The 56,805-nt window shown below is 72.4% G+C and carries 52 protein-coding genes, 1 tRNA gene and 1 pseudogene (2 of these 54 running past the window's edge); 26 read left to right on the plus strand and 28 right to left on the minus strand.

All coding sequences use genetic code 11. From position 1 onward, the window contains the following. The 3 genes from QOZ89_RS17045 to mca all read right to left on the minus strand — a co-directional run. Positions 1 to 2,125: the 5' portion of a leucine--tRNA ligase gene (locus QOZ89_RS17045; protein ID WP_312624189.1), read on the minus strand. 869 nt of this gene lie to the left of the window's left edge; 2,125 of the gene's 2,994 nt are visible here — the first part of the coding sequence; the start codon lies at positions 2,123 to 2,125; its stop codon lies off the left edge, out of view. A 157-nt stretch (positions 2,126 to 2,282) separates the two neighbouring features. Then, positions 2,283 to 2,564: a hypothetical protein gene (locus QOZ89_RS17050; RefSeq protein WP_071051453.1), complete on the minus strand. Its 282-nt coding sequence runs from the start codon at positions 2,562 to 2,564 to the stop codon at positions 2,283 to 2,285. Between the two features lie 69 nt (positions 2,565 to 2,633). Next, positions 2,634 to 3,494, minus strand: coding sequence for a mycothiol conjugate amidase Mca (mca, locus tag QOZ89_RS17055; protein ID WP_071051470.1), 861 nt, complete (start codon positions 3,492 to 3,494; stop codon positions 2,634 to 2,636). A 632-nt stretch (positions 3,495 to 4,126) separates the two neighbouring features. On the opposite strand from mca, the gene greA reads away from it, so the two are divergent. The 3 genes from greA to QOZ89_RS17070 all read left to right on the plus strand — a co-directional run bounded on the left by greA (position 4,127) and on the right by QOZ89_RS17070 (position 8,560). Beyond that, complete coding sequence (gene greA / locus QOZ89_RS17060) at positions 4,127 to 4,612, plus strand: transcription elongation factor GreA (protein ID WP_071051454.1); 486 nt, start codon at positions 4,127 to 4,129, stop codon at positions 4,610 to 4,612. A 408-nt stretch (positions 4,613 to 5,020) separates the two neighbouring features. Beyond that, entirely contained in the window at positions 5,021 to 6,409 is a 1,389-nt protein-coding gene (locus QOZ89_RS17065; RefSeq protein ID WP_083419332.1) for a magnesium chelatase ATPase subunit I, read from the plus strand. A 159-nt stretch (positions 6,410 to 6,568) separates the two neighbouring features. Beyond that, on the plus strand, positions 6,569 to 8,560 hold the full coding sequence (locus tag QOZ89_RS17070) for a vWA domain-containing protein (RefSeq protein ID WP_071051456.1): 1,992 nt from the start codon (positions 6,569 to 6,571) through the stop codon (positions 8,558 to 8,560). An 83-nt stretch (positions 8,561 to 8,643) separates the two neighbouring features. On the opposite strand, the gene QOZ89_RS17075 is transcribed toward QOZ89_RS17070, so the two are convergent. Further along, positions 8,644 to 9,246: a PadR family transcriptional regulator gene (locus QOZ89_RS17075; protein WP_312624190.1), complete on the minus strand. Its 603-nt coding sequence runs from the start codon at positions 9,244 to 9,246 to the stop codon at positions 8,644 to 8,646. 128 nt (positions 9,247 to 9,374) lie between these two features. Here QOZ89_RS17075 and QOZ89_RS17080 point away from each other — a divergent pair, with 128 nt between their 5' ends. The 4 genes from QOZ89_RS17080 to QOZ89_RS17095 all read left to right on the plus strand — a co-directional run bounded on the left by QOZ89_RS17080 (position 9,375) and on the right by QOZ89_RS17095 (position 13,800). After that, entirely contained in the window at positions 9,375 to 9,848 is a 474-nt protein-coding gene (locus QOZ89_RS17080) for an antibiotic biosynthesis monooxygenase (RefSeq protein ID WP_312624191.1), read from the plus strand. Positions 9,849 to 10,040: 192 nt separating this feature from the next. Next, positions 10,041 to 11,393, plus strand: coding sequence for a trypsin-like serine peptidase (locus QOZ89_RS17085; protein ID WP_312624192.1), 1,353 nt, complete (start codon positions 10,041 to 10,043; stop codon positions 11,391 to 11,393). Positions 11,394 to 11,475: 82 nt separating this feature from the next. Continuing rightward, positions 11,476 to 11,940 (plus strand): hypothetical protein, encoded by a 465-nt coding sequence (locus QOZ89_RS17090; protein WP_071051458.1) that lies wholly within the window; start codon positions 11,476 to 11,478, stop codon positions 11,938 to 11,940. Positions 11,941 to 12,090: 150 nt separating this feature from the next. Next, positions 12,091 to 13,800 (plus strand): MBOAT family O-acyltransferase, encoded by a 1,710-nt coding sequence (locus QOZ89_RS17095; RefSeq protein ID WP_071051459.1) that lies wholly within the window; start codon positions 12,091 to 12,093, stop codon positions 13,798 to 13,800. 66 nt (positions 13,801 to 13,866) lie between these two features. On the opposite strand, the gene QOZ89_RS17100 is transcribed toward QOZ89_RS17095, so the two are convergent. Continuing rightward, a complete protein-coding gene (locus QOZ89_RS17100; protein WP_312624193.1) occupies positions 13,867 to 15,066 on the minus strand; it encodes a site-specific integrase in 1,200 nt (399 codons plus the stop codon). Further along, positions 15,063 to 15,785: a helix-turn-helix domain-containing protein gene (locus QOZ89_RS17105; protein ID WP_312624194.1), complete on the minus strand. Its 723-nt coding sequence runs from the start codon at positions 15,783 to 15,785 to the stop codon at positions 15,063 to 15,065. Before QOZ89_RS17105 ends, QOZ89_RS17100 begins: the two co-directional genes overlap by 4 nt. Positions 15,786 to 15,907: 122 nt before the next feature. On the opposite strand from QOZ89_RS17105, the gene QOZ89_RS17110 reads away from it, so the two are divergent. The 8 genes from QOZ89_RS17110 to QOZ89_RS17145 are packed head-to-tail and all read left to right on the plus strand — an operon-like array spanning position 15,908 to position 21,937. Beyond that, positions 15,908 to 16,147: a DNA-binding protein gene (locus tag QOZ89_RS17110; protein WP_312624195.1), complete on the plus strand. Its 240-nt coding sequence runs from the start codon at positions 15,908 to 15,910 to the stop codon at positions 16,145 to 16,147. Then, the gene (locus QOZ89_RS17115) at positions 16,144 to 16,374 is read left to right on the plus strand and encodes a hypothetical protein (protein ID WP_312624196.1); all 231 of its coding nucleotides are present in this window, start codon (positions 16,144 to 16,146) and stop codon (positions 16,372 to 16,374) included. The genes QOZ89_RS17110 and QOZ89_RS17115 overlap by 4 nt, the downstream gene beginning before the upstream one ends. After that, positions 16,371 to 18,383, plus strand: a complete 2,013-nt coding sequence (locus QOZ89_RS17120; protein WP_312624197.1) for a DUF3987 domain-containing protein — start codon at positions 16,371 to 16,373, stop codon at positions 18,381 to 18,383. Before QOZ89_RS17115 ends, QOZ89_RS17120 begins: the two co-directional genes overlap by 4 nt. After that, complete coding sequence (locus tag QOZ89_RS17125) at positions 18,380 to 18,598, plus strand: hypothetical protein (RefSeq protein ID WP_312624198.1); 219 nt, start codon at positions 18,380 to 18,382, stop codon at positions 18,596 to 18,598. The genes QOZ89_RS17120 and QOZ89_RS17125 overlap by 4 nt, the downstream gene beginning before the upstream one ends. Beyond that, positions 18,595 to 18,792 carry a hypothetical protein gene (locus QOZ89_RS17130; protein ID WP_312624199.1) on the plus strand — a complete coding sequence of 66 codons (198 nt, stop codon included), beginning with the start codon at positions 18,595 to 18,597 and terminating at the stop codon, positions 18,790 to 18,792. The genes QOZ89_RS17125 and QOZ89_RS17130 overlap by 4 nt, the downstream gene beginning before the upstream one ends. Before the next feature lie 49 nt (positions 18,793 to 18,841). Then, on the plus strand, positions 18,842 to 21,130 hold the full coding sequence (locus tag QOZ89_RS17135; protein ID WP_312624200.1) for a phage major capsid protein: 2,289 nt from the start codon (positions 18,842 to 18,844) through the stop codon (positions 21,128 to 21,130). An 11-nt stretch (positions 21,131 to 21,141) separates the two neighbouring features. Then, positions 21,142 to 21,546 carry a hypothetical protein gene (locus QOZ89_RS17140; RefSeq protein ID WP_312624201.1) on the plus strand — a complete coding sequence of 135 codons (405 nt, stop codon included), beginning with the start codon at positions 21,142 to 21,144 and terminating at the stop codon, positions 21,544 to 21,546. 1 nt (position 21,547) lies between these two features. Continuing rightward, positions 21,548 to 21,937 carry a hypothetical protein gene (locus tag QOZ89_RS17145; protein WP_312624202.1) on the plus strand — a complete coding sequence of 130 codons (390 nt, stop codon included), beginning with the start codon at positions 21,548 to 21,550 and terminating at the stop codon, positions 21,935 to 21,937. Between the two features lie 489 nt (positions 21,938 to 22,426). Here QOZ89_RS17145 and QOZ89_RS17150 read toward each other — a convergent pair whose 3' ends face one another. Next, positions 22,427 to 22,633, minus strand: a complete 207-nt coding sequence (locus QOZ89_RS17150) for a hypothetical protein (RefSeq protein ID WP_312624203.1) — start codon at positions 22,631 to 22,633, stop codon at positions 22,427 to 22,429. Continuing rightward, positions 22,630 to 22,824: a hypothetical protein gene (locus QOZ89_RS17155; protein ID WP_312624204.1), complete on the minus strand. Its 195-nt coding sequence runs from the start codon at positions 22,822 to 22,824 to the stop codon at positions 22,630 to 22,632. The genes QOZ89_RS17150 and QOZ89_RS17155 overlap by 4 nt, the downstream gene beginning before the upstream one ends. Before the next feature lie 161 nt (positions 22,825 to 22,985). Here QOZ89_RS17155 and QOZ89_RS17160 point away from each other — a divergent pair, with 161 nt between their 5' ends. Then, positions 22,986 to 23,222, plus strand: coding sequence for a hypothetical protein (locus tag QOZ89_RS17160; RefSeq protein WP_312624205.1), 237 nt, complete (start codon positions 22,986 to 22,988; stop codon positions 23,220 to 23,222). Positions 23,223 to 23,743: 521 nt separating this feature from the next. On the opposite strand, the gene QOZ89_RS17165 is transcribed toward QOZ89_RS17160, so the two are convergent. The 3 genes from QOZ89_RS17165 to QOZ89_RS17175 are packed head-to-tail and all read right to left on the minus strand — an operon-like array spanning position 23,744 to position 24,788. Then, positions 23,744 to 24,100, minus strand: a complete 357-nt coding sequence (locus tag QOZ89_RS17165; protein WP_312624206.1) for a hypothetical protein — start codon at positions 24,098 to 24,100, stop codon at positions 23,744 to 23,746. After that, positions 24,097 to 24,549 (minus strand): hypothetical protein, encoded by a 453-nt coding sequence (locus QOZ89_RS17170; protein ID WP_312624207.1) that lies wholly within the window; start codon positions 24,547 to 24,549, stop codon positions 24,097 to 24,099. The genes QOZ89_RS17165 and QOZ89_RS17170 overlap by 4 nt, the downstream gene beginning before the upstream one ends. After that, positions 24,546 to 24,788 carry a hypothetical protein gene (locus QOZ89_RS17175; RefSeq protein WP_312624208.1) on the minus strand — a complete coding sequence of 81 codons (243 nt, stop codon included), beginning with the start codon at positions 24,786 to 24,788 and terminating at the stop codon, positions 24,546 to 24,548. The genes QOZ89_RS17170 and QOZ89_RS17175 overlap by 4 nt, the downstream gene beginning before the upstream one ends. A 147-nt stretch (positions 24,789 to 24,935) precedes the next feature. Between QOZ89_RS17175 and QOZ89_RS17180 the strand changes: the two genes are divergently transcribed. Next, positions 24,936 to 25,130, plus strand: coding sequence for a helix-turn-helix transcriptional regulator (locus tag QOZ89_RS17180; protein ID WP_312624209.1), 195 nt, complete (start codon positions 24,936 to 24,938; stop codon positions 25,128 to 25,130). A gap of 235 nt (positions 25,131 to 25,365) precedes the next feature. Beyond that, positions 25,366 to 26,580 (plus strand): SGNH/GDSL hydrolase family protein, encoded by a 1,215-nt coding sequence (locus QOZ89_RS17185; protein WP_397428793.1) that lies wholly within the window; start codon positions 25,366 to 25,368, stop codon positions 26,578 to 26,580. Positions 26,581 to 26,592: 12 nt separating this feature from the next. Here the strand turns inward: QOZ89_RS17185 and QOZ89_RS17190 are convergent, their stop codons facing one another. Then, complete coding sequence (locus QOZ89_RS17190; RefSeq protein ID WP_312624210.1) at positions 26,593 to 26,994, minus strand: hypothetical protein; 402 nt, start codon at positions 26,992 to 26,994, stop codon at positions 26,593 to 26,595. Between the two features lie 108 nt (positions 26,995 to 27,102). Between QOZ89_RS17190 and QOZ89_RS17195 the strand changes: the two are divergent. Then, a pseudogene (locus QOZ89_RS17195) lies at positions 27,103 to 27,336 on the plus strand (DUF4287 domain-containing protein); the annotation flags it as partial. Positions 27,337 to 27,755: 419 nt separating this feature from the next. Here the strand turns inward: QOZ89_RS17195 and QOZ89_RS17200 are convergent. From QOZ89_RS17200 to mfd, 12 genes are all read right to left on the minus strand, one after another. After that, on the minus strand, positions 27,756 to 28,562 hold the full coding sequence (locus tag QOZ89_RS17200) for a Bax inhibitor-1/YccA family protein (protein WP_071051462.1): 807 nt from the start codon (positions 28,560 to 28,562) through the stop codon (positions 27,756 to 27,758). Between the two features lie 480 nt (positions 28,563 to 29,042). Beyond that, a tRNA-Leu gene (locus tag QOZ89_RS17205) sits at positions 29,043 to 29,117 on the minus strand. 278 nt (positions 29,118 to 29,395) lie between these two features. Further along, positions 29,396 to 30,784, minus strand: a complete 1,389-nt coding sequence (locus QOZ89_RS17210; RefSeq protein WP_083419331.1) for an NAD(P)/FAD-dependent oxidoreductase — start codon at positions 30,782 to 30,784, stop codon at positions 29,396 to 29,398. 271 nt (positions 30,785 to 31,055) lie between these two features. Then, entirely contained in the window at positions 31,056 to 31,892 is an 837-nt protein-coding gene (locus QOZ89_RS17215; protein WP_071051463.1) for a uracil-DNA glycosylase, read from the minus strand. 32 nt (positions 31,893 to 31,924) lie between these two features. Then, on the minus strand, positions 31,925 to 32,875 hold the full coding sequence (locus QOZ89_RS17220) for a Ppx/GppA phosphatase family protein (RefSeq protein ID WP_071051464.1): 951 nt from the start codon (positions 32,873 to 32,875) through the stop codon (positions 31,925 to 31,927). Continuing rightward, on the minus strand, positions 32,872 to 33,423 hold the full coding sequence (locus QOZ89_RS17225; protein WP_071051465.1) for a DUF501 domain-containing protein: 552 nt from the start codon (positions 33,421 to 33,423) through the stop codon (positions 32,872 to 32,874). Before QOZ89_RS17225 ends, QOZ89_RS17220 begins: the two co-directional genes overlap by 4 nt. 247 nt (positions 33,424 to 33,670) lie before the next feature. Further along, positions 33,671 to 34,051 carry an FtsB family cell division protein gene (locus tag QOZ89_RS17230; RefSeq protein WP_071051466.1) on the minus strand — a complete coding sequence of 127 codons (381 nt, stop codon included), beginning with the start codon at positions 34,049 to 34,051 and terminating at the stop codon, positions 33,671 to 33,673. Positions 34,052 to 34,077: 26 nt separating this feature from the next. Next, the gene (eno, locus tag QOZ89_RS17235) at positions 34,078 to 35,364 is read right to left on the minus strand and encodes a phosphopyruvate hydratase (protein WP_071051467.1); all 1,287 of its coding nucleotides are present in this window, start codon (positions 35,362 to 35,364) and stop codon (positions 34,078 to 34,080) included. Positions 35,365 to 35,523: 159 nt separating this feature from the next. Then, positions 35,524 to 38,133 carry a signal peptide peptidase SppA gene (gene sppA / locus QOZ89_RS17240; protein WP_312624211.1) on the minus strand — a complete coding sequence of 870 codons (2,610 nt, stop codon included), beginning with the start codon at positions 38,131 to 38,133 and terminating at the stop codon, positions 35,524 to 35,526. Between the two features lie 70 nt (positions 38,134 to 38,203). Continuing rightward, a complete protein-coding gene (locus QOZ89_RS17245; RefSeq protein ID WP_312624212.1) occupies positions 38,204 to 39,460 on the minus strand; it encodes a nucleoside triphosphate pyrophosphohydrolase in 1,257 nt (418 codons plus the stop codon). Beyond that, entirely contained in the window at positions 39,457 to 40,302 is an 846-nt protein-coding gene (locus QOZ89_RS17250) for a hypothetical protein (RefSeq protein WP_312624213.1), read from the minus strand. Before QOZ89_RS17250 ends, QOZ89_RS17245 begins: the two co-directional genes overlap by 4 nt. 330 nt (positions 40,303 to 40,632) lie before the next feature. Next, positions 40,633 to 44,301, minus strand: coding sequence for a transcription-repair coupling factor (gene mfd, locus QOZ89_RS17255; RefSeq protein ID WP_312624214.1), 3,669 nt, complete (start codon positions 44,299 to 44,301; stop codon positions 40,633 to 40,635). A 602-nt stretch (positions 44,302 to 44,903) separates the two neighbouring features. Between mfd and QOZ89_RS17260 the strand changes: the two genes are divergently transcribed. Then, complete coding sequence (locus QOZ89_RS17260; RefSeq protein WP_071051478.1) at positions 44,904 to 45,344, plus strand: MerR family transcriptional regulator; 441 nt, start codon at positions 44,904 to 44,906, stop codon at positions 45,342 to 45,344. 71 nt (positions 45,345 to 45,415) lie between these two features. Here the strand turns inward: QOZ89_RS17260 and QOZ89_RS17265 are convergent, their stop codons facing one another. Beyond that, entirely contained in the window at positions 45,416 to 46,702 is a 1,287-nt protein-coding gene (locus tag QOZ89_RS17265) for a glycoside hydrolase family 26 protein (protein WP_312624215.1), read from the minus strand. A gap of 936 nt (positions 46,703 to 47,638) precedes the next feature. Between QOZ89_RS17265 and QOZ89_RS17270 the strand changes: the two genes are divergently transcribed. The 6 genes from QOZ89_RS17270 (at position 47,639) to QOZ89_RS17295 (ending at position 53,939) form a co-directional block, all read left to right on the plus strand. Next, complete coding sequence (locus QOZ89_RS17270; protein ID WP_071051479.1) at positions 47,639 to 48,478, plus strand: glucose-1-phosphate cytidylyltransferase; 840 nt, start codon at positions 47,639 to 47,641, stop codon at positions 48,476 to 48,478. 14 nt (positions 48,479 to 48,492) lie between these two features. After that, positions 48,493 to 49,854: a DUF4910 domain-containing protein gene (locus QOZ89_RS17275; protein WP_312624216.1), complete on the plus strand. Its 1,362-nt coding sequence runs from the start codon at positions 48,493 to 48,495 to the stop codon at positions 49,852 to 49,854. Positions 49,855 to 50,000: 146 nt separating this feature from the next. Further along, positions 50,001 to 50,780: a 2-C-methyl-D-erythritol 4-phosphate cytidylyltransferase gene (locus tag QOZ89_RS17280; RefSeq protein WP_083419336.1), complete on the plus strand. Its 780-nt coding sequence runs from the start codon at positions 50,001 to 50,003 to the stop codon at positions 50,778 to 50,780. Between the two features lie 10 nt (positions 50,781 to 50,790). After that, positions 50,791 to 51,711 (plus strand): phytanoyl-CoA dioxygenase family protein, encoded by a 921-nt coding sequence (locus tag QOZ89_RS17285; RefSeq protein ID WP_071051480.1) that lies wholly within the window; start codon positions 50,791 to 50,793, stop codon positions 51,709 to 51,711. Continuing rightward, a complete protein-coding gene (locus tag QOZ89_RS17290; RefSeq protein ID WP_071051481.1) occupies positions 51,708 to 52,487 on the plus strand; it encodes an SDR family oxidoreductase in 780 nt (259 codons plus the stop codon). Before QOZ89_RS17285 ends, QOZ89_RS17290 begins: the two co-directional genes overlap by 4 nt. Positions 52,488 to 52,670: 183 nt before the next feature. After that, the gene (locus QOZ89_RS17295; RefSeq protein WP_397428794.1) at positions 52,671 to 53,939 is read left to right on the plus strand and encodes a glycosyltransferase family 4 protein; all 1,269 of its coding nucleotides are present in this window, start codon (positions 52,671 to 52,673) and stop codon (positions 53,937 to 53,939) included. Positions 53,940 to 54,063: 124 nt separating this feature from the next. Here the strand turns inward: QOZ89_RS17295 and QOZ89_RS17300 are convergent, their stop codons facing one another. The 3 genes from QOZ89_RS17300 to QOZ89_RS17310 all read right to left on the minus strand — a co-directional run. Next, a complete protein-coding gene (locus QOZ89_RS17300) occupies positions 54,064 to 54,930 on the minus strand; it encodes a PIG-L deacetylase family protein (RefSeq protein ID WP_071051482.1) in 867 nt (288 codons plus the stop codon). Between the two features lie 252 nt (positions 54,931 to 55,182). Next, positions 55,183 to 55,938 carry an FkbM family methyltransferase gene (locus QOZ89_RS17305; RefSeq protein ID WP_071051483.1) on the minus strand — a complete coding sequence of 252 codons (756 nt, stop codon included), beginning with the start codon at positions 55,936 to 55,938 and terminating at the stop codon, positions 55,183 to 55,185. 297 nt (positions 55,939 to 56,235) lie between these two features. After that, a protein-coding gene (locus QOZ89_RS17310) for a glycoside hydrolase family 26 protein (RefSeq protein WP_071051484.1) crosses the window boundary here: on the minus strand, positions 56,236 to 56,805 show its 3' portion. Its footprint extends 420 nt past the window's final position; 570 of the gene's 990 nt are visible here — the last part of the coding sequence; its start codon lies beyond the right edge, outside the window — the gene reads right to left on this strand; its stop codon occupies positions 56,236 to 56,238.

Raw genomic sequence — 56,805 nt, forward strand, 5'->3', positions numbered from 1 at the left:
CCAGGTCGTACAGGACCTTGTGCCAGAACCGGGCGTACAGCAGGTGCAGCACGGCGTGCTCGACACCGCCGACGTACAGGTCGACGCCACCGTCGCCCGCGGGGCCGTCGACGGACTGCATCCAGTAGCGCTCGATCTCCGGGTCGACGAACAGCTCCGCGTCCGTCGGGTCCAGGTAACGCAGGTAGTACCAGCAGGAGCCGGCCCACTGCGGCATCGTGTTCGTCTCACGCCGGTACTGGCGCGGCCCGTCGCCCAGATCCAGCGTCACCGTCGTCCAGTCGGTGGCGCGGGCCAGCGGCGGCACCGGGTCGGACGTGTCGTCCTCGGCCATCGGGGCCGGCCGGAAGTCCGTCATCTCCGGCAGTTCGACGGGCAGCACCTCGTCGGGCAACGCGATCGGCAGGCCGGTCTCGTCGTAGACGATCGGGAACGGCTCACCCCAGTAGCGCTGCCGGGAGAACAGCCAGTCGCGCAGGCGGTAGGAGCGGGCGGCACGACCGCGGCCGGCGTCTTCCAGCCAGGAGACGGTGGTCTTCACCGCGTCGGCCTTGGACAGGCCGGTCAGCACCGGGGCGCCAGGCTGCGCGGGCAGGTACTCGCCCTCGCCGGAGAACGCCACCGGCCAGGCGTCGACCGGGTCGTTCGAGGACAGACCGTGCTCGGCCAGGAAGTCGTCGCTGGGCGCCAGCACCGGCGGGGTCGGCAGGCCGAACTCGCGGGCGAAGGAGAAGTCGCGCTGGTCGTGCGCGGGGACGGCCATGACGGCGCCGGTGCCGTAGCCCAGCAGCACGTAGTCCGCCAGGAAGATCGGGATGGCCGCGCCGGTGACCGGGTTGCGGGCGTGGGCGCCGGTGAACACACCGGTCCGGTCGACCTCCTCGCCGCGCTGGCGGTCGCTCCGCTTGCCGGCGAACTCCCGGTAGGCGGCGACGGCGGCGGCCGGTGTCCAGTCCGCGGCGCCCGTCGGGCGGCCTTCCTCGAACTTCCAGCCGTCCGGGGTGTCGGCGGGCCAGGCGGGCGCGGTCAGCGCGTCGACCAACGGGTGCTCGGGCGCCAGCACCATGAACGTCGCGCCCGGCAGTGTGTCCGGCCGGGTGGTATAGACGTCCAGCGCGATCGCCGGGACGGGCGGGCCGTCGGTCGGGCCGATCCACGCGGGGAACGTGACGTGGGCGCCGTCGGAGGGGCCGATCCAGTTGCGCTGCATCTGCTTGATCGAGTCCGGCCAGTCGACCAGGTCCAGGTCGGCCATCAGCCGCTCGGCATACGCGGTGATCCGCAGCGTCCACTGGCGCAGCGGGCGGCGGAACACCGGGTAGTTGCCGATGTCGCTGCGGCCCTCGGCGGTGACCTCCTCGTTGGCCAGCACGGTACCCAGGCCGGGGCACCAGTTGACCAGGCCCTCGGCCAGGTAGGCCAGCCGGTAGCCGTCGACTACCTTGCGGCGCTCGGTCGCGTCCAGCTCGTCCCACGGCTGGCCGGACGGGTTCGTCTCCCCGCTCGGGGTACGGCTGCCCGCGTCGAACTCGGCTACCAGCTCGGTGATGGGGCGCGCTCGGTTCAGGCCTTCGTCGTACCAGCTGTCGAAGATCTTCTTGAAGATCCACTGCGTCCACCGGTAGTAGGTGACGTCGGTGGTCGCGATCTCGCGACGGGTGTCGTGCCCCAGGCCCAGTCGGCCCAACTGGCGCCGCATGTTCTGGATGTTGGCCTCGGTCGTCACCCGCGGGTGCTGGCCGGTGTTGATGGCGTACTGCTCGGCGGGCAGCCCGAAGGCGTCGTAGCCGAAGGCGTGCAGCACATGCTTCCCGGTCATCCGCAGGTAGCGCGCGTACACGTCGGTGCCGATGTAGCCCAGCGGGTGGCCGACGTGCAGCCCAGCGCCGCTCGGGTACGGGAACATGTCCAGGACGAAGAACGGGGTCAGCCCCTTGACCTCCTCGAACCCGTCGGACAGCGGCCCGGTCGGGTTCGGGGACGCGAACGTGCCGTGCTCGCGCCACCAGGTCTGCCACCGGCTCTCGATCTCACCCGCGAGCCGCGCGCCGTACCGGAACGACGGTTCGGCCTCCGCCGGCCCCGCGGCGGGTGGGGTCGTGATGTCCTGGGCGTTGTCGGTCATTCTCGTCGCATCCACTCGGCTGGTCAGCATCCACGCGCGCGTGTGCTCACACGGCTCCGCGTCCGACGGCCGCGCGCGCTGACAGTAACGATCGTCTCCGTCCGAGCCTACCGGGGCGACCGAATTTCCCCCTGACGCCGACGGGATGCCCGACCCGCTATGCGTTGCGGTCGGCGTCGGCGGAGCCGTCGGCCTGACGAGGGACGGCCACCGCCTTGGCCTTGCTCTCAGGGGTGCCGTCCTCGGACGGGTCCCCGGCGGTGCCCACGGCCCCGAACTGGCCTTGGTCGACGTTGCGGCGTAGCCGCTTGAGGCTGCCGAACATGAAGTAGAAGACGAAACCAGCCGCCACGCACAGGAACACGACGATGAGCAGACCGGCCATCCCGCCGCTGATCTCGTCGGCCGCCAGCGCCGGCCCCGCGAGCACCTGGTTCACACCCCGACCTTACCCTCACCTCCCCGGCCGCCGGCCGCCCGCGGCCGGGTGCCCCGACCGCGGAGGCAGTCATCGGATGCCGCCGAAGAGGTCGTCCTCCGGGAGCGTCCCGACCTCGATGAGGGAGCGGGCCAGCTGGTAGTCCTCGGTGGGCCAGGCCTCGCGCTGCAGGTCCATCGGCACCCGGAACCAGGGGCCGTTCGGGTCGACCTGGGTGGCGTGGGCCAGTAGCGCCCGGTCGCGCACCTCGAAGTAGTCGGCGCACTCGACGCTGGTCGTGAGCCGGGCGCTGTCCTCTGCCCGGTCGATCCAGTTCTCCAGCCGCTCCCCGTAGGGCGATTCGAGGCCGCGGGCCGCCATCGCGTCATGCAGCGCCAGGATGCGCGCCTTGTGGAAGGTGAGGTGGTAGTAGAGCTTCAGCGGTTGCCACGGCTCCAGACCCGCGGCCACGCCGTGCTCCGGGTAGCGCTCCGGGTCGCCGGCCGCCTCGAACGCCACCGCACTGATCTTGTGGGTCATGATGTGGTCCGGGTGCGGGTAGCCACCGTTCTCGTCGTAGGTCGTGATGACCTGCGGCCGGAACTCGCGGATCAGCCGGACCAGCGGCGCGGCCGCCTCCTCCGGGTCGAGCGTGGCGAACGTGCCCGCCGGCAGCGGGGGCAGCGGGTCGCCCTCCGGCAGGCCCGAGTCGACGAAGCCGAGCCAGGTCTGCCGGACGCCCAGGATGGCCCGCGCCCGTTCCATCTCCTCTCGGCGCAGCTCGGGCAGCCGCTCGATGATCTCGGGCTTGTCCAGCGCCGGGTTGAGCACGCTGCCCGCCTCGCCGCCCGTGCAGGTGACGACGAGGACCTCGACGCCCTCGCTCACGTAGCGCGCCATCGTCGCGGCGCCCTTGCTGGACTCGTCGTCAGGATGGGCGTGCACGGCCATCAACCGAAGGCCGTGGTCCGGCGCGTCATCGGACTCGGACAGGGTCTCGGCGGAGGCTGTGCGCTTGGCCGCGAAGCCGCTGTCAGCGGAGGCCGCCTCGAGGTTCACCGACATAGGGCCATTGTGGCTGATGCCCGTGACAGCTCCGGCCCGCGACAGCGCCTCACCAGGCCATCCACGAGGATGTGGCCGACGTCACGTGACACCCTGGCCATCCCCCGGCCGTGGCCAAGTTCACGTTCGTTATGGAAAAGTCACCGAACGCCGTGGCACAATGCACCGTCCGCGCACGCGCCCCCGGGACAGTGAGGTCCGAAGACGGGGACGTGAGGCCGCGGCGCGGCGTGGCGTCGACGCCGTCCGCTCTGGCACACAGGGCAGGCGTCGCGTGACCGTCGGTGTCAGCACCCTCACACCTGGGGATGTGACCGACGGGGTCCCTGCCGGATGGCGACGGGGTTCCTCCCTGATCGGCTTCACCGATCTGGGAGGTCCGCGATCCGGCAGGTCCGAACGTCGAGGACCACCGGATCACCGCCCTCCGCCGGATGGGTGCGCGCTGTGTGTCGTCCCGAGTTTCTAGATCTTCCTGTTAAGCTGAGTATTTGCTTGTGCCACGAGGAGCGTGACGCGTGACCCCCCAGACCTGGCTCACCCAGGAGGCTTACGACCGGCTTCGCTCCGAGCTCGACCACCTCACGACGACCGGCCGGACGGAGCTGGCGAACAAGATCGAGGCTGCCCGCGAAGAGGGCGACCTGAAGGAGAACGGCGGCTACCACGCCGCCAAGGAGGAGCAGGGCAAGCAGGAGGCCCGTATCCGCCAGCTCACGGACCTGCTGCGCGACGCCAAGGTGGGCGAGCCCGCGGCGGGCACCGCTGGTGTGGCTGGGCCCGGCATGGTCGTGGAGGTCCGGTTCCCCGGCGAGAAGGAGACCGAGCGGTTCCTCATCGGCTCTCGGGAGGACCACAGCACGGCCATCGAGGTCTTCTCCCCGGCCTCCCCGCTCGGCGGCGCGGTGACCGGCCACAAGGCCGGCGAAAAGGTGAACTACACCCTGCCAAACGGCCGCGGCGCCTCCGTCGAGATCGTCTCCATCGCCCCTTACGCCCGCTGAACGGCGGCGGCCGGGCCGGCCGCGATGTTCCCTTCCTCCCCCGCCCTGTCACCCGGGCCCCGGCGCTGACCGGCAGGTTTGGCACGATCACAGGCCTGCCGGGCAGATCACCGGATCCCGGGTGACCGGGCCGCGGGCAGGTGCGGTCAGCTCTCGAGGCCGCCGGACTCGGGCGGCTCGAGCCCTTCGGGTTCGGCCAGGTCGGAGGGGCGCCCGAGGGGGAGCTGATTCGGGGTGAGTTTGGGAACCGGGCTGGCGAAGCCGTAGGCGGGCGGTAGCGTCGGTGGAGTGGTAGAACTGCCGGTCCCGCCCCGTCCCGCCGCCCCGTCGTCGGCGACCATCCCGCCTCGGGCCTCCCGGGCCGGCTCCGCCGGCCCGGGAGGAGACCCGGCTCCGCCCCCAACAACCCTGGGGGGCCTGCGCGCGTCCGGGCATGTGCACCGGTCCGTGCGCACGGAGCTGCGGGACAACCTGCTCGCCAGGATGGCCGCCGGCAAGGCGCGCTTCCCCGGCATCATCGGCTTCGACGACACTGTGCTGCCCCAGGTGGAACGCGCGCTGCTGGCCGGCCACGACGTCGTCTTCCTGGGTGAGCGCGGCCAGGGCAAGACCCGCCTCATCCGCACGCTCGTCGGCCTGCTCGACGAGTGGTCGCCGGCCGTCGCCGGCTGCGAGATCAATGATCATCCGTACGCGCCCGTCTGCGGGCGCTGCCGCGCGCTGCACGCCGAGCTGGGCGACGAGCTGCCCGTGATCTGGCGGCACCGCGACGACCGGTTCGGGGAGAAGCTCGCGACGCCGGACACCAGCGTCGGCGACCTGATCGGCGATGTGGACCCGGTGAAGGTCGCCGAGGGCCGCACCCTCGGCGACCCGGAGACCGTCCACTACGGCCTGGTTCCCCGCTGCAACCGCGGCATCTTCAGCGTCAACGAGCTGCCCGACCTGGCCGAGCGCATCCAGGTGGCGCTGCTCAACGTGCTCGAGGAGCGCGACATCCAGGTCCGCGGCTATCTGCTGCGGCTTCCCATGGACCTCTTGCTGGTCGCCTCCGCCAACCCGGAGGACTACACCAACCGCGGCCGGATCATCACCCCGCTCAAGGACCGGTTCGGCGCCGAGGTGCGCACCCACTACCCGCTGCGCCTCGACGACGAGCTGCGGCTCATCCGCCAGGAGGCGGTGCTGGCCTGGGAGGGCTCCCCGCTGGGAACGCCGGCGCTGCCCGACCATCTGATCGAGATCGTCGCCCGCTTCACCCGGCTGGTCCGCGATGCCCCGCAGGTGGACCAGCGCTCCGGCGTGTCGGCCCGGCTCGCGGTCGCCGCCGCCGAGACGGTGGCCGCCTCCGCGGTCCGGCGGGCGGCGCTGACGGGCGAGGACGTCCCGACGGCCCGGGTCGTCGACCTCGGTTCGATCGTGCCGGCCGTGCGCGGCAAGGTCGAGTTCGAGGCGCTCGAGGAGGGCAGGGAGGACGAGATCCTCACCCACCTGCTGCGTCGGGCGATCGCCGAGACGTTCCGGGCACGGCTCGCCGGCACCGACCTGGCCGGGCTGCAGAAGCGTTTCGACGCCGACGGCCCGGTGGAGACCGGCGACCTGGTCCCAGCCGCCGAGCTACTGCGCCGGGTCGGCCCGGTCCCCGGGCTCGCCGGCATGCTGACCAAGCTCGGGGTGGACGGCGCCGAGTCGCCGGGGCTCGCCGCCGCGGCGCTGGAGCTGGCGATGGAGGGCCTGCACCTCAACCGCCGGCTCGCCAAGGAGGAACTGCCCGGCCGGACGGTCTACGGCGGCTGACCACGAGCGGCGCCGCCGATGGGGACTCCGAACCCGCGGCGGGCTGGATCTCGGGGCCGGTGGGACACGACAGAAAGCGGCGCGGGGGCCGGACGCACCCTGGACCACAGGGGCGTGGAACCTCGCGAAGCGAGGCCCTGAGAGGCACGGGATCACACGGTGAGCAACGCATTCCGCTACGGCCCCTGGTCGGGCGGCCCCGACCCGCTCGACTTCCCGTTCGCCGCCACCGACGCCCTCGACGAGATGTCCCGCCAGGTGCTGGACGGCCGCACCCCGCGAGAGGCCCTCGACTCGCTGCTGCGCCGCGGCATGAACGGCCGGCGCGGGCTGGACGACCTGCGCCGCGCGGTCGACCGGCGCCGCCGCGAGGTGCGCTCCCGCGGCCGGCTCGACGGCACTCTGCAGGAGGTGCGCCGGCTGCTCGACACCGCGATCGGCCAGGAGCGGGCGGCGCTGTTCCCAGACCCGTCGGATGACGCGCGGATGCGCGAGACGGAGCTGGACGCCCTGCCCAGTGACCCGGCCCGCGCGGTACGCGAGCTCGCCGACTACGACTGGCGCTCCGACCAGGCCCGCGAGACCTACGACCAGATCGCCGACCTGCTGCGCCGCGAGGTCCTCGACTCCCAGTTCCGCGGGATGAAGGAGGCGTTGGCCGGCGCCACTCCGGAGGACATGACTCGGGTCGGCGACATGGTTCGCGCGCTCAACGAGCTGCTCGCCAAGGACGCCCGCGGCGAGGACACCGACGAGGCATTCCGCGATTTCATGCGCGAGTTCGGGGAGTTCTTCCCCGAACAGCCGAGCAACCTCGAAGAGCTGATCGACACGCTGGCCCAACGCTCCGCCGCCGCCGCCCGCCTGCTCGCCGGCCTGTCGCCCAAGCAGCGCCAGGAGCTGGCGGAGCTGATGGCATCCGCCGTCCAGGACATGGGCCTGGCCGACGAGCTCACCCAGCTCGGTGAGGCGCTTCGGTCGGCCCGGCCGAACCTCAACTGGGGCATGCGCCCGTCGGGACGGGCGAACGGCTTCGGCGACCCGCGCGGGGGCGGGGCGGAGCTTGGCCTCGGCGATGCGACGTCGGCGCTCGAGGAACTCGCGGAACTCGACGAGCTGGCCGCCGCGCTCAATCAGGACTACCCGGGAGCCTCGCTCGACGACGTCGACCCGGACGCGATCGCCGAGGCGCTGGGCCGCTCCGCGGTCGACGACCTGCGCCAGCTCCAGCAGATCGAGCGCGAGCTGGAACGCGTCGGTTTCCTGACCCGTCGTTCCGGACGTCTCGAGCTCACGCCGCGGGCGGTACGCCGGATCGGCCAGTCGGCGCTCGCCAGGATCTTCCGGCAGATCTCGTCGGGCGTGCGCGGCGACCACGCGCAGACCGACGCCGGCGCCGCGGGTGAGCTGATCGGCACCGCTCGTCCCTGGGAGTTCGGGGACACGCAGCCCCTCGATGTCGTCCGCACCGTGCGCAACGCGGTGCTGCGTTCCGGGCCGCCCGGGCCCGGGGTGGCGATCCGGCTGAAGGTCGAGGACTTCGCCGTCGCCGAGACGGAAAGGCGTACCTCGGCCGCGGTCTGCCTGCTCGTCGACCTGTCCTACTCCATGGCGCTGCGCGGCACCTGGGGGATGGCGAAGTCGACGGCGCTGGCCCTGCACACCCTGGTGACCACCAAGTTCCCCCAGGACAAGATTCACCTGATCGGCTTCTCGGACTACGCCCGCGAGCTGCGGCCGGTGGAGCTGGCCGGCCTCGACTCGGAGATGGTGCAGGGCACGAACCTGCAGCACGCCCTGCTGATCGCCGGCCGGCTGCTGTCGCGCTACCCGGAGTCGGAGCCGGTCGTCATGGTCGTCACCGACGGCGAGCCGACGGCGCATCTGCTGCGCGACGGCACGCCTGCGTTCTCGTGGCCGCCGATGCCGGAGACGCTGGAACTGACGCTCGCCGAGGTCGACCGGCTGACGAAGCGGGGCGTCAACATCAACGTCTTCATGCTGGACACCGAGCCGCGGCTGGTCCGCTTCGTCGAGGAGATGGCCCGGCGCAATGGTGGCCGGGTCCTCTCCCCCGACCCGGACGCGCTCGGCGAGTACGTCGTCCACGACTATCTACGCTCCCGCGGCGGCCGCCGCGCGGCCCGCTAACCTTGGTCCCCGGCATTAGTCCTTCTGGGACAGGGACCTCCGGAGGTGCGAAGGAAGAACATTTTCGCACCTCCTTTGGCCCGTTAGGCGGCCGGCGGCGCGGGACCAGTCGACGGGGAGGGCGGTATCCGGCCGGCGGCGAGGTCTCTGACCAGGGTCTCCCAGAAGTCCACCTGTAGCCGCTCGTAGCCGAGGCCGAGCTCCAGGGCGCGCCGTAGCGACCACGGCATCGCGTCCGCCGGGAGCGCCGCGAACGCCTCGTAGGTGGCAAGCCGCGTCCGGTGGGCGGCCGCCTGCCGGCGCGCGAGCGCCGCCGCGTCCGCCGGGCGGCCCAGCTCCGCGAACGCGAGCTTGAGCAGGCCCGGCGCGCGCAGCTCCCCCAGCGCCGTCTCGCCGCCGGCGAGCCACTCGGCGAGTGCCGCCCGGCCGGCGTCGGTGATCCGGAAGATCCGTCGGCGGCGCCCGAACTCCTCGCGCTCCTCGGCGAGCAGGCCGGCCTCGGCCAGCCGCGGCGGTTCCTTGTAGAGCTGCGCGTGCGGGAAGGACCAGAAGTTACCGACCGACTGCGCGGCGAACGACTTCAGGTCGTAGGGCGTGGCGCTACCGTGCCTGGCCACCAGCCCGAGTACCAGGTAGGAGACCGGCGTCAGCGACGCCGTCCCCGCAACCGTTGAGGGCGGGCCCATCACGTCGGGCGCCTCCTTCTCTTCCACAGCTCGCAGGTTACTCGTTGCGGACCGTCCGATTCATACTATAGTTCAAACCGTCCGAAACAGACGGTCTACTACGGACCGCCCATGTCCGAGGAGCCCAGATGGCCACCATTCCCTGGTCCACCCCGTCCGCCGCCGGCCCGTCCGTGACCGCCGCCCCGACGGCCGCGTCCACCGGGACGCCCGACCCGTCGGCTGGCGCACCGGTGGTCATGGTCTCCCGGTTCACGATCACCTCGCGCCGGCACACCGTGTCGATGCTTCGGCACGCGCTGCGGGTGCGGCGCGCACTGCTGGCCGCTCCCGGGGCTCTGGGGGTCTCGCTCGTCGCCCACCCGATGCGCGGGGAGTACTGGACGCTGTCGGGCTGGACCGACCGGCGGGCGCTGGACGGATTCGTCCGCACGCCCGAGCACCGGGCGGCGATGCGCACGCTCGGGCCCACGATGGCGGACTCCACGTTCGTCTTCTGGGCACACGACGCCGCGGCGCAGCCGCCGACCTGGGCCGAGGCCACGGCCCGCGTCGACGCCGAGCGGTCGCGGCCGAAGCCGGCGCCGGACCCGACCGCCTGACCACGGTTGGGGCCCGACTGGGGCCGGGACCCCGAGTGCCCTGGCTGACCCAGCTGCCCGGGCTGGCCCAGCCCGTTTGAAGCGCGGGAACCCCCGGCGCCACTGTTACCGTCCGCATCCATGTCTTCACAGATCGGGGTGGGGTCTTCGTCGACCCTGGAAGAAGACGGCGCGGCGGGTCCGTCCGGCGCCATGCGTTCCAGACCGGGCCAGCACCGCCGGCGCCGCCGCGGGCGCGGCTGGCTCCCTCCGCGAGAGCGGCATGAGCGTCGCGGGCCGCGCGGCCCGCGGGCGCGGGCCAGCCAGCAGAGGCACGGTCGCCAGCAGGAACCTCGCGACCAGCACAGCGGAGGCCGAGGCGGCCCGCGGGCGGGCGGCGGGCAGCGCGGCACCGCGCGGTGGCGGCGCCCCTGGCTGGCCCGGCTCACGGTCGCGGCGGCGGCCATCGCCGTCCTGCTCCTGCTGGAACCAGCCCCGAGCCCCTCCCCGACGCCCGGGCCGTCGGGCGCGGCGGGCGAACCCCCCACCGGCGTCCCGACGGCCCCGGTGACGTCTCAACGCCAGTCGCAGACCGACGAGGAACTGACGCGCTACTGGACGCCGGAGCGCCGGGCCCAGGCCGTCAGCGGCGACGTCACCCAACGCGCGACGCCGGCGGCCGGCGAGACCGGCCAGGCGGCGGACGCGGTCAGGTCTCCTGGCCCGTCCCTCGGTACGTCCGGCGCGTCCGGCGCGTCCAGCGGGCCCGCGGCCGCCGAGGCTCCGGACGTCCTGGCGCCCCACCTCGCCGAGGACCCGGTGCCCGGCGCGCTCTCACCGGACGTCCAGCCCGGCGTCGCGGTGCCTGGCCGGGTGCCGCTCGCCGGCAACCGGGTCGCGCCCTACCGTGGCGGCGGGCTCGCGGCGCGCGCCGAGGGAGCGCTGTTCAGCACGATCGGCGGCATCGACTACGCCTGCTCCGGCACCGTCGTCGACAGCCCGGGCGGTGATCTCGTACTGACCGCCGGGCACTGCCTGCACGAGGGGGGCGCGGCGGGCGGGTTCGCCACCAACGTCATCTTCATCCCCGGCTACGCGAACGGCGCCTCGCCGTACGGCGTCTGGCGCGCCCGGCAGCTGACCGTCACAAACGGTTGGGGATACCGGCAGAACTTCGATGAGGACGCCGGTTTCGCGGCCTTTCGACCACTCGGCGGCCGGACGCTGGAGGCCCTGATCGGCGGCGCCCTCCCGATCGGTTTCGGCACGGGCAGGCAGTCACAGACCGTCCTCGGCTACCCGAAGCTGCCGCCCTACGACGGCACGACACTGATGTACTGCTCCGGTACGCCCACTCCCGATCCGCACGGCGGGACCTCGCTCGGCGTGCCGTGCTCCATGACCGCGGGCGCGAGCGGCGGCGCCTGGTTCACCGGGTTCACCGGCGGCGCGGGCACGGTGGACTCCGTGGTCAGCTACGCCTACGCAACGGACCCGGGCACCATCTACGGCACCTGGTTCGGCCCCGCGGTCCAGGACCTCTACCAGCACGCGATGGACCTGTGACGGCGCCGGGACGGCCAGGGCCGCGCGGGCAGACGCGGGGCCGGGCCGCGCGGCTGTGCGGGGGGTCGGTAGCGTCGTGCGCATGCCGCACAGTGGGCCGTATGGGCTGGTTCTGGCCCTGCACATCGTGGGCGCCATGTTCGTGATCAGTCCGCTGGCCCTCGCGGGGCTCTGCCTGCCCGCGATGACGTTCGTCGGCCTGCGGGCGCTCCCGATACTGCGCCCGGCACCACGGCTGCTACGGCTGGCCGCCGTGGCCTCGCTCGGGGTCGTCGCCCTCGGCCTGGTCCTCGTGCGGCAGGGGCCGTTCGGCAGCGTCCGCCACTACGGCGACGGCTGGATCACCAGCTCCGTGGCTCTCTGGGGGATCGCCACCCTGCTCACGGTCACCATCCTGGCAGGCGGCGTCGCGACGGCGGTCGCCGAGATCGAGCAGACCGGCATGGCGGCCCGCCGCCGACTGCCGTGGCTCGCTCTCACCGGCCTGGTCACGACGTCCTGCTGGGTCGGGATCGTCTTCCTCATGGTGGTCAAGCCCGGCATGTGACGGGTGTCGGCCCGTTCGGGCCGACACCCGTCCTCGCATGCGCCAGCCTCGCCATCGATTCAGCCTCGCCATCGATGGTCGCTATCAGTATCGATGATGTCACTTTAAGTAAAGTGGCGTCGGCTACCGATGGCGACGAGGGCGGTGCATGTGGTCTTTCCGACGATCGAGTTCGCCGCCTTCTTCCTGGTCGTGATGGCTCTGTCGTGGTGGCTGATGCCGCGGCCACGGTGGTGGAAGCCGTTCATGCTGGCGGCAAGCTACTTCTTCTATGGCTACACGGATGCCCGGTTCGTGCTCCTGATCGTCGCGTCGACGCTGGTCAACCAGGCCGCCGCCGTCATGCTGGCCCGCCGCCGCGACCGGAGGATCCTGATCAGCGCGATCGTGGCCGATCTTGGCCTGCTGGGCTGGTTCAAGTACTACGGGTTCTTCGCGCTGTCGGTGGACCGGACGCTTGACCAGATCGGGCTCGGCGCGCCGCTGCCGCTGCTGCAGGTCGCCCTGCCGATCGGGATCTCCTTCTTCACGTTCCAGGCACTCTCGTACGTCATCGACGTCTGGCGTGGTGACACCAGGCCGGCGAAACTGATCGACTTCGCCGTCTACGAGGCGTTCTTCCCGCACCTGGTCGCCGGGCCGATCGTGCGGGCCCGGGAGTTCATCCCGCAGCTGGCGAGCCCGCGCGACCGCGCCGCCGTCCCGGCGACCCGCGCCGTCTTCCTGATCTGCGGCGGCCTGGTCAAGAAGGTGGTCCTGGCCGACCTGCTCGCCCGTCGCCTCGTCGACCCGGTCTTCGACACCCCGGGGCAGCACTCGTCCATCGAGGTGCTCGCCGCGATCTACGGCTACGCCGTGCAGATCTACTGTGACTTCTCCGCCTACTCGGACATCGCCATCGGGATCGCGCTGCTGCTGGGCTTCCGCTTCCCGGACAACTTCGACCGGCCGTACGCGGCGACGAGCCTGCGGGAGTTCTGGCGGCGCTGGCACCTGACGCTCTCGCGCTGGCTGCGCGACTACGTCTACGTGCCGCTCGGCGGCAGCCGGCGCGGCCCGCGCCGCACCCAGCTGAACCTGCTGGTCACGATGGTGCTCGGCGGGCTGTGGCATGGGGCGGCCTGGACGTTCGTCTGCTGGGGCGCGGCGCACGGCGCCGGCCTGGCGGCCGAGCGCTCGTTCGCACGGCGCCGGGCCCGCCCCCGCGGTCACCGCGGCCCCCGCCGTCCCGGCGTCGCGCTGGTGCCGACGGCCGCCGCCCCCGCCGCGCGCTCGGCGACCATCCCACTCCCCCGTGAAGGCGGGGACCCGACCAGGACCGGTTCGGCCGATTCACCCGCCGCCGCGCCCGCGTTGACGGCGCCAGCCCCCGCCGGACTCGACTCGGCGGAGGCGGCTCCGGCAGCCGCGGCCCCGCCGCGGGCGGGCGAGGCCGCCGGCTCCGTCGCCGCCGAGTCCACCATCCCGACCGCGTCGGACGAGCTGTCGACGTCACGCGGCCCGGCGGCGCCGGCGATGGCGACGGCCGGACGCTGGGTGCGCCGGATCGTGACGTTCCACCTTGTCTGTGCCGCCTGGGTGCTGTTCCGGTCCCCCGACCTGGCCACCACCGGGGAAATCCTGCGCCGGCTGGTGACCGGCGGGCTCGCCGTCGGTCTGGTGACGCCGACGGTGGTCGTCGCGATCGTGGTCGGCCTCAGCCTCGCCGCCGTGCCGGCGCGCTGGTGGGCGGCGGCCCAGGGCGCCTTCGACCAGCTGACGCTGCCGGTCCAGGCGCTCGCCGTCGCCGCGTTCCTGCTGGTGGCGTACTCGTTCGTCGGCCAGCAGGACGTCGCCCCGTTCATCTACTTCCGCTTCTGACGCTCCCCCGCAGGTCGCAGCGTCGGCGGACCCGCTGTGGACACGGATTGGACACGAACGCGCCGATCATGCGCTGGCCGTGCCCTTCAGCAACGCCGCGACGGCCTCGGCCGCGGACTCCGCCGTCCCCTCGACGAGGTGTCCGTACAGGTCGGTCGTGACCCTCGTCGACGAGTGGCCGACCAACTTGGAGATGATCTCCAGCCGGACGCCGGCATGCAGCAGCATCGAGACCGCGCCGTGGCGAAGGTCGTGCAGTCGGATGCGCGGCAGGCCAGCCGCGGCCTCCAGCTTCCGGAACCGGTGCGACACGGCCTCGGGCCGCACCATCCGGCCGATCTCGTCGCAGAACACCAGGCCGGCATCGTCGTACGCCTGGCCGGCGCGGAGCCTCTCCGCGGCCTGCGCCTTACGGTGCGCCTTGAAGGCGGCCACCGTGTCCGCGTCGTACACCACGACGCGGTTCTCGCCGGCCTTGGTCTTGGGCTTGCCGACCACCACTCGCCCGCCGGCCAGCGTGATGGCCTGCACCACGGTCAGGCGGTTGGCGGCCAGGTCGACGTCCGACCAGCGCAGGCCGATCCCCTCGCCCCGGCGCAGGCCGAACAGGGCGTACATCCGCCACAGCAGGGCGTACCGGTCATCCGCGACATGCGCGAGGAACGCGGCCGTCTGGGTTGGTGACCACGGACTCACCCGCGGGGTGCCCTTCGGGGGCAAGTGGTTCTTGGCGTAGCGGAAGCAGGGGTTCCGGCCGATCAGGTCCCGGTCCAAGGCGTCGCTGAGCGCGCTGGACAGCACGGCCAGAACCGAGTGCAGCGACGTCGGCCCGAGGTCGTGGTCTTCGTCCTCCGCGATGCAGTCGAACAGATGGTCCAGCGTGTCGACGCGGACCTTGCCGAGCTGGACGGCGCCGATGTGCGGGATCACGTAGGTGTTCAGGCGGTAGGTGTAGTCCGCGAGCGGGCCCGGCTTCAGGGTCCGTTCCTTGCGCTTGAGCCAGTCCCGTAGGTACTTCGCCAGCGGCTCGCGCGACGGGTCGGTGTAGGTGCCAGCGGCAACGGCCGTGATCGTCCCGGCGCGGAAGTTCTTCGCCTCCTCCGCCGTGCGGAACCGCCGCTTGCCCTGGCGGCGCTCCCCGTTCGGGCCGGGCGGCTTCTCGAACCTGACGAGGTAGCGCACCCGGTGTCCGGGGCCGTCCTTACGTCGGCAGGCCGTCGGGTCCTCGCAGCGACACTCCCGCTCGTAGTCCTTCGACCGGCTCACGGCTCGCCTCCTTTGCCGAGGCGGTCTTCGACATCACGCGCGAGCTCGCGCGTGATGTGACCGCGATGCGCCTGGCGCTCGCCCGGCTCCAGGTCGCCGAGGGCCGCCACGCGGCGGTCCCGTTCCTCCGTGAGGCTGTGGCCCCAGAGACCATCTGCGGCGCGCAGTACGTCCGCGAGCTCAACGCTAAGTCGCTCCGCAAGAGCTTGGTCCGCGTCGACGGAGACGACTCGGCGATGACTGCGAAGCCGGACGATCGGTGTCTCGTCATCCAGCACAGACAGCACGCGGTCCGAGGCGCCGATCTCGCTCGTCGTCGACACCCCGCGTAGGGCAGCGCGCAGGCCTGCGCGCGTCTGCTGTGCCCGTGGAGACAGGATCACATCCCCGGCACCCGCGAAGAACTCGGCGAGTTCGACGTCGAACGCATCGGCGAGCACGCGCAGCGTGCCTAGGTCGACGCTCTCGCGCGCACCGCGTTCCACCGCCGCGACCCGCACCCGCGTCCACGGCAGGCCGGCCGTCTGGCAGCGCAGTGCGGCCTCGTGTTGGGTAAGCCGGCGCTCTTCCCGAATACGGCGAAGGTTCTCGCCCACGACCTGCCCGACAGTGGCACCAGAGGCGCCAGTACCGGCCTGCAGCTTCGGCACGTACTCCCGACGCGTTATCCGCGCCGGGCCATCCGTCGGCACGCGTCGTTCGTTGTCGTTGTCTGACACGCGCCCATGGTCGCATATCGTTCGGTCGTTTGCCGACCACGCCACTTGTCCGCTACGGTCATCATCGTTCGATCACCATTCGATCGAACGACACGGATCGAACGACCGGACGAGGAGTCGACGTGGCGAACGCGACGGCAGAGGCGGACACGCTGTGGACGCCCGAGCGGGTGCGTGGCCTGGGGGTTCGAACGGATCTCCGGACCGCGTGCAACGTGATCGGCATTGGCGAGAGCGTTGGCTACCGCATGGCGAAGAGGGGAACCTTCCCGGTTCCCTTGATCAAGGTTGGCCGCAACTACGTCGTGCCGGTCGCGCGCCTTCTGGAGCTGCTCGGCATCGATGTGGCGCCAGCGGCATGACCCTGGACGCGAAACCGCCCGGTGAGCGACGGACTCACCGGGCGGCATCAAACGGTCAGGCGGGCGGCCAGACGCACGATCAGGGTACCGCTGTCGTCCTCGACTTCGTAGACGCCCAGCGGCGTCGGGCCTCCCGGCTCGCGTGGGAGCACCTGTGCCGCGCCGGGCTCGCCAACGAGATCAGCCGTCGCGTCCTGTTCGGCGATGACCGGCGGGGGGTCGCGTGAGCGCTGCTGACGAGGCCGCTGTCATCCACGCCGAGCGGGCGGTCCTCGGCGAGCTGATGTACGCCGACCCGACGACGCTGGTACGGATCACTGGCCAGCTAGGCGATGGTGAGGACTTCTGGCGCCCGTCGCATCGGGCGATCTTTGAGGCGATCACTTTCCTGTGGAACGTCCGGGACGTCCCACCCGACCCGGCCGCCGTGCGCGAGGAGCTCGCACGCCGTGCCGCCGAGCAAGGGGCCACGCCCAGCTACGGAGTCGAGCCGACCTACCTGTCCGACCTGATCAACGCGGGCCGCCCGGGGATCGACGTCGGCAAGTACGTCAGACAGATCACCGAGGCCGGCGACCGGCGTCGGACGGCCGAGGCCCTGGCGCACGCCGCGGAACGGATCGGCAAGGGCGCCGACGTCGACCAGGTGGCCGCCGGGGTCTCCCGTGTGCTGGCCGCGCGCGGCCAGCGGGACCAGGACCAGGGCGCGCCGCCGGCGCGGTTGCCCGACTATCCGGTCAAGGCCATGTCGGTCGGGCCGCTCGGCGACCTGATCGCCAAGGCCACGTCGACCGGCTTGCCGGCCGCACTCGTCGGCGGGGCCGGGCTCGGCATCGCGGCCATCTGCACGATGCCGGCCGTGATCCAGCCGAAGTTGGACGCACCGGACTGGGCCGAACGGCCGGCGCTGTGGGTATCGCTGTTCGCGCCCCGCACGGGTGGCAAGTCGCCTGCTCTGCGGATCGCGCGCGCCCCGCTGGACGCGATCGAGCGGTCCGCCTACGACCAGTGGCGCGCCGAACGCGACGCCTGGGAGGCCCTGGCGCCCAAGGAGCAGAAGCAGACGCCCACTCCGATCGAACGTCGCTGGACGGTCGACGACGTGTCCATAGAGCGGGTGTTGCGGATGCTGGACGCCACCAACGGCCGCGTCGGCGCGCTCGTCGACGAGCTACAGACCCACCTCGCCGGGATGACCCGCTACCGGGCCAACGGCGACGGCGGAAACCAGGCTCGGTGGCTGTCGATCTGGGACGGCGGCGCGGTCCGCTACGACCGGGTGACCGGCGGGGCATCACTGCGGATCGACCAGCCGACCGTGCCCATCGTCGGCGGGCTACAGCCCCACCTCGTCGCCATGCTCGGTGACGACGAGTCCGGCGCCCGCGCCCGCTGGCTGCCGCACTGCTCGCCGGGCGTCGTGTCCGCCGAGCCGGCGCCGACGTCAGAGGACTGGGCGACGTGGGTCGACAAGGCGGCCACTAACGGCACCACCCGTACCTGGTACCTCGACGACTCGACGTACCGGGTGTGGCGGGCCGCCGTCGCTCGGTGGAAGGCGCTCTCCGTCGCGGTCGGGACCGGGTCCGCCGCGGCCGGCGCCGCGGGCAAGGGCGACCGGCAGTCGCTACGCGTCGCCCTGGTGCTCGCCGAACTCACCGCCCCCGGCAAGGGCGGCCCGATCCCACCGGAAGCCATGACCGGCGCCGTGGCGCTCGTCGACTACGCCATCGGCGTCTGGGATGTGCTCGGCGGATCGGCCGAGACGCTGGCGACGTCGCGGCGGGAGGAGACCCTCCTCCGCGCAGCCGACCGGCTTGCCGCGTGGGTCGCCGAGCGGGGCGGGCGGGTGACCCGCCGGGAGATCGTGCGCGCCACGCCCTGCGGCATCCGGACCAAGAGCCAGCTCGACACGGTGCTCGCCGAGTACCGCCAGCTCTACCCGGGCGCGGTCCGCGACGAGGCGCCACCCGGTGGCGGGCGGGTTGCCACGGTCGTCTACGCGCCCCGGGACCCACGTCTGAGCGTCCACCACTCGGGCGTTGTCGGCACTGCCGACATCGGCGGTACACACCATCAAGACAGACCGACAACGGATGACATCAGTGCAGGTCAGGGCGCTACATCCGGTCCAACAGAGATCGTAACGGTGTCGGCAACCTCCCGTGCCGACATCGGTGCCGACATCGCGAATGGCCACCGGCGGCAACTGCTCTCCGGACTGATGGCCTCATGACCGCCCCACCGCCCACGCCCGCGGATGTGGCCGCCGCCAGCGCCTCCCGCGTGGCCGAGCAGATCGCCGCGGCCCGCCGTCGGCGGGAGGCGCGGGACGAGTTCCAAGCCGCGCACCGACGGCGCCGGGAGTACGGGAAGCGCCGGCTGCACGCCGCGAAGCTCGCGCGGCTGGACGTGACCAGCAGTAGTCAGCGAGAGGGGGCGGGGGCATGAGCGCCGACCCCGCGCGCCAGGCCGAGCGGACTGCCGCGGCGCGCCTCGTTCGCCGGATGGTGACCGACCCGGCCGCCCGGCGCGAGGTGCTGGAGGCGCTCGGGCTGGCGCCGTACTCCGATCCACGGGCGGCCGGGTACCAGGCGCTGGCGCGGGCGATCGCCGAGGCCAGCGAGCCGGCCGCCCATTCCTGAGCATGTGCGGAGCAACTATCCTGATATTGATCGACTTAGGGCGGCGGGCATGACGGGCGACTTCGACGGGGGCACCGAGAGCGGTGTCGACCTGACGCGCGCCCTGTCCGCCGACGAGCGGACCGCGCTGTTCGCCGCGCTGGAGGCGGACGACCACCAGGGCGCGCTGCAGCTGCTCGCGACGGCCGAGGCGCGCACGGGGCACGTGAACAACCCCGAGGGCAACGAGCCGGCGCTGAAGGCCTACTGGCTCACGGGTGAGGGTGGCCGGCGGATTCGCTGGCGGACCAAGGGCGCGTTCACGCGCTGTGTGGCCGAGGTGGAAGCCACCGAGGCGCGCAACCACCTGACCGACATCAAGGGCTTCTGCGCCCAGCTCTACCACGACGCGAACGGCCGCTGGCCGGGCCCGCTGGGTGCCAAGAAGGCGAACAAGAAGGAGGGCGGGCTGGTGACGGCGCTGGACGAGAGGGCCACCGAGGCGGCCGACAGTTTCGACGGGCGGGTGCTGGAGGCGCGCGCCGCGGCGGCCGACGGCGGGCGGGTGTTCCGGGTGGAGGTGATCCGGGCGGGCCGGTCGCGCAACGGCCGTGACTACCCGCTGGGCGTGCTGGAGGCCGCGGCGCCGCTGTACGAGGGCGCGCAGGTCTACGACGGGCACCGTGATGACGGCGCGCTGCGTTCGTCCGCCGTGGCGGGTCTGGTCGGCTACCTGTCCGGGGTGACCGCGACCAGCGCCGGGCTGGAGGCGGATCTCCATCTGCTCCCGTCGGCCGCGCGGGTCGCCGAGGCGCTCGACGTCGCCCTCGGCCTGGCCGCCGGTGGCCGCGCCACCCCGTTCGTGGGGCTGTCCCACGACGTGATGGCGACGTTCCGGCCCGGCCCGGACGGCACCCAGGAAGCCACCACGATCACGGCCGTGAACTCCGTGGACGTCGTCGCGGTCCCGGCCGCCGGTGGACGCCCAGTACGCGCCGTGGCCGGTGGTACCGACGCTCCGGTGGTGGAGTTCCACGACCGGACGACGGCCCGCGGACAGGCCCTCATCGCGTCCGAGACGGCCGCGCGGCGGCTACCGGCAGTAGTCGCTGACCATGTCGCGGCAAGCCTGCCGCAGCAGTTCACCGAGGCGGACCTGACCGCCCGGCTTGACCTTGCCTTGGACGCCCGCGCGGCGGCCGAGGCCATCCCGGATGGAGTGGGGCCCGTGGGCGGCACACAAGTGACGGATGAGCGGGACCGCAAGGTGGCCGCGCTGGATGCGTTCTGGGACACCTCGCCGGGCCGGTCCGCGGTGGCGTACCGGTCGCTGACGGAGGCGTACCTCGACATCGAACGGCCGAAGCTGGACTTCCTGTCGGGCGGGGACGTCTCGCGCCGGGTGCTCGGCGCCGGCGGCTACGACTCGGCCCGGTCGACGGAGTCGCTGCTCTCGACCAGCTGGGCGCAGGTGCTCGGCGACAGCGTCGCCCGGCGGGTGGTGGCCGAGTACGGCGCGGTGCCGCAGTACGCCGACTGGCGCCAGCTGTGCAGCAGCATGGCCACGGGCGTGGACTTCCGCACCCAGCGCCGGACCCGCTTCGGTGGCTACGGCCTGCTCCCCTCGGTCAGCGAGGCACAGCCGTACGCGCCGCTCACCTCGCCCGGCGATGAGGAGGCGACGTACGCCGCGGTCAAGCGCGGCGGTACCGAGGACCTGACGTGGGAGATGATCCGCAACGACGACATGGACGCCGTGCGGCGCATCCCGCGCCGGCTCGGCCGGTCGGCCGCGATCACGCTGTACCGGTTCGTCTTCGACTTCTTCGCGTCCAACATCACCTGCACGTACGACAGCACGGCGCTGTTCGACGCCGGCCACGCGAACACCGACACGTCCTCCGCGCTCAGCTCGGGCACGCTGGACGTCGGCCGGCGCAAGATGCGCTCCCAGAGCGCCTACGGCGACGCGGTGGACCTGCTCTCGCTGGTGCCGCGGTTCCTGCTCGTGCCCAACGAGCTGGAGCTGATCGCGTGGCAGATCAGCACGTCGCTGGTCGTCGTCCCGTCCGGCGGGTCCGCGGGGCCGACCGACATCCCCAACCTGCACCGCGGGCTCACCCCGGTCGTCGTGGACTACTGGACCGACGACAACGACTGGTTCCTGGTCGCCGACCCCGCCCAGGCGCCCACGTTCGAGCTCGGCTTCGTCGGCCCGACCGACCAGCCGGAGCTGTTCACCCAGAGCGACCCGAACCAGGGCTCGATGTTCGACGCCGACATCCTGACCTACAAGATCCGCCACGTGTACGGCGGCACGTGGATCGACCACCGGTCCGCGTACCGCGGCCAGGGCTGAGAGGGGCCATCATGGGCGCGCTCAAGACCACCCGCGGCGAGCTGGTCAGGTCGTTCTACGTGCCGGGGCAGGGGACCGCCGGCACCGAGGACGACTGGCCGCTGTGGGTCCCCGAGCTCAACGTCAAGGTGACGGCGGTCCGGTGGGTACCGGCCGCGGGGATCACCGCGAACGCCACCAACTTCTTCATCCTCCAGCTGCTCAACGTGGCAGTGGTCGTGGCGTCGCGGTCGTACGCGGCCACCGACAGCGTGGCGCTCACCCCGGAGGCGATGACGCTGTCCGGCACCGCGGCCAACCTGCTCGTCGACGCGGGCGACGTGCTGGTCGCGCACAAGGAGACGGGCGGTGGCGGCTCGGGCCTGGCGATGCCGGACGGCCTGATCCAGGTGCACTACCAGCTGACGGGGGGCTGACGTGGACAGTCCGCTGTACGGGGTCGCGTGGCCGCGCCTGTGGACGTCGCTGGTCGACGCGGCCGACGTCGTCACGCTGGACCGGGCGCAGACGCTCGCGCGCGTCACGGCCGTGCCGGCTCGGCTGGCCGCCTTCATCGCCGCGGTCAACGACGCGGGCCCTGCCCCCGTCGCCGAGGCGCTCGTCGGGGCGGGGCTGACCGAGGCCGAGGCCGCCGATGTGGCGGGGTGGCTCGCATCGGTGGGGTGGGCAACGGAGCGGGGGCTATTCCACGCGGCCGGGCTGCCCGTGGACGTCTCGGCACCACCCGTCCCAGCTGAGCCCTGGCCTGGGCTGCCGACCGATCCTGCCGCGTGTCAGCGGGTGCTGGACGTCGTCACGCGGGCGTAGGTCAAGACACCGTCCGTCCTGCAGCCCAGGCGCATCTCGCAACTGGGCTGCAGGGCCAAGCCCACCCACCACCACCCGTGGCCAGGGCCTGGGCATGGTGGACGAGCATCGTCACTGCCTTCAGTCACTCAGCGTTCGTGTAGCTCAGAGTGACATCGCTGATGTTGCGTTGCGTGAGCGGATTCGAGTGCTCAGCGTGATGGTTCGCGACGTTGTGTGGAGCGTCGCGCCCCGGGAGGGCCCGGGGGGTCACATCCGTTTGAGGGCGGGTGGCACGACGCCTGATAGGCTTCTCGCACCGTGCGCGGGTCTGGGATCATGGTCTGGCCACGCTCTGTGACCGTCGGGCAAGATCGAATGCCTGCTACGCTCCGTTACTCGTGACCGAGCGTGACCAGTGCAAGATCGGCAACGGCTACGCGGCGTGATGATCGTTGGCCGTGACTCCGCGTGAGGCGCCGGCCGGCGACGCTGGCGGCCGGCGCCAGCTCATGCCGGCGCGGGCGCCTCGTCCTCGGGTGCGTCCTCGGGAACGTCCGCCGTCGGGTCGATGGCCATCACCTCGACGCGGACCTGGCCGGGCTCATCGTCGCCGGCCGGTACGGGCTGCGAGACGGACCGCACGTCCAGCGTCAGGTTCAACGTGTCGACCGCCATCTCGATCTCGTCCGACGTGCCCGTGATCCGGATCTTCACCGGTCACCGTCGGGCACGTCGGGCTTGGGGCCCCAGCCCAGCTCCCGCCGCACACGCTGGACGCCCTGCTCGCCGAGCAGGACGCCGTCGTCGGTGTAGGGGATGGCGGAGGTGAAGTCCCAGTCAGGCTCGGGCTCGGGCAGCTCGGCAGGCTCGCCCGGACCGGGCTCAGGCGTGGATGATGTGCCCATACGGCGCCCTCCGACGGCGTCGTGGCTCCCCTCGCGGGGGCCGAGGCCCGCTCCGGGGTGACCGCCCCGGACGGGCCTTTCTCTTTGTGGCCGGTCCGTGACGTTACACGCGGGGTTCCTGGGTGCCAATCCCCAGGGTGGAACCCCACAGGGTGCGAGTGGTGGCCCGGCTCATCTCGATCTCCGACGTCGCGGAACTGCTGGTACCGACGTCGCCGACGGGCACGGTGTCCAGGGAGCGCGCGGACCAGATCAGCCGCCGCCCGTCGTTCCCGGCGCCGGAGCAGGTGGGGCGGACCGGCCGCCTGTGGGATGAGGACAAGGTCAAGGCGTGGATCGCCGAGCATCGCCAGCCAGCAGCCCCGCCGCCGGCCGATGACGATGACGGGCCCGCCTAGCACCCCTGCCGCTAGGCCTAGCAGCGCCGCTAGCGGCCCGCGGCCAGGCCGACCTGCGAACTAGCGCCTAGCGGGTTAGGTGCGGCCGGGGCGGGTTAGGTCCGTAACCCGGCGAGTGAGGTACCCCCCGCGCCCGCTGACCTGCGCGAGTTAGGCGAGTTAGGTCCCAGGACGGGGGTTAGGTGGGCCGGTCCCGAGAGACCCGATGACCCGATTTCCGCTGTGCCGCAGCCGGACCTAACCCGATGCCAGACCCGATGCATCGGGACCGCATCGGGTCTGCATCGGGACCGCCAGGGCCCCAGGGAGGGAGTCGCCGACGACGGCTGCCGGGCTAACCCGGCACCTGCCGGCACCTGCCGGCAGGGTGACTCCCTCGCCTCCCTGGTGGCGTTTGCGCAGGTCACCCCAGGGAGGCAGGACAGGGAGGCGCGTAGGGAGAACTCCCGGCGACCCGGGAGCCTCCCTGGACGCGCCACCGGCCCGCCCCGACGTGCGGGACGGGCCGGTGGGCTGGGGTGCTACTCGGCGCTCTCGGGTGTGGGTCTCGTCGTCAGGGCCAGCCGGTACGTGGCCTCGCACGCGCGTGCGAGCCGCTCGCACGCGAGGGGCGACAGGCCCTCCGGCGACCCGCCAGCGATCGGCCCGGTCATCCCCTCGCGCTCGTAGTCGGCCGCCGAGTCCCGCGCGAGCAGGCCCATGGCGATCTCGTACGTCATCTCGGCCAGGACGGCGAGCAGCTGCACGGACTCGTCGCTGAGCGTCTCGAAGTCGATGACGTCACCCACCATCACGGCGACCCTCCCGAAGTCGCCGAGAACCGACAGGCGCCGCTCGACGTCGTCACCGGACAGGACGGCCGCCGGGCTGCCCGTCATCGGGCGTCGCCGCGCGCGGCCGCCTCGAGGCCGCTCTGCTCGAGCTGCGCGGCCGCCGGCTTGGCGGTGCCATCAAGGTGCGCCCGGGCGGCCCGGCCGGCGAGATCCGCGCGCAGCCCGAGGGCCCGCGCCCGGTGGTTCGCCGCCCGGTCGGGGAGGTCGCACCGCTCCAGCAGCTCGGCGAACTTCTCCTCGTCCGCGACCTTGGCCGCCATGACCTCGTCGTGGGACGGCTGCTCGTGGCGGACGGCGATCAGCGCGAGCAGGTCGCGGATCGACGCCTGCCCGCGGTCGGACGCCGTGTCCAGGTCGCCGGACAGGATCCGGCTCAGCACGTACTCACAGGCGCCGATGACGTGGCCGTTTCGCGCGACGATCGCCGTGCCGGTAACGGCCAGCCGCTGGCGCGCCGCATCCAGCTCTGCGGCCGTCAGCTCCGGGGCGCTCACGCGGTCACCGTCACGGTGAGCTCCACGCCAGCGACCGGCGCCAGCCAGACCATGCCGTGCTCGTTCGCGAGCCGCACGTCGACGATGCGGTCCGTGCCGTTCATCCGCCGCAGCGCCGCGCGGATCTCGGCGACGGTGCAGGGGAGCGCCAGGTCGACGCGGTGCCCGGCGACCGCCGCCGGCCGCTCCGCCGGGGGCTCAGCCGGCGCGGTGGCCGGCTCTGGGATCGTGTTGGTCATGGTGCGGGACCTCCGCGGGTCTCGTTCCTAGGGTCCGTTCCGGTGTTTGCCCACCGGGCGGGCCCGTCCTATTGGGTAGTACCCAAGGCCATTGGGTAGTGCACAAGGTACGGGACTCTTGGGGACTGCGCAAGTACCATGTGATGCGTGGGAATCCCGAAGCTCTGGACGTCCAAGGACATCGCCGCGCGCCTGGACGTCAGCTCCGAACGGGTGCGCCAGCTCTCGCACCGCGACGACTTCCCACCGCCCGTCGGCGAGGTGGGGCACATCCGCGTCTGGTCCGAGGAAGACGTCGAACAGTGGATCTCCGAGAAGCGACCAGGCCAAGCCGGGAAGTGATCTCTCCGTGGACACGGCGTGGACACATGCGCGCCGGCTAAAGGTGTCGAACGGTGTCGAACGGTGTCGATCAGGAACCGCGCTGACCAGCATCGATGACGATGAGTAACGATCGACAGTGACCCGCATCGACGGGAATCGCTACTTCCGCTTCTGACGCGGCGGTCGCGGGGCGTCACGCCGAATCAGGCCCGGCAGACCAGCGGGGAGGTCAAATCGGCCGAGGAAACTGTTCGTGTCGCTGATGGAGACGATGCGTAGCGGCGTGGCAGGCTCGTGGGCCGTGGACACCCAGGTGGACGAGACGCCGGCCGGGTACGTCGGCACGAGGGATGCCCGCGAGCACGGCCCGTCGCGACGTCCCCCGGCACCAGCACCGCCGGGATCGCCGGCCCCTCCACCGGAGCTGGCGGCGGTGGCGGCGGGCTCGTCGCCGCGGGTCGTATCCGCTCGGCGCGCGTTCGCGCTGGTCACACTGTCGCTGGCCACCGTGGCACTGCTGCGCGCACCGGCCGCGGTCCACGCCGGCGAGGGAATGCCGCCGGGCACGACTCGAGAGGTTGTTCTAGCCCTCGCCCGTCCGCTCGCGACCGTCACCCACCCGCTCGGCCTTGACTGGCCGAGCGAGCGGTTTTCGGCATTGTTCGGGCACGGCGGCCCGGCCACCCCCACCGAGCTGGTCACCGCCGCGGGCCGGGAGAAGCCGGGGGCCACGATGACCGGGCCGCGGGTGGCCGGCAACGGACAGACCACGCCCGCGCCGGTCGAGCCTGCTCCGGTTCGGGTCCCAACGACCGCCGACCCGCTGCGCGTCCTCGTCACCGGCGACTCGCTCACCGAGTCGCTGGGCCCGACGATCACCAACTCCGCGCCGGCCACCGTGCGAGCGCAGACCGACACCCGGTTCGGCACCGGCCTCGTTCGTCCTGACTTCTTCGACTGGGCGAGTCACGCCCGCGCACAGATCGCGGCCCGTGACCCGGAGGTCGTCGTCGTGGCCCTCGGCGCCAACGACGGCCAGGGCATCACCCTGCCCGACGGCACGATCCTGCCGGCCGGGTCACCGGGGTGGGCTGACGAGTACCGGCGCCGCGCCCTCGTCGTGCTCCGGATCTGGACGGATGACGGCAGGCGCCGGGTGTACTGGGCCAGCCTGCCGCCGGCGCGCTCCGGCCGCCTCGACGGCTACTTCCGCCAGCTCAACGCCGCGGTGGCGGACGCCGCCCGCCAGGTGCCCGGCGCCACGTTCCTGGACCTGGCGCCCGAACTGACCAATCGGGGCCACTACAGCGACTATCTACGCGACTCGGCCGGCCACACCGTGCTCGCCAGGACCCGCGACGGTGTCCATTACACGCTGGATGGCTCCCGGATCGTCGCCTCCCCGATCCTCGCGGCACTCACCGCCGACTATCACCTGACCACACCAGTACCCGGCGGCAGCGGGTAGCGAACTGCACTGTCAACGGCCGCGAGCGGCGGCGAAGCCGAATCCGGCACCGTCGAGGTCGGCACGGGCCGCGGTCACGACCTGGTAGGCCTCGGCGACGAGCTGGGAGCGCCGGGCCGAGTCGAGGCCGGGCCGGCCGAGCAGGCCGAGCAGGTCCTCCGCGAGGACAGTCGCCTGGTCTGCGAGGCCATGGGGAGCAAGCGGCGGTGGCTGCGCGCCGTCGGGGGCCGCGGAGCCCGCCGCCCGACCCAGGCGGGCCAGCTCGCGGGAGAACGCGGCGGTCCGCTCCGCCCGGGTGCCACCGGCGGCGGCGCGCACGTCCCAGGATGCGGGGCTCCAGCTCCGGAGGCGGTCCAGCAGCCAGTTGAGCTCACGGGTCAGATCCCGGGCCAGGCCCTGGACCGATTCCGACATCCAGGCACCTTACCTGACGAGGACGACGCCGGGTCTTGCTCTACGGTTCGCCATGATGCACCCTCCCTTCATGGTCCGTTGACTACGGGTTCAGCTCAGGAGGCGCGCATGTCTCAGTTTCGCTCCGTCCAGACACCGCAGACCCACCAGAGTCTCATCCAGCGCCTTCCGAAGGTCACCGGCCACGATCTAGCTCACTGGCTCGCGCGTATCGAGGATGGCCCAGGCCTGCTGCGGGTCCCGGAGCGTGTCAACTGGCTGCGCGACGAGTACAACCTCCCGCACTGCTACGCCGCCGCGCTCGTCCACGAGTCCGACAGGCGCCGCCGCGCTATCTGGGTCGGCCTCCACCCCGCGCCGGCGGTTGGGGGCGCTGCGCGCCCCGACCGCGGGCCTGGGGACCGGGTCCTCCCTGCCGGAGCGGCGACAGACCGGCCACCCGCCAGGTCTCTGCCGGAACGGCGACAGACCGCTATCCGCCAGGTCCACGGTGGGCGCGCCCGCCGTCACTCCGTCCCATGGGCATTCACGGTTCTGACTGTCAGGCGACGCCGTCGACGCAACCCCGGTCCGGCAAGACGCCAGCGCAACCCGACCACCACCCGTGACAGCGCATTGGCGCACCGCCAACGCATCCCAGCTCCGAACCCCGACCCACACCGGCCCCGGCCGTACACATCAGCCCCGGGACCAGGCGGGGAGGGCGCCCTAGGCGCCCGACATGCGCCGCAGCGGGGCGGTCGCGCAAGCGACCTTCCCCGCTAGCGCCGCAGCTTTGAGAGGAGGCGGAGCATCTCCAGATAGACCCAGAGGAAGCCGATGAGCAGGCCGTACGCGGCCCGCCAGGCCTCCACGCGCGGCGCCCTGGCCGCCACCGCCCGTTCGATGTAGTCGAAGTCGAGGATGAACTGCAGGCTGGCGAACACCAGGACCACCAGGCTGAACAGGATCCCCAGCGGGGTGGCGTCGTTCATCACCGGCAGCTGGCTACTGCTCGTGAGCCGCAGCACGAGGTCGATCAGGCTCAGCACGATGACGGCGGACAGCACCGCGCCGACGACTCGCGCCATCCGCGGCGTCGCCCGAATGCGCCGGCTGCGGTAGGCGAGCAGCATGGCCGTGAAGATCACGCCCGTACCGAGTAGCGCCTGCGGGATGATCCCCGAGTAGGCCGACTCGTACGTCCGGGACAGACCGCCGGCGCCGATGCCGGCCAGCACCGCGAACGCGATCACCAAGGGCGGCGTCGCTCGCCCGCTGAACCCGATCACCAGGCTCAGGACGAACCCGGCGATGCCGGCACCCGCGACCAGACCGGGCGAGCCTGGGACGAGCAGCCAGCCGATGGCCCCGCCGACGCCCGCCACCCCGAACAGCCCGAGGGTGTGCATGATGACGTCGTCGATGGTGAGCCCGCTCGGCTGCCGGTAGACCCGCGCCAGGTCCTCCGGCGTCGGTGCCCCGGGCATCCCGTTCCGCGGGTCCGGCGGCCAGCTGACCTCATCCCGCCCGGCCGGCGCCGAACGCATCCGGGTGAAGACCGGGTTACTTGATCGAATTATCGCCATGTCGGCTCGCCGCCCCTTCGTGCTGGCCACCGAGCGGCGCCCTGCCACCCCGCGCGCCGGCGCGTGCCCCACACGCCGACCAACACTCCCCGCAAACAATAAACGTCATCCCGCATCGGCCGGTTCCCCCATCGCGCCAGCCCGCCGAGGGGCACACTCGCCCGGCGCGCGGAGCCAATCCATCAGGTCCTCCGCGTGGGATCCGGACACCCGCTCGCGTCCACGCGAAGCAGGCAGGGCGCGCACAGGCACCCAGAGCCGCACAGGCACCCAGAGCTACAGAACGGCCACGACAACGCGCGCCAGAAGCACAAAGAGCCCCACAGTCAAGCAATACAAGAAACCCCAGCAAGCGCGCGACCGAAGGGGGATCCAAGGGGGCGAAGCCCCCTTGGCGCGGGGTCCGGGGCTCGGCCCCGGGGCAATATCGCGGCCCTTGGCGAAGCCGCCGAAGGCGGCGAGCATGGAACGCCTGGCTCGTGCCGGTGGTCGGAGTCGAACCGACACTCGAGCTGTTTTTAGGACAGCCTCCTCTACCTGTTGGGATACACCGGCTCGTCTACATCGCTGATATTTCTACCACGCTACGTAGGTTCTGGGAATAACACAACGTGGAGAAATCACCCGGACGGCGGACGGATGGGGCAGCCGTCACCCTTCGTGACGTTAGGGTGAGCAACGCGCGGACAGATCGGTGCGGACCGTCATAGAAAGTCGCATGGTCATCACACGGCGGTCATGCCTTCGGCCTACTTCCGATAGGCCGATATGTCCGTTCTGGGATGGCGCCCGTCCCCGACGATGCCGCGCCCGCAACGGCTTCCGCCACGCTGTCATACCGGGCCGGCCGGCCCTCCCCCGGTGACGGCCGCCCTGGTCCTGGCCGGAGGAGCGGCGGGGGCCGAAGCGGGTGGCGCGGCGATCGCGCGGCGGAACTCGGCCCGCGGGTCGGCGAACGAGCCGAGGGAGACGATCTCCCGCTTGAAGAAGAGGGACAGAGTCCAGTCGGCCATCACCCGGGCCTTGCGATTGAAGGTCGGCAGGCGGCTGAGGTGGTAGGTCCGGTGCATGAACCAGGCTGGCCACCCGCGCAGTTTGATGCCATAGACGTCGGCCACGCCGCGGTGCAGGCCGAGCGAGGCCACACTGCCGGCGTACCTGTGCTCGTAGGGCTCGATCGGCTCGCGGCGCAGGTGGGCCACCAGATTCTCGGCGAGCCTGCGTGCCTGCCGGACGGCATGCTGGGCCGATGGGCCGGTGGTCGCGCCCGGTGGCCCGGTCAGGTCGGGCACGGCGGCGCAGTCGCCCGCGGTCCAGGCGTCCGCGACCCCCTCGACCTGAAGGAAGGCATTGGCCTGCAACCTGCCTCGCTCGTCGAGGGGCAGGTCGGTGTGGCCGAGCACGGGGTTGGCGCGCACGCCGGCGGTCCACACGATCGTGTCGGAGTCGAACGCGGTGCCGTCGTCGAGTTCGACGTGACCATTCACCAGGCTCGTGACGCGCCGGCCGAGCCGGACCTCGATCCCCCGGTGCTCGAGTTGTTTGACGGTATAAAGCCCCATGGCCGGCGAGACCTCGGGGAGAATACGGTCGGTCGCCTCGACGAGCACCCACCGCAGGTCCCCCGGACCAATGTCCGAATAATAGGCGCACGCATAACGCGACATGTCCTCGAGTTCTGCGAGCGCCTCGATTCCCGCGTATCCACCACCGATGAAGACGAAAGTAAGCGCGCGCGTGCGCTCGGCGGGGTCGCGCGTCGACGCCGCGGCGTCGAGCCGGTTTATCACCTTGTTTCGCAGGTAAATAGCCTCGGCGACCGACTTGAATCCGACGCCGAGATCCGCGAGCCCGGGAATCGGCAGCGTGCGGGCGACCGAGCCGGGCGCCATCACCAGGATGTCGTAGCCGAGTTCGTACTCGTCACCGCCGACGGTACGGACCGTGGCGACGCGATGCGTGTGCGCGACACTGGTGACCCGGCCACTGACCACCTCGCACCCACGAAGCACCTTACGCAGCGGGACAACCACATGCCGTGGCTCCAGGTTGCCGGCGGCCGCCTCCGGCAAGAAGGGCTGGTAGGTCATGTAGGAGTTGGGCTCGACGACGGTCACCATCGCCTCACCTCGCCGCAGCCGGCGCTGCAGCCGCAGGGCTGTGTACATCCCGACGTAACCACCGCCGACGACGAGGATGCGTGGCGCCCGACCAAATGCCATGGGAAAGCGGTACCCGCGACGCCAACTCGTACGCCCCGCGGGCGAGGCGCGCCGGGCGTACCCCTCCCCGCCGAAGCCGTCCAGACGTGACGTGCACCACGAATACGTCATTTGACTACCCGGCTATGACGTAGGAGACACCGGTGATTTGGGCCACGACCGGGCAGGCCGAGCGCCCCATAGTGGCATGACACCGGGGCAATTCGGATGGCCGGCCGGCCTCTTGCGAACTGTTTGCGCACTTATCGGCTCCCTGGCCCAGCCCAGGACGTCAGCGGCGGGCGTCGTCCCCCGGAGGCAGGCCGGCGTGCCGGGCGGCGGCGGACAGCACGTCCTCGAGCATCTCGGCCGTGACCCGGCCGGTGAAGGTGTTCTGCTGGCTCGGGTGGTAGCAGCCGAGCAGCAGCGGCCCGGCTGGCAGCTCGATGCGGGTGCCGTGGCCGAAGGCGGGACGGCGGGCAGGCAGCGGGTAGCCCGCGGCCTGCAGCGCCGGCCAGAGCGCCTGCCAGGCGAAGCCGCCGAGCACCACCACGGCGCGCAGTGCCGGGCGGGTGAGCTCCAGCTCGCGGACCAGCCAGGGCCGGCAGGCATCCCGCTCGGCGGGCGTCGGCTTGTTGACCGGTGGCGCGCAGCGCACCGCCGCCGTGATCCTCGTCGCCACCATGCGCTGGCCGTCGCCCGCCGACGTGGACGTCGGGAGGATGGCCAGGCCCGCCCGATGCAGCGCCGCGAACAGCCAGTCGCCACTGCGGTCACCGGTGAAGATCCGGCCCGTGCGGTTGCCGCCGTGCGCGGCCGGGGCGAGGCCCACCAGGAGCACGCGCGCGTCCGGCGGCCCGAACGAGGGCATCGGCCGGCCCCAGTACGGCTCCGTGGCGTACGCGGCGCGGCGGATCCTCGCGACCTCCTCGCGCCACGCGACCAGCCGCGGGCAGGCCCGGCAGACCGACGCGCACGCGTCGACCTCAGCCACGTCCGGCGCCGTCGCCGCCAGTCGGGCGACGTCCTCGGCCGACCGCGCCACCGGTGTCGCCGCCGTCGCCGGGTCGCCAGGCCAGCCGGTCCCCGGCGGTACCGGCCCGCGCGGCCCCGGCTTCTCGGTGGGCACGGCCGGGTGCCCTGCCGGGCGCTTCGGGCTCGTCAGGGCACCCGAGCGAGGGAGAACGCGATGCCGTCGAGGATGTCGCGCTCGCTGGCCACCACCGCCGGCAGCCCCGCCCGCTCCATGAGCGTGCGCAGCACCAGCGCGCCAGCGGCGATGACGTCGACCCGGCCGGGGTGCATGACCGCGAGCGCGGCCCGCTCGGAGTGCGTCATCGCCAGCAGCTTGCCGGTCACCTCCGCGACCGCCTCGGCCGGTGTGGACAGCAGGTGGATCCGTTCGGAGTCGTACTCGGGCAGGTCGGCGGCGAGCGCCGCGACGGTGGTGACCGTGCCGGCGACCCCGACGAGCGTCGCCGCCGCACGGATCGGCACCACCTGTTCGGCCAGGTCGAGGGCGGCGTGGACGTCGGCGACGATCGCCGCGGCCTCGGCCGGGTCGGGCGGGTCGGAGCGGAAGTGGCGCTCGGCCATCCGGACGCAGCCGACGTTGACCGACCGGGCGGCGAGTACCCCGGAGGCGTCTCCGAGAACCAGCTCGGTGGAGCCGCCGCCGATGTCGGCGACCAGGATGGGCGTCCGGGCGTCCGGAAGCTCCGCGGCGGCGCCGGCGTAGGACAGTGCCGCCTCCTCGTCGCCGCTGATCACCTCGGGGTCGGTCCCGAGGATCGCCCGCACCCCGTCGACCAGCTCGGCGCGGTTGCGCGCGTCCCGGGTCGCGCTGGTGGCGACCATCCGCACCCGGGTGGCACCCAGCCGGTCGATCTCGGCGGCGTAGTCGCGCAGCGCGGCGAAGGTGCGCTCCAGCGCCTCGGGGGCGAGCTCGCCGGTACGGTCCACCCCGGCGCCGAGCCGGACGATCTCCATCCGGCGGGTCAGCTCGCGCAGCCGCGGCCCGGCCGTGCGCCCCGGGCCGTCGCCGGGCTCGATGTCGGCGACCAGCAGCCGGATCGAATTGGTACCGCAGTCGATGGCGGCGACGCGGCTCATCCGGCCGCTCCCTTCTCGTCCTTGTCGTCCTCTGACGGGCCAGGCGGCGGCTCGACGCAGGGGCCGCGGGCGCCCCAGTCGCCGGCGGCGGACAGCGCCTCGTCGCCGAACGGGTTCACCCCGGGCCCCGCCGCCAGGCTGTGCGCGGCGAGCACGTGCAGGCACTTGACCCGGTCCGGCATGCCGCCGGCGCCCGGGTCGCCCGGGAGCTCGCCCAGCGCGTCCCGGCGGGCGAGGTAGTCCACGTGGGCGGCGCGGTAGGCGGCGGCAAGCCTCGGGTCCTCGCCAAGGCGGGCCGTCATCTCCCGCATCACCCCCGCCCCCTCCAGCCGGGAGATCGCGGCTGCGGCCCGCGGGCAGGTCAGGTAGTACAGCGTCGGGAACGGTGCGCCGTCCTCCAGCCGGGGCGCCGTCTCGACCACGTCGGGCAGCCCGCAGGAGCAGCGGTGCGCGACCCGCCGCACCGCTCTCGGCCGCCGCCCGAGCTGCCGCTCGACGACGTCAAGGTCCAGACCACCGGCCGCTTCCTGCCCGACCCCATCACTCACCGGCCCACCACCCCAGCCTCTCACCGACCCGCAACCAGCCCAGCACAGCCAGGTATACCGACCAGCACCAACTCAGGCGCCACTGGTGACGGCGCACCAGCGCAGTGCCAACCCGGCCACGTCCCCGACCTGGAACCAGCTCGACCACCCGTCATAAGCCCGGACCCGGAACCACGCAAGGAGGGCGCTCAGCGCCCGACAGGCGGCGCCCGGCGGCGGGCGCGAAGCGTCCGGCCGCGGGACCGCCTCAGCGCTCGTTCGCCTGGGACCAGAGCTGGCTGTACCAGGCGTCGTCGGGGCTCGACCGCCCGCGCCCGTCCGTCGCCGCCGGGCTCGGCGGCGGCGCGACGGGCACCAGGTAGGTCTTCTCCCCCGGCTTCACGTAGTGCAGCCTGCGGCGTGCCTCGTCCTCGACCCAGCTGTCGTCGCCGTACTTCGAGACCGTCTCGCGCAACGCGTCGACGCGTGCCTGCGCCGCCGCGTTCTGCTTGGCGAGCGCGGCGATCTCCGCCTGCTGCTGCAGGTAGAGCCGCAGCGGGTAGGCGAGCGTCAGCACGAGCACACAGATCACCACGGCGAGCAGCGTGGCGCGGGTGGAGAGCGTCGTCCGCCGGGGCAGGCGCGGCATGGCGGCTGGTCAGCCGGTTCCGCGGCTCAGCCGGCCGCGCGCCGCGGGAACGCGCCCGCGCCGGCGTAGCGCGCCGCCGCGTCGAGCGCCTCCTCGATCCGCAGGAGCTGGTTGTACTTGGCGACTCGCTCGCTGCGGGCCGGAGCGCCGGTCTTGATCTGTCCGCTGCCCACGGCGACAGCGAGGTCCGCGATCGTCGTGTCCTCGGTCTCCCCGGACCGGTGCGACATCATCGTCCGGTAGCCGGAGCGGTGCGCGAGGTCGACGGCGTCGAGCGTCTCCGTCAGGGTGCCGATCTGGTTGACTTTGACGAGCAGCGCGTTCGCCGCGCCGGCCGCGATGCCGCGGGCGAGGCGCTCGGGGTTGGTGACGAACAGGTCGTCGCCGACGAGCTGGACCTTGGCGCCGAGCCGGCTGGTAATCGCCTGCCAGCCCTCCCAGTCGTCCTCGGCCAGCGGGTCCTCGATCGAGACGATCGGGTAGGACGCCACCAGCTCGGCGTAGTAGTCGGTCAGCTGCTCGGCGGTCTTGTCGGTGCCCTCGAACCGGTAGGCGCCGTCCTGGAAGAACTCGGTACTGGCGACGTCGAGCGCGAGAGCGATGTCGTCGCCGACGGTGAAGCCGGCCTTCTGGATCGCCTCGGCGATCAGGTCCAGGGCCTCGCGGTTGGTCGGCAGGCTTGGGGCGAAGCCGCCCTCGTCGCCGACGCCGGTGGACAGGCCCCGCCCCTTGAGGACGCTCTTGAGCGAGTGGTAGACCTCGGTGCCCCAGCGCAGCGCCTCGGCGAACGTGCTCGCGCCGATCGGCGCGACCATGAACTCCTGGATGTCGACATTGGTGTCCGCGTGCGCGCCGCCGTTGAGGATGTTCAGCATCGGCACCGGGAGCAGGTGCGCGCTCGGGCCGCCGACGTAGCGGAACAGTGGCAGGTTGCTCGACTTGGCGGCGGCCTTGGCGACCGCGAGGCTCACGCCGAGGATCGCGTTCGCGCCGAGGCCCGACTTGTCCGGGGTGCCGTCGAGGTCGATCAGGGTTGCGTCGATCAGCCGCTGGTCGGTCGCGTCCAGGCCGAGGTCGATCAGCGCCGGGCCGATCCGGTCGATGACCGCCTCGACGGCCTTGGTCACGCCCTTGCCTCCGTAACGGTCATCACCGTCACGCAGTTCGACCGCCTCGAAGGCGCCGGTGCTCGCCCCGCTGGGCACCGCGGCGCGGGCCTCCGTGCCGTCGTCGAGCAGGACCTCGACCTCGACGGTGGGATTGCCACGCGAGTCAAGGATCTCGCGGGCGGCTACATCCTCGATGGACGGCACGGATCCTCCATTGGTCAGAGGTCGAGGGAAGGACAAGCTACAAGGTCCGGACGAAACCGCCCGCGTGAGACTACCGCCGCGAGGACCCGACCGGGCCGGCCACACGCCGAACACCACATGACACCACGGCGATCGGCCCGGTCGCGGTCGGCGAACGCCTCAGCCGATGGGCCCGATCGGGGGCATGAGGAGCGGCCCGGCCGCGGGCAGGCCGGCGCTGGCGGCGAGCCCGGCGAGCGGGCCCCAGCCACCGGCATGGTCACCGGTCAGCACGCCGGCGAAACAGCCGGCCAGCGCTTCCCACGCGCCGGCCAGCGCGGCCGCCTCCGCCCCCGTGCCGGCCGTGGCCGCCGACCGGCCAGCCAGCGCGCCGAGGGCCGCCGCGACGGCGCCGCCGGCCCGGCCGGCACCGAGGCCATACGCGCCGCCGGGGCCGAACGCCGCCTGGGCGGCGGCCTGGTCCTCGCTGGAACGGGCCGGGCGGACCCGGTCGACCAGCGACCGCCGCGGCACGAGCCGCACCCGGCCGGGGCGCGCGCCGGGCAGGCCCGCGGCGGCCCAGGCCAGCCTCAGCGCCCGTTCCAGCCCCCCGAGCTCGTCGACCAGCCCGTGCCCGTGCGCGTCGGCGCCGGTCCAGACCCGGCCGCGCGCGAGCTCATGGGCCCGTTCCAGGCTCATCGCGCGCGCTGTCGCGACCTTGCCGACGAAGTCGTCGTAGACGCGGTCGAGGAACTCCTCCAGCTTGGCCCGCTCGCCGGGGCTGAACGGGCGACGCGCCGACATCATCAGCGCGTGCTCGCCCTGGGCGACCTCACCGATCGCGACACCCAGCTTGTCCAGCAGACCGCTGATCACCTGCTTGCCGCCGTAGACGCCGATCGAGCCCGTGAGCGTCGAGGGATTGGCGACGATCGTGTCGGCGGCGAGCGAGACGAAGTAGCCACCGGAGGCGGCGACCGCGCCCATCGACACGACGACCGGGCGGCCGGTGGCCCGGAACCGCTCCACCTCACGGCGCACCAGGTCGGACGCGACGTAGGAGCCGCCGGGGCTGTCCACCCGGAAGACCGCCGCCGCGATGTCGGGGTCCTTGGCCGCGGCTCGGAAGGCGGCACACACGGCGTCGGCAGCGAGCATGGGGCCGCCGACCGGCGAGCCGCCACGGCGCAGCACCACCGGCCCGGTGCCGTGGATGAGCGCGACGGCGGCGCGGCCTGGGTCCAGAGCCGGCGGGACCGCGACCTCGGAGTCGAGGCCGGCGCCCGCGGCGGCCGGCGCGGGCGCCGCGGGTCGCGCGTCGCCCCGCGGGGCGCCTAGCCGGGAGCCGATCCCGGCGAGGGAACGGGCCACCCGGCGCGGCGGCGAGGACTCTCGCCGCGTGGCCGACCGTCGATAGGCGCCCAGGTACATCGGGACGGGGCTGGACCCCCCCGATGAGCGCTCCGGCCCGTCGGCCGAGGGCCCGCCGGCCAGCGGCCCGCCGCCATCGCCTCCCCCGCCGGGGGCGGACTTCCCGGCGGCGGTGACGTCCTCGCCCGTAGCCGGCGTACTGGCGCCGCCCGAGCCTGCGACAGCACGGGCGCCCCCGTCTGGCCCGTCTCCCGCGTCGGCGTGGGTCTCGGTGCCCGTCTCGGCGCCGCCGGCGGGCGCCGTGCCCGCGGCGTCACCGCCGGGCGGATCCGCGGCGACGGTCGAGGAGACCTCCGCGGCGGGATCCGCGGCCGTGAGCGCCGTGGGGCCTTCGGCCGCTCCGGGCTCCGCCGGTCCGCCAGGCGTGGGCTCGACGAGGCTCCGCCCCGCCGGGAGGCCCGGATCTGTGTCAGCGGATCGACCGGACGGCCCTTCGGCGTCGGCGACGGCGTCGGGCCCTTCGGCCGCCGGGGCGGCGGACTCAGCGCGCGCGGCAGAGCCGGGCTCGGGGGCGGCGGCCAGCGACGGCTGCCCCGGCGGCGCCGGGGCGGCAAGCGGCTCGGGAGCGGATGCCACCGGCTCGGCGGTCGGGTCCTCGGCCCCGGCGCGCCCGCGGGCCGCCGCGTACACCTCGTCGCGGTAGCCGAGCCGGTCGATCAGGCCGGCGCCGAGCGCCACCCGCGCCGACAGCGGCCCTGCGTCGACCAGCGAGCGCACCCGGTCCGAAGGCAGCCGCCGGCCGGCGACGATGCCCGCGATGATCTCGTCGGCGCAGGACTCGACCACCCGCGTGGTCGCCTCCAGGTGGGCGGGGGTGAAGCCGCGCTCGACGAACGTGTTGACCGCGTTCTTGTACTCGTGCCTCGCTCCGAGCTCGGTGGTCACGCCGAGGCGGTCGAGCGCGTCGCGCAGGAACGGGGTGTGGCTGGCGACGCCGGTGAGCCCGAGGTCACCTGGCGGGGCGAGCCAGATCTGGTCGAAGGCGCAGGCCAGGTAGTACGGGACGGTCCCACCGCCGAACTCGCCGAACGTGTCGGCATAGGCGATCGTGAACTTCCCGGCCGCGCGGAACTCGGCGACGGCATCCCGGATCTCCTGCGCCCGCGAGAGCGGCATCCCGCAGCTGGCGACGTGCGCGACGAGCACCCGGGTCCTGGGATCGAGCGCGGCCCGGCGCAGGCCGTCCACGAGATCGCGCAGCGTCTGGCGGTGCCGGCCCCGCCAGGCGGCCAGGGGGTCGTCGACGGCCCCCTCGATCGGGTCGACCGTGAGGTCCAGCTCCAGGATCAGCGGGGCGTTGCGCCGGGCGGCCAGCGCGCGGATCTCGGCGATCGCGTGGCGGGGCGTCGTCGTCTCCATGCCCAGAGGCTACGACCGCGCCAATGTCACCGTAACCACCCATCGCACTCCCAACGTGAACCCAAATCGGTCAGGAGGTGCGCGGCGGCCACCGGAGGCGCCAGTCGGCCGAGCCCTGCGCGGCCGGATCCACGGCGTCGGCGTGGGCGGACTCCTCGGCCCGCGCCAGGGCGTCACGGAAGACGCGGGCACGAGCGCGCAGGGCGGCCTCCGGGTCGACACCGGCGGCTTCGGCCAGCGCGGCGGCGGCGAACAGCAGGTCGCCGATCCCGCGCTCATCCAGCTCCGGGCCGGCCGCGATCGCGACGACCGCCGCGGCGGGCGTGCCAGGACCGCCCGCCACGGGCAGGCCCTCGGATGCCACGTCGTCGACCGTCGCGGCACCGGTCTCGGCCCACGGCGCGGCGGGCAGGACGAGGTCGGCGGGGACGCCGATCTTGCGGGCGCGGCTCTGCAGCTTCGCGGCGAGCGAGAGAGCCGGCTGGGTCAGCGGGACGCCGTCGGTGACCGAACGCCGGCTTTTCTCGGCGGCCTTGATGGCGTCCCAGTTGGTGACCACCTCGTCCGCGCCGGCGACGGCCACGTCGCCGAACACGTGCGGGTGCCGTCGCACCAGCTTGTCCACGAGCCCGGCGGCGACCTCGTCCACGTCGAACCGGCCACCGCCCCGGTCCACGTCGCCGTCGGCCGCCTCCTGCGCGACCCGCGCGTGGAACAGAACCTGCATCAGCACGTCGCCGAGCTCCTCGCGCAGCTCGGCCGGCTGGGCGTCCTCGATCGCCTGGTAGGCCTCGTAGGCCTCCTCCAGCAGGTACGGCGCGAGTGAGGCGTGGGTCTGCTTCGCGTCCCACGGGCAGCCGCCGGGCGAGCGCAGCCGGTCCATCACGGCGACCGCGTCCAGCAGGACCGCGCCCGCCACGTCGTGCGTCCCCGCGACGACGCGCACCGCCTCCGGCTCGGTGCCCGCGCGTGCGCGCAGGGCGGCGTCGAGCCTGGCTGCGGGACCAGGCCAGCCAGCCGCCGGCTCGAGCAGCCACGCAACCTCGTCCACGCCGGCCGCCGCGGCGGCGGCGCGCAGCCAGGCGAGCACCCAACCGGCGCTTTCGGCCCCGTCGGCCCCCTCGACCGGCCCGGACGGTTCCGGCGTGGCGAGGACCTCGACGTCGACGCCGGCCGCGCGCAACGCGGCGAGCTGAGGGTGTGTCGGGTCGGCGCAGCGCACCGGGACCCGGCGGACCAGGTCCCAGGCCTCGGCGGTGAGCAGGCCCGGCGCGACCCGGGCGCTGGTCGCGAGCAGCGTGACCCGGGCCGGGCCGGCCCCGGTCACGACAGGCTCAGCTGCGGAACCGGCGTCGGCGTGGTCGCGATGGAGCCGGACTGCGCCAGCACCTGCAGGTCATCGACGCTCCAGGTCCCGAACCGGGGGCTCACCGACACCCCCAGCTGGCGGGAGACCTTGACCAGCTCGGGGGTGACCTTGTCCGTCCGGGCGGTTCCCATGACGATGTCGTGGGCCAGGAAGGACCGCAGCTGCGCGTAGCTGAGCGGCAGGGACTTCACCCCGAACTGGGCCAGCAGGGCGTCGTAGGCCGACTTCGCCTGCGCGTCCGAGCCGACCAGGTCCGGCGCGATCCGGTCCGCGATCTTGGACTCGAGCGCGTCGACGTGTACCTGCGCCCGCACGTCCTGCGGCGCGAACCCGAGCACGCCGACGGCGTCCTCGAAGGCCGGGATGCTGCCAGCCTGGGTCACCGCGAGCGCCTGGTAGTAGGCGTCGAAGTCCTGCGAGGTGAGCGTGATCCCGAGCTCGTGCGCCTTCGCCTCGTCCAGCCTGAGCCGGATGAGGGTGTTCAGCGCGCGGCGCTGCACGAGGTCATGGGTGACCGGGCCCTGCTGGGCTTCACGCTGCGCGACCACATCAGGATGCGCGGCGGCGTACGCCTTGTAGGCGGCCATGCCGCGGTCCGCGATGGCGCTCACGGTGGCCGTCTCGATCTTCTGGTCGTCGACCTGCGCGGCGGCGCCGGCATGGCTCGTGCAGGCGGTCATCGCCACCGCGACCAGCGCGAGCGCGGCACCCAACAGCGTCGCCCGAAATGAGGACCGCCGGGCGCGCGAAGGAAGATCATTTTCGCGCACCCTTTGGCCGTGCAGACGTGGTGACTTCACGGACGCCACGTTAGCTGCCCTAACAGGGGTGACGCACCCGACCCTGTCCCAATGCCTCACCATTCACCGCCCTTCACGCCCGGAAGCTCAGAACACGCGGTCAACTGTGTGCTACCAACCCAACCACGACCAGTGACGGCGCATCAGCGCTGGCACCAACCCAACCACGTCAGTGATCCGGAACCAGACGGACCACCGCCATAGCACCGAGCCGGAACTGCCCGAGAGGGCGCTCAGCGCCCGACAGGCGGTGCCCGGCGCCGGGCGCGAAGCGTCAGGCGCGGGACCACCGCACCCGACCCTGTCCCAATGCCTCACCATCGACCGACCTCACGCCTGGCCGGCAACGTTCGCCGCCGAGGTGATGGAGTCGCCGACGATGGCGGCGAGCAGGTCCGCGGCCCAGGCGAGCAACGCCTTGTCGCGCAGCGGCGGGGAGCCGATCCGGCCGGTCAGGCTAGGCGCCGGGACCAGCACCGTGCGGGCCGCGAGCTTGACGACGGCGCCCTTGTACAGCCGCTGCAGCCGCAGCGTCTGGCTCTCCCGCAGCTCCAGCGGGCCGAACCGGATCTGCTTGCCCGCCAGCGTGATCTCCGCCAGGCCGTAGCCGCGGGCGAGTACCCGCAGCGAGGCGACGGCCAGCAGGTTCTCCACCGGCTCCGGCGGCGGGCCGAAGCGGTCGACGAGCTCCGCGCGGACCTCGTCGAGGTCGGCCTCGCTCGCCGCGGCGGCGATCCGGCGGTAGGCGTCCAGGCGGAGCCGCTCGCTGCCGAGGTAGTCGTGCGGCAGGCTCGCGTCGACCGGGAGCTCGACCTTGACCTCAGGCAGCTCCTCGGGCGCCTGGCCCTTGTAGTCGGCGACCGCCTCGCCGACCATCCGCACGTACAGGTCGAAGCCGATGGCCGCGATGTGCCCGGACTGCTCGCCGCCGAGCAGGTTGCCGGCGCCGCGGATCTCCAGGTCCTTCATCGCGACGGCCATGCCCGCGCCGAGGTCGGTGTTCAGCGCGATGGTCGCGAGCCGGTCGTGCGCGGTCTCGGTGAGCGGCCGGTCCGGCGGGTAGAGGAAGTAGGCGTACGCCCGCTCGCGCCCACGCCCGACCCGGCCGCGCAGCTGGTGCAGCTGGGACAGGCCGAAGACGTCGGCCCGCTCGACGATGAGCGTGTTGGCGTTGGAGATGTCCAGGCCCGACTCGACGATCGTCGTGCAGACCAGGACGTCGTACCTCTTCTCCCAGAAGGCGACCATCGCCTTCTCGAGCACGTCCTCGTTGAGCTGGCCGTGCGCGGTCGCGATCCGCGCCTCGGGGACGAGCTCGCGCAGCCGGGCCGCGGCCCTGTCGATCGACTCGACCCGATTGTGGATGTAGAAGACCTGTCCCTCGCGCAGCAGCTCGCGCCGGATGGCGGCGGCGACCTGGCGGGCGTCGTAGGCGCCGACCGAGGTGAGCACCGGGTGGCGCTCCTCGGGCGGGGTGTCGATCGTCGACAGCTCCCGGATGCCGGTGATCGACATCTCGAGCGTCCGCGGGATCGGGGTGGCGCTCATGGTTAGCACGTCCACCGCCGTCCGCATCTTCTTCAGGTGCTCCTTGTGCTCGACGCCGAACCGCTGCTCCTCGTCGACGATCACGAGCCCCAGGTCCTTGAACTTGGTCTCGTTCGAGAGCAGTCGATGGGTACCGATGACGACGTCGACGGAGCCGTCGGCCAGGCCGGCGAGCGCGGCCTTCTGCTCGGTGGCCGAGTTGAACCGGCTCATCGCCTTCACGATCACGGGGAAGGCCGCGTACCGCTCGGAGAAGGTCTGGTAGTGCTGCTGGACGAGCAGCGTGGTCGGCACGAGCACGGCCACCTGCTTGCCGTCCTGCACCGCCTTGAACGCGGCCCGCACGGCGATCTCGGTCTTGCCGTAGCCGACGTCGCCGCAGATCACCCGGTCCATCGGGACCGCGCGCTCCATGTCCCGCTTGACCTCGTCGATCGCGGAGAGCTGGTCGGGGGTCTCCCGGAACGGGAAGGCGTCCTCCAGCTCGCGCTGCCACGGGTTGTCGGGGGCGAACGCGTAGCCGGGGGCCGCCATCCGGGCGCTGTAGAGCCGGATCAGCTCGCCGGCGATCTCCTTGACCGCCTTGCGTGCCCGGCTCTTGCGCTTCGCCCAGTCGGCCCCGCCGATCCGGTCGAGCGTCGGGCCCTCGCCGCCCACGTAGCGGGTGACCTGTTCGAGCTGGTCGGTGGGGACGTAGAGACGGTCACCCTTGGCGTACTCGAGCACGAGGTACTCGCGCTTCGCGCCGACGACGGTGCGGGTGACCATCTCGACGTACCGCCCGACACCGTGCGCCTCGTGCACGACCAGGTCGCCGGCGGCCAGCGCCAGCGGGTCGATGCCCTTGCGGCGCCGGCTGGGCAGCCGGCGCATGTCCTTGGTGGTGACGCCGCGGGCGCCGGCGAGGTCGGCCTCGGTGAGCACGGCCAGGCGCAGCAGGTCGCTGGCGAAGCCCGTGGACAGCTGCCCCTGGGTGACGGTGACGACGGACGGCGCGAGCTCGGCGTCGTCGGCGACGCGGGCGCCGAGGTCGGCCTCGCGCAGCAGCTCGGCGAGCCGCTGCGCCGGGCCGTGGCCGGCGGTGACCACCAGGACGCGCCACGAGTCGTTCAGCCAGCCCTTGACGTCGGCGACCAGGCGAGCGGTGTCGCCGTGGTAGGCGGGCGCCGGGCGAAGGCTGGTCGCCACGGCCTCGTCGGGCGGGTCGAAGGCCGCGGCGGCCTCGTCGGCCTCCTCCCCGGCGTTCATGGCGCCGAACTGGCTGACGGTCCACCAGGGCAGGCCCAGCTCGGCCGCGCGGGCGCGCACGTCGGCGAGCGAGCGGTAGGCCGCCGAGCCGAGGTCGATGGGGGTGGCCGAGCCGAGCGCGGCCGAGCTCCAGGAGGCGGCGAGGAACTCCTGGCTGGTGCGGACCAGCTCGGCGGCCCTGGCGCGGATGCGCTCCGGGTCGCACAGCAGCAGCTGGGTGCCGGCCGGCAGCTCGTCGAGAAGCAGCACCAGGCTGTCGACGAGGACCGGCGCGAGCGCCTCCATCCCCTCCACCGGGATACCCGAAGCGATCTTGTCGAGCATCTCGACGAGGTCCGGATGCTCGAGCGCCAGCCGGGCCGCGCGGGCGCGCACGTCCTCGGTCAGCAGCAGCTCACGGCACGGCGGCGCGAACAGCGTGTACTCGCCGCCGGTGGCGCCCTGCCCCGCAGTCTTCCCGGCGTCGAGGGCGCGCTGGTCGGCCACCGAGAACGGCCGGACGTCCTCGATCTCGTCGCCGAAGAACTCGACCCGCAGCGGGTGCTCCTCGGTGGGCGGGAAGACGTCGAGGATGCCGCCGCGCACCGCGATCTCGCCGCGCCGCTCCACCAGGTCGACCCGGTGGTAGGCGGTCTGGACCAGCCGCTCGACGACGTCCTCAAGGTCGGCGGTGTCGCCGCGGCGCAGCAGCACCGGGTCGAGGTCCCCGAGGCGGGCGACCTGCGGCTGCAGCACGGCACGCACCGGCGCGACGACGACCGAGAGCGGCCCGGCGGGCGCCGCGCGCCCGCCGGCCGCGACATGCCCGTCGCCCGCCCAGGTCTCGGGGTGCGCGAGCCGGCGCAGCACCGCGAGGCGCCGCCCGACGGTGTCGGCGCGCGGCGAGAGCCGTTCGTGCGGCAGCGTCTCCCAGCTCGGGTAGACCGCGACGGCGTCCGGCCCGAGCACGCTGCCGAGCGCGTCGGCGAGGTCCTCCGCCTCCCGCCCGGTGGCGGTCACGGCGAGCACCTGACGCCCGGCGCGGGCCAGCGCCGCGACCGCGAACGGGCGCAGCCCGGGCGGCCCCGAGAGATCTACCGGCACCACCGGGCCGCCCCGGCCGCCGGGGCCCCCAGCGGTCTCGAGGGCGGCCTGGACACGCAGCAGCGCCGGCTCACCGCCCGGCCGGGCGGTGAGGGCGTCGAGCAGCGGCGCGAGGGTCATCGGATCCGTCCCGGCCTCTTCCAGGTCCGGCGCGACCGCCGGACCTTGGATGTCGGTGTGTGCCCGCGCGGGCGCACGGTCTGGACTACAACAACGTCTCGGACTACAACGTCAGCCGGGCCGCGGCTTCTGCCGGCACACGGCACCGGAACTTCGGGCAGTTCTGGGCGCACGGCCGGGCGCCCGTCCGGCGGCCCGCTCGCCTGGCGGGCCTGAAGCAGGCCGTCGCCCGACCTGGATAAGGCCGTACCCCGTTCTGGTGCCCGCCGCGCCCGCGGCTGGCCGTCGGGCTTCCCGTCCGGTCCGCTGACCCAGATCTGCCGAGGCCCCTGCGCGCGACAACCATCAGGATAAACGATCATGAGGCCACGCGCGGCCAGAAGCCCGATAACAGCGAACAACTCCATGGTCAGGGTACGGGAGGTCCCGGCTGCCCGCGCCGGCTCGTCCCCCCACCGAATTCGCCGGCCGCGGCCACCCGCCGAACGGGCGCACGCGGGATTGACGGGGTGGGCCGAATGGTCGGCGCGACGTACAGTCATCTGCCATCAGCTGGCCGGCCCGGTAGGGGCCTGCCAGTCTCACTTGACGTAAGGGTAGAGTTGTCCACCACGCGCCGTGGCCAGTCCACGCCAAGAACCGGTCGCGCCGACCTCTACCAGATCGGGGACGTCGCCGAGCGGGTCGACCTGTCGTTGCGCACCGTCCGCTACTACGAGGAGGCCGGTCTGCTGATGCCGGCCGGGCGTACCGCCGGCGGCTTCCGGCTGTACGACGAGGACACCGTGGAGCGGCTTTTCCTGATCAAGATGATGAAGCCCCTTGGCTTCACCCTTGAGGAGATGCGATCACTACTCACTCTGCGCGACGAGCTCTCGCGTCCGGGCCTTGCCCTGGACGCGCGGGCCGCGCTGGAGGAGCGCTTGCGCACGTGGGTGGTGCTCGCCGAGGAGAAGCTGGCCGCCCTGCGCCAGCAGGTCGGCGTCGCGGAGGCATTCGTCTCCGGCCTGTACGACGACGCCGACCGATCGCGCCGCGGGTAGCGGGCAGGCCCAGCCCCGAACCACGCAGGCAGGGTGCCGCGCGCCCGCAAGGCGGGCACGCGGCGCTCGTTCTACTGGCTGGCCGACCAGAGCGAGCGGTAGGCCGCCGAGCCGTTGGGCTGCTGCACGGGGTTCGTGAGCGACGAGTTCACGTTGCGAGGGTCGCTGTCGTTGAAGTAGGCCTCGTAGGCGAGCATGCCCCTGTACTGCCGGAAGAGCCTGGCCATCTGCTGGATGTAGAACGGGTTGTCGCCGCCGGCCTGGCCCGCCTGGCCCGCCGGGGTGCCCTCGTCCACCAGCCCCCATTCCGGCACGGAGAACAGCTTGTTGTGCAGCTGCGCGAAGTTGATCACATAGCACGGCCCCGGAAGCAGCGGACCGTCCTCGCACTTGGCGTTGAACGACCCGGTGTCGTAGCTCGGCGGGTACTGGTCGTAGGTGTCGATCCCGATCACGTCGACGACGTCGTCACCCGGGTAGGCGGAGAACGGGTCGCCGCCGTTTGGCAGCGTGGTGCGCGCGTTGATCGTCCAGTCGATCCGCACCCGCGGGGCCACCGAGATCAGCGCGAGGGCCTCGTGGCGGAAGCACTGGACCCACTGCTGGGGGTTGGCGGCCTTCCAGGCGAACCACTTGCCGTTGAACTCCCAGCCGATGCGGACGAACGAGTCCGATCGTCCCTGCCGGTTAAGCCAGTTGCCGAACTTGCGAAACTGGACGTCGAAGGCGCCGGAGGCACACTCCGCCATGCGCTGCTGGTTCCAGGTGTCGACGTTCGTGCCCGATGGCGGTTCCGGGAACATCGGCACGGAGACAACCCAGGTGCCGGGGAAGCTGCTGAAGTGGTTGGCGCTGTCGCCGATCCACGGTCCGGTGATCGACCCCCAGCTGTCGCGAGCGGTGAACATGACCACCACGTCGTTGGGCCGGCCGCGGTAGCTCGCGAAGGTGTTCGCCTGGCCGCTGTTGCCGGCGGACATCCCTGTCGGCCACGGGCCGTTGGTTCTCGCGGGCTGCGCGCGAGGCCGGGCGGGTGGCCCGCCGGGAGCGACGGCCGGCGCGGACGCGGCCGCCATGGCGGGGCCGGCGGGGGAGGCGGACGCGGCGGATGTCGAGGCGGCGGCCGCGAAGCCCCCGTCGTCGTCCTCGTGTTTGCCCGACTTGGGAGTCACCGCCCAGGCGGTGAGGCCCAGCACCAGGACGAGGGCGACCGCGATCCCCGGCAGCACGCGGCTTTTGAACCTCGCCCGGCCGCCCGAACGCTCGACCAGCCAGTCGTACCAGCGATGGGCCTCGTCACCGTAGTAGCGCAGCTCCTCGCGTGCGTGCTCCCGGGTCGATCCACCACGGCGGGTCACCGACACTCACCTCCGTCGCGGTGTGGCGCCACCCGACCAGGGCAGGGTGAGTCAGTGGCGCCCAAAAGGTACCGAAACTTACTACGTCCGCCGGCCGCGCCCCGGGGCAGCATGGCGAAGCCGAGCACGCCGCGACACGCCTGGACTCGCCGGATCTGAACGCGAGCACACACCGTGACCATCCCCAGGTCTTCCCTCGTTGCCGCCCAGCCTGGACAAGAACGGCAAGAACAAGAAGAGGACGCTTTACGCGAGCCGGTGGTTGCCAGCCCGGTACCCACGCACGAAGCCTGGTGACGGACCAGGAAGGCATATCACCCGTTCCCAGGCAGCCCCGATCCACCGTGCGCCAAGCGGACGTTCAGGCACGCGCCGTTGTGAATCCGCCACTGTGCGATCCCGGACACCCGCTGGGCTCCGACCAGCCCCAGCCCCTACCACCGCCATAAGCCAGGGCCCGGAACCACCTAAGGAAGGCGCCCCGCGCCCGACAGACATCCCGCCGGCTGACGCGTCACCCGCCGAAGCCGACGCGGCGCCCAAGCCGACGCGGCGCGTACCAGGGCCCGGTACCACGCAGGGAGGGCGCTCAGCGCCCGACCAGGCGGCGCCCGGTGGCGGGCGCGAAGCGTCCGGCCACGGGACCGCCCCAGCCTGCGCGGACCGAGAAGTTCAGTACGGTACGGTTACTGCGGCAGCGTCCCGGACGTCACCGCGGGAGTGGGAGCAGCTGATCTTTCGGACCCGCCAGGACCCGCGGTCCCTGCCAGGGGAGCGGTCCCTGGCTCCCACCGGCGGCCCGGCCGTCTCGGCCACGACCGGCCAGGGCTGTGGCCACCTCGGCCAGGTCGCCCGACGTTGCCCCGGCCCGCTCGTTTGCCGGCAGACCAACGCCCGGGAGCATGCCCGGGTCCGACTCTGGGAGAACAAACAGCCGTGACACCCCCGAGCTCGGCTTCCACGCCGGCCCGCACCGTCCCCGGCGCCGCGGACATCCCGGTCGTCATCCTCTGCGGTGGGATGGGCACCCGGCTGCGCGAGGCCAGCGAGAAGCTGCCGAAGCCGCTGGTCGACATCGGCGGCAAGCCGATCCTCTGGCACATCATGAAGACCTACGGGCACTACGGCTTCCGGCGCTTCATCCTGTGCCTTGGCTACAAGAGCGACGCCATCAAGAACTACTTCGTCAACTACCGCGAGCAGGTGGCGGACTTCACGCTGAAGCTTTCCGACGACCACACTCCCGAGTTCCACAACGCCGAGGGCGACGAGGACTGGGAGGTCACCTTCGCGGAGACCGGCCTGCTCAACGGCACCGGGGCCCGGCTGCACCGCGTCCGCCAGTACCTCACCGGCCCACGTTTCCTGCTCACCTACGGTGACGGCGTCGGTGCCATCGACGTGGCCGCGCTGTTCGACGCGCACCTGCGCGGCGGCCGGATGGGCACCGTGACCGGGGTGCGGCCCTCGAGCCGGTACGGAGAGCTGGAGACGGACGGCGACGGCGTCACCCTGTTCGCCGAGAAGCCCCCGCAGACCGGCTGGGTCAGCGGTGGCTACTTCGTCTTCGAGCGCGAGTTCGCCGACAAGTACGTCGACGACGACCCGTCGCTCATGTTGGAGCGTTACCCGCTGCAGCAGCTCGCCCGCGACCGGCAGCTCTCCCTGTACCCGCACGACGGGTTCTGGATGGGGATGGACACGTTCCGGGACTGGACCGAGCTCAACCAGCTCTGGGATGCGGGCGCCGCTCCGTGGCGCGTCTGGACCGACTGAGTCCACTCGTCACCGTGAGTACTTCCGAGACCCAGGACGCCGCGCTCGGCGAGCGGCTGCATGGCCTGGTCGCCGCGCTGGGCGCGGCGCCGGTCCGCAGCATCACCGGCGACGGCGTCCGGGCGACCCTCGAGATCGTCCAGAAGGCCCTCGCCGAGGGCCGGGGGGGCGCCGAGATCCCGTTCGAGGTCCATGAGGTGCCCTCGGGCACGCCGGTGCTCGACTGGACGGTGCCCAAGGAGTGGAACGTCCGGGCGGCCTACCTGGTCGGCCCGGACGGGTCACGGGTGGTCGACATCGCCGACCACCCGCTGCACCTGCTGGGCTACAGCGTCCCCACCCGCGCCCGCGTGAGCCTCGACGAGCTGCGCCCGCACCTGTTCTCGATGCCGGACCGGCCGGACTGGATCCCCTACCGGACGTCCTACTGGAACGAGAACTGGGGCTTCTGCCTGACGGACACCGCGCTGCGCGCGCTGCCGGACGGCGAGTACGAGGTGGTCATCGACACCACCCTCACGGACGGCTCGCTCACCTACGCCGAGATCGTCCTGCCCGCGACCGAGCCGGCCCCTGCGGGCGGCGAGCCCGAAGAGTTCCTGATCACGACGCACACGTGCCATCCGGCGACGGCGAACGACAACGGGTCCGGCATCGCCATCCTCACGGAGCTGGCCCATCATCTGGCGGCGCTGCCGCTGCGGCGGCACACGTTCCGGCTGCTGTTCATCCCGGGCACGATCGGCTCGATCACCTGGCTCGCTCAGAACCGGGACGTTGTCAGCCGGATCCGGCACGGGCTGGTGCTGACCGGCCTCGGCGACCGCTCCCAGCCCACCTACAAGCGCAGCAGGCGCGGCGCCGCGGTCGTCGACCGGGCGGCCGCCGTCGCGCTCGCGGAGACCGGGCGGCCGCACCGGGTGGTCGACTTCTCGCCGTACGGCTACGACGAACGGCAGTTCTGCTCCCCCGGCTTCGACCTGCCCGTGGGCCGTTTCGGGCGCGGCCAGCACGGCGAGTACCCCGAATACCACACCTCGGCCGACAACCTGGACTTCGTCAGCCCGGAGAATCTGGCCGAGTCGTTCGGCCTGCTCACGCGGATCATCGAGATCTGCGAGCGCAACGCGGTCTGGCGCAACACGAGCCCGTACGGCGAGCCGCAGCTCGGCCGACGCGGGCTGTACCGCGCGATCGGCGCGACGATGAACCGCCAGGCCGTCGAGATGGGCCTGCTCTGGGTTCTCAACCTCGCCGACGGGACGCACGACCTGCTCGACATCGCCGCCCGGGCGGGAATCGAGTTCGGCTCGGTCACCGCCGCTGTCGACGCGCTGGCCGGCGTCGGCCTCCTGGTCCGCGAGGACGCCGCATGAGCGTCAGCCTTCCAGCGACGCACGCTGTCAACCCAGCCACCTCGTCTGCCCAGACAGACGCCGACCACCGCCATGCACACCGACCTGTGACCAGGTCAGGAGGGCGCTCAGCGCCCGATGGTCGGGGCGCCCCGCGCCCCGACCCCATGAGCGTCCACGTCGCGGACGGTCCGGTCTGGACTGTGGTGCTGGCCGGCGGCGGTGGCACCCGGTTCGGCGGGCCGAAGCAGTTCTTCGACCTGGGTGGACGCCCGCTGGTCGAGCACCCGGTGCTGGCCGCGGGCCCCGCGAGCGACGGCGTCGTCGTGGTGCTCCCGCCCGCGCTGCTGGATCGCTGGCGGCCGGAGCCCACCGCGGGCCCGCCGCAGGTACGGGTGACTGGCGGCGGCGCCAGCCGGGCCGAGTCGGTCCGAGCGGGCCTGGCCGCGGTGCCGACCGCCGCGGGCGTCATCGTCATCACCGACGCCGCCCATCCGCTCGCCACCGCCGACCTGTACCACCGGGTGGTGGACGCGGTACGCGGCGGCGCGGACGCGGCCGTCCCGGGACTGCCACTCACCGAGGTCGTCAAGGAGGTCGCCTTGGCGGACGCCGAGCGCGGCCCGGCCGGTGCGCTGGTGGCGGGGCGCTCGCTGGCACGTGAGACCCACAGGCTGGTGCAGACCCCGCACGCGTTCCGCGCGGATCTGCTGCGCGCGGCGCATGCCGACGCGACGGAGGCCGTCGAGGACTCCGCGATGGTCGCCGCGCTCGGCGCGGCCGTCGTCGTGGTGCCAGGCGAGCCGATGAACATCCACGTGACGACGCCAGAAGAGCTGACGATGGCCCGGCGACTGCTCGCGGCCGGGGCTGGCCTGGTCGCTGTATCGCCGGGGCCTCCGGCCGCGCGAGGCTCCGCCACCGTCGCGCGCCCTGCGGCCAGATGAGGGGAATCTGATGAGCACGGTACTGGTCGAGTCCACGCTGTCCGATGACGAGCGGCGCGCCCGCCTGTACGCGGGCGACCTGTTCGTCTACGGGCCGAAGCCGGCGTCGCTCGCGTTCGTCGAGTTCACCCGGGACCTGGTGCGCGAGGCGTTCGGCGACCTCGACCCCGAGACCGCGCAGCACCACATGAAGGTCGAGGACTACGCCGCGCTGCTCGCCGACCTGAAGCCGCGGTTCATCCACCACCCTCGCTGCAAGGAACTGATCCGGGAGGTGCTCGTCGAGCACGGCGCCGACCCGGAGAAGACCTATTTCGACGTGCCCCGGCTGCGCACGTCGACCAGCGACGACTACCTCACCTCGGGCATCGCCTACGCGTTCCACCCGCACCGGGACACCTGGTACTCGGCGCCGTTCTGCCAGCTGAACTGGTGGTTCCCGGTGTTCGACATCGTCCCGGAGAACGGCCTGGCCTTCCACCCGAAGTACTTTGGCCGGCCGGTCGAGAACAGTTCTTCCACGTACAACTACTACGAATGGAACGCGACCAACCGGGCGTCGGCCGCGAAGCACATCAAGAGCGACACCCGGGTGCAGCCGAGGCCACAGGAGGAGGTCGAGCTCTTCCCGCAGACCAGGGTGATCGCCCCGTCCGGTGGAATGCTCATCTTCTCCGCGCAGCAGCTGCACTCGTCCGTGCCGAACACCTCCGGGCGCACCCGGTTCAGCATCGACTTCCGCACGGTCAACCACGACGACGTGCTCGGCCACATCGGCGCGCCGAACGCCGACTCGGAATGCACCGGTACCACCATGCGCGACTACCTGCGCGCGACCGACCTCACCCGGCTGCCCGAGGACGTGTGCCTCGAGTACGACGAGGTCCCGCCGATGGCGGACGCGATCCTGGTCTACGAGGGGACTCGGTGACAGGGGACGCGGTGACGTCCGAGCCAGGCTCGGCGGCCCAGCGGCTGGCCGGCCGGGTGGCGGTGGTCACCGGCGCGTCCAGCGGCGTCGGCCGGGCGATCGCGCTTCGGTTGGTCGCCGAGGGAGCGGCGGTGACCGCCGTCGGCCGGGACAAGACCCGCCTGGACGCCCTGCCGGCCGCCGCCGCTCGGGCGACGCCGGCCGCCGTGGCCGGCCAGCTGAGCCCGGCGCAGGTCGACCTGACCGACGACGAGGCACGCTCCGCGCTGGTGGCGGGCCTGCTCGCCGGTCCTAGGCTGGACATCCTGGTCCACAGCGCCGGCGGCTACGCCAGCGGGCCGCACGCCGAGGCCGCGATCGAGGATCTCGACGCACTGTACGCGGCGAACGTGCGGGCGCCCTACGCGCTCACCCAGGAGCTGCTGCCCGCGCTGTGCGCGGGCGGAGGCGACGTCGTGGTGGTGAACTCGTCTCAGGGCGTGCGGGCGGGCGCGAACGCCGGCCAGTTCGCCGCCACCCAGCATGCGATGCGGGCCATCACGGACAGCCTGCGCCAGGAGGTGAACGCGGACGGGATCCGGGTATGCGGCATCCATCTGGGCCGCACCGCGACCCCTCGACAGGAGGCCATCTTCGCCAAGGAGGGCCGGCCGTACGCACCGGAGTTGTTGGTCCAGCCACAGGACGTCGCGGAGGTCGTGGCGGGGGTGCTGAGCCTACCGCCCGGCGCCGAGGTGACTGAGATCCACCTGCGGCCGGCCAAGAAGAGCTACTGATGTGCCCGAAGTCGGATAACAGTAGAGTGACGATGCCGACTTCGCCCACCGGCGCGGCCAGTGCGCGGTCCATGCGCCAGTTATGGGCTGACGCGCCCACGCGTCCGGAAACCGAGGTGTGCGGTGATTCACCGGTGGTCCAACGAAGGGCCGCCAACGGCGGCGGCGGTGGAGGTCGACCGCATGGAGCGTCGGAACGTGAACGGTGAGCGAAAGTTGCTCATCACGTTCCTCTGTGAGCAGTATCCCCCGATTGTCTGGGACGGCGCTGGCATCTACACAGCTGTACTGGCGTCGGCGCTCGCCGCGATCGGTCACGACGTTCATGTCATCTGCGCTCAGGGTCACCGGGTTGTCGACGAGGTGGTGGACGGCGTCCACGTGCACCGCCGCCCGCTGCTACGTGTTCCGGTCAGCCGCGCCCTCGGCAAGTACGCGCGTTTCCTGACCGGGCCGAACTACCCGCGGGACTCGATCTCGCTACGGCTGAGCCTGACCGTCTCGTACGCCGCCTACCTGCGGCAGACCGGGCTGCGCCCCGACGTGATCGAGACGCAGGACGGCGAGACCCGCGCGCTGATGCAGGTGGTCGCCCGGTCCTGCCCGGTCGTCGTCCACATGCACGCGCCGACCATGCTGACGCTGCGCCTCGCGAGCCCGCACCTGTCCGTCCGCGGCCGGATCGCGGACCGGCTGGACCGCATCACCTCCGACCACGCGACCGTGGTCACCTCGCCGTCCCAGCTGCTGGTCGACACCGTCCGCCCGTACGGCTGGCTGCGCCGCCAGGACGTGACGATCGTGCCCAACCCGTTCGACGCGAGTCCCTGGGCGGGCGTGCCGGATGTGGGCCGCACCGGCCCCGTGGTCGCCACGGTCGGTCGGCTCGAGCCGAACAAGGGTGTGGACGTCCTGCTCGACGCGCTCGCCGTGCTCGCCGCCAGGGACATCGACGCGAAGCTGATCCTCGCCGGCAGCTCGTCCGGCCACATCGACGGTGTGCCCACCGGGCGCTGGCTGGAGCGACGTGCGCACGAGCTGAACGTGCCCGTCGTCTTCACCGGCCACGTCGGGCAGCGCGAGCTCGCCGACGTCTACGGACAGGCCCGGGTGGTGGCGGTACCGAGCCGGTTCGAGAGCTTCTCCATCGCGGCGGTCGAGGGCATGGCCGCCGGCCGCCCGGTCGTGACCACCAGCCGGACCGGCATCGCGCCGTTCGTGGAGGAGTGGCGCGCCGGCGACGTCGTCCCGCCAGAGGTCCCGAAGGCGCTCGCCGACGCGCTCGCGCCCTACCTGACCGACCCGGCGCTGGCCAGGGCCGTGGGGGCGAACGGCCGCGCCGGCGCGGCCCGCCTTGATCCTCTTCAGATCGCCCGTGACCGGGAGAAGGTCTACCGGGAGGCGGTTGCCCGCTTCCAGCAGGACAAGTCCTCCACGGGCTCCAAGCGCTGAGCTCGATGGGCCCGCGACGCCTCGCCCGGGCCGGACGTCGGCCCATCGAGCCGGGCGAGGCCGGCCCCGCGGCGACAGGAATCGGTGAACCGCTGTCGCGCGAGGAGGCCCGCGTCGGCCTCGGCTAGTCGCCGGACGTGAAGTTCAGGTGTGACAGGGCGCCGGATTCCAGATAGAGCTCGAAAGGGCTGCGCGTGGCCGCGAGAAGCGACCTGGGCAGGGTGGCCCCGCCCACGCGCGGGCCGCTGACCTGGCTGCTGTGGGCGGCGAGCGCGTATGCCTGGCGCGAGCGGTAGCCCTTCGCGCCGACCAGCAGCGGGCGCACCTCACGGATCCGGTCCATCGGGTCACGCAGCATGCGCCGAGGGGTGTAGCCCTCCGTGCCATAGCCGCGGGTCCAGGGCCAGTGCGTCCACAGCCAGACGCCGTACTCGAGAACCTGGCCGGTGAACCCGGCCCTCTTGACGGCCTCGACCGCGGCGGCGTTCGTCGCGTCGTGGTCGGGGTGGCCCTCGCAGGACGTCGGGATGAGCAGCTGCTCCGGCTCCAGTTCCTTGATCAGCTCCACGAGTCGGTCGGTCACCTCCTCGAGGTGCTCGCCGACCTTGGTGTCGGGCACGTCGATGAAGCGGATGTCCACCGAGCGCAGCCCGAGTCTGCTCCCGGCCCTGCGAGCTTCCTCCTTGCGCAGCGCGATGAGCTCGGCGGGCGGAAGGTACGCCGGTTCGGCCGCCGCGCCATCGCTGACGATCACTACGGTGACCTGGGTGCCGGCCTCTCGCTTGCGCATGATCGAAACGCCGCATCCCAGCGTCTCGTCGTCCGGATGCGGGGCGACCACCAGGCATGAGGCACGCGTCATCGCCCGGGTGATGTCCCGGCCACGACGCATCCACGCGCGCCGGTATGCGGAGCGGGCGGGCAGCAGCGCGCCCTCGCGCAGGGCGGCCGGCCGCGCCGCGGCCGCGCCTCGCCGGGCCACCGCGGCCACGCGGCTCACCGCGCCGGCGTCGCCAGGTGGTACTTCCTCAGAAGTACCGGGCGACCGGGTGGGGCCGCCGACGCCAGGAGCCTGGGCATCCCGGCCAGGAGCCCCATCGGCCCCGAGACTGCTCGCCCCGTCCATCACCACACCCTCCTGGCGCATATGTGGATGGTCGTCAGCGTACCGAACGAGCATCCCGCTCCCTCAGGCCGGCCCGACAGGCTGGCTGGCGAGACGCTCCGCGTCTCGCCAGCCAGCCTAGGCGTGAGCGACGAAGTTGAACCGGCGGCCGGACTCGAACATCCGCCGGAACTGGGAACGGGTGTACGGACCGGTACCGGTCATGTCGTAGATGCGCAGGCCGACGTCGCCGTCGAGAAGGTCGTACATCTGGTCAGGCGTCGTGCCGTACTCGCGGGCGGCCGACCCGAACTCGAACACGACATGCGGCCGAGACCGGGTCAGCAGCTTCAGCCCGCCCTTCAGGACCCCGTACTCACCGCCCTCGACGTCGATCTTGAGGAGCGTGAGCAGATAGTCGGCGGGCACGGTCTCGTCGAGGGTCTCGACGTCCACCTGGATGTGCTCGACGTCTTCCGTCCCCTCCGGCAGCCGCTCACGCAGCCCGCTGTAGGCCGGACGGCTACGCACGTACGCGAACGAGCTGGTGCCCGCCTCGTCGGACAGCGCCGCGCGGCGCACGACGACGGACGGGAAGTCGGCACGCAGGCCCTCGTAGAAGTCCGGAATCGGCTCGTACGCGATGTGCCGACCGCGCGGTGCGTTGTGCACCATCGCCCGGAGGACATCGCCGCGGTGCGCGCCGACGTCGATGCAGTTGTCGTCCGCGTTCAGCACGAAGGAAAGCAGCAACGCGAGGCGCCTGTCGTCCTCCGCGTTTCGGCGGGCGGTGGGCAGGACGTTCCGGCGCACCACCTTGAGCGCTGGGCCAAGGCCGAGGTCGTTTAGCACCCGTCTAGCGCTGCCCAGGTGTCGGCTGATCTGCTCCCCCATGATTCGGGCCCTCCAGGTCCGACCGATGTGACCAGACATCGAACGCCCGCGGGGCCGCGATGGTACCGATCTCAGTTTTCTGCCGACTTGATGATTCAAGCGCTGTCGACGCAATCGGCGCGCCCGCGACCGGGCCGGCACACACGGAGAGGAGGCTATCGCCCAGGGAGACAGCCTGGCATAGCGGGTCGTTTCGACGGGGCCCCACGGCGCTCATCCGCACGGTGCGTGAGCGTCGGCGGCCCGGCCAGGGCTCGGCTCCGCCACACGCCCAGGTCACGGCGTCGACGGAACCAGTCAGCCCGCGCCGAAGAGCTGCTGGTAGCGCTTCGCGGACTTCGGGTTCAGCACCGGGTTGAGCAGCGACGAGTGGACGTTGTCGCGCTCATGGTTGTTCCAGTAGGACTCATAGGCAAGAACATCCGCATTTGCACGAAATGTCTCATACATCTTCTCGATGAAGAAGGGGTTGTCACCGCCGCCGTCGCTGGCGCTCACGACCCCCCACTCGGGCACGGAGAACTTCTTGCCGTGCGCGCGGGCCTCCTTGATGATGTTGCACAGGCCCGACGGGTTGTCACACAGGTCGTCCCAGATCTTCTCCGTGGGCGCTGGCGGGGCCATGTCGTAGTAGTCGACCCCGATGATGTCGACGTAGTCGTCGCCGGGGTAGGCGGCCCAGACGTCGGTCCCGTCGGGCAACGTGTCGCGGTGCATGCTCATGGTCCAGTCGATCTGGACCTGGGGGGCGGTCGAGCGCAACGCGGTCACCTCACGCCGGTAGCAGTCATTCCAGACCTCGACGTTGCGCGGGTACCAGTTGAACCAGTCGCCGTTGAACTCCCAGCCGAGCCGCACGATCGCGTC

The organism is Pseudofrankia coriaricola (genome assembly GCF_032027725.1).
GTDB lineage: Bacteria > Actinomycetota > Actinomycetes > Frankiales > Frankiaceae > Pseudofrankia.

Excerpts from the sequence above, each read along its gene's own strand:
- QOZ89_RS17175 (WP_312624208.1), bottom strand. The coding sequence starts at position 24,788 with ATGACCAACACGATCCCAGAGCCGGCCACCGCGCCGGCTGAGCCCCCG.
- QOZ89_RS17165 (WP_312624206.1), bottom strand. The coding sequence starts at position 24,100 with ATGACGGGCAGCCCGGCGGCCGTCCTGTCCGGTGACGACGTCGAGCGG.
- QOZ89_RS17230 (WP_071051466.1), bottom strand. The coding sequence starts at position 34,051 with ATGCCGCGCCTGCCCCGGCGGACGACGCTCTCCACCCGCGCCACGCTG.
- QOZ89_RS17295 (WP_397428794.1), top strand. The coding sequence starts at position 52,671 with ATGGAGCGTCGGAACGTGAACGGTGAGCGAAAGTTGCTCATCACGTTC.
- QOZ89_RS17115 (WP_312624196.1), top strand. The coding sequence starts at position 16,144 with ATGACCCTGGACGCGAAACCGCCCGGTGAGCGACGGACTCACCGGGCG.
- QOZ89_RS17090 (WP_071051458.1), top strand. The coding sequence starts at position 11,476 with ATGCCGCACAGTGGGCCGTATGGGCTGGTTCTGGCCCTGCACATCGTG.
- QOZ89_RS17135 (WP_312624200.1), top strand. The coding sequence starts at position 18,842 with ATGACGGGCGACTTCGACGGGGGCACCGAGAGCGGTGTCGACCTGACG.
- sppA (WP_312624211.1), bottom strand. The coding sequence starts at position 38,133 with ATGGAGACGACGACGCCCCGCCACGCGATCGCCGAGATCCGCGCGCTG.
- QOZ89_RS17085 (WP_312624192.1), top strand. The coding sequence starts at position 10,041 with ATGCGTTCCAGACCGGGCCAGCACCGCCGGCGCCGCCGCGGGCGCGGC.
- QOZ89_RS17305 (WP_071051483.1), bottom strand. The coding sequence starts at position 55,938 with ATGGGGGAGCAGATCAGCCGACACCTGGGCAGCGCTAGACGGGTGCTA.
- QOZ89_RS17140 (WP_312624201.1), top strand. The coding sequence starts at position 21,142 with ATGGGCGCGCTCAAGACCACCCGCGGCGAGCTGGTCAGGTCGTTCTAC.
- QOZ89_RS17280 (WP_083419336.1), top strand. The coding sequence starts at position 50,001 with ATGAGCGTCCACGTCGCGGACGGTCCGGTCTGGACTGTGGTGCTGGCC.
- QOZ89_RS17190 (WP_312624210.1), bottom strand. The coding sequence starts at position 26,994 with ATGTCGGAATCGGTCCAGGGCCTGGCCCGGGATCTGACCCGTGAGCTC.
- QOZ89_RS17155 (WP_312624204.1), bottom strand. The coding sequence starts at position 22,824 with ATGGGCACATCATCCACGCCTGAGCCCGGTCCGGGCGAGCCTGCCGAG.
- QOZ89_RS17200 (WP_071051462.1), bottom strand. The coding sequence starts at position 28,562 with ATGGCGATAATTCGATCAAGTAACCCGGTCTTCACCCGGATGCGTTCG.
- QOZ89_RS17075 (WP_312624190.1), bottom strand. The coding sequence starts at position 9,246 with ATGGGCCCGCCCTCAACGGTTGCGGGGACGGCGTCGCTGACGCCGGTC.
- QOZ89_RS17080 (WP_312624191.1), top strand. The coding sequence starts at position 9,375 with ATGGCCACCATTCCCTGGTCCACCCCGTCCGCCGCCGGCCCGTCCGTG.
- QOZ89_RS17130 (WP_312624199.1), top strand. The coding sequence starts at position 18,595 with ATGAGCGCCGACCCCGCGCGCCAGGCCGAGCGGACTGCCGCGGCGCGC.
- mca (WP_071051470.1), bottom strand. The coding sequence starts at position 3,494 with ATGGCCGTGCACGCCCATCCTGACGACGAGTCCAGCAAGGGCGCCGCG.
- QOZ89_RS17285 (WP_071051480.1), top strand. The coding sequence starts at position 50,791 with ATGAGCACGGTACTGGTCGAGTCCACGCTGTCCGATGACGAGCGGCGC.
- QOZ89_RS17125 (WP_312624198.1), top strand. The coding sequence starts at position 18,380 with ATGACCGCCCCACCGCCCACGCCCGCGGATGTGGCCGCCGCCAGCGCC.
- QOZ89_RS17220 (WP_071051464.1), bottom strand. The coding sequence starts at position 32,875 with ATGAGCCGCGTCGCCGCCATCGACTGCGGTACCAATTCGATCCGGCTG.
- QOZ89_RS17210 (WP_083419331.1), bottom strand. The coding sequence starts at position 30,784 with ATGGCATTTGGTCGGGCGCCACGCATCCTCGTCGTCGGCGGTGGTTAC.
- mfd (WP_312624214.1), bottom strand. The coding sequence starts at position 44,301 with ATGACCCTCGCGCCGCTGCTCGACGCCCTCACCGCCCGGCCGGGCGGT.